Annotated in this window: 48 protein-coding genes and 2 pseudogenes (1 of these 50 running past the window's edge); 8 read left to right on the top strand and 42 right to left on the bottom strand. The window is 70.9% G+C overall.

Going from position 1 to position 57,671, the window contains the following annotated elements:
• Positions 1–583: the 3' end of a serine hydrolase domain-containing protein gene (locus IE318_RS35070; protein WP_189906849.1), read on the top strand. It extends 650 nt beyond the left edge of the window; the window shows 583 of its 1,233 coding nt (coding positions 651–1,233); its start codon lies beyond the left edge, outside the window; the stop codon is at positions 581–583.
• A 56-nt stretch (positions 584–639) separates the two neighbouring features.
• Here IE318_RS35070 and ribA read toward each other — a convergent pair whose 3' ends face one another.
• Positions 640–1,311 (bottom strand): GTP cyclohydrolase II, encoded by a 672-nt coding sequence (ribA, locus tag IE318_RS35065; protein ID WP_189906847.1) that lies wholly within the window; start codon positions 1,309–1,311, stop codon positions 640–642.
• A gap of 38 nt (positions 1,312–1,349) precedes the next feature.
• Between ribA and IE318_RS35060 the strand changes: the two genes are divergently transcribed.
• Positions 1,350–2,126: a creatininase family protein gene (locus IE318_RS35060; RefSeq protein ID WP_189906845.1), complete on the top strand. Its 777-nt coding sequence runs from the start codon at positions 1,350–1,352 to the stop codon at positions 2,124–2,126.
• 47 nt (positions 2,127–2,173) lie between these two features.
• On the opposite strand, the pseudogene IE318_RS45540 reads toward IE318_RS35060, so the two are convergent.
• From IE318_RS45540 to IE318_RS35040, 5 genes and pseudogenes are all read right to left on the bottom strand, one after another.
• Positions 2,174–3,133 (bottom strand): annotated as a pseudogene (locus tag IE318_RS45540) (lysylphosphatidylglycerol synthase transmembrane domain-containing protein); the annotation flags it as partial.
• Positions 3,130–4,182, bottom strand: a complete 1,053-nt coding sequence (locus IE318_RS35055) for a hypothetical protein (RefSeq protein WP_229903955.1) — start codon at positions 4,180–4,182, stop codon at positions 3,130–3,132. The pseudogene IE318_RS45540 and the gene IE318_RS35055, both read right to left, overlap by 4 nt.
• Positions 4,179–5,363, bottom strand: coding sequence for a glycosyltransferase family 4 protein (locus IE318_RS35050; protein ID WP_189906843.1), 1,185 nt, complete (start codon positions 5,361–5,363; stop codon positions 4,179–4,181). The genes IE318_RS35055 and IE318_RS35050 overlap by 4 nt, the downstream gene beginning before the upstream one ends.
• A complete protein-coding gene (locus tag IE318_RS35045) occupies positions 5,360–5,758 on the bottom strand; it encodes a 6-pyruvoyl trahydropterin synthase family protein (protein WP_030174893.1) in 399 nt (132 codons plus the stop codon). The genes IE318_RS35050 and IE318_RS35045 overlap by 4 nt, the downstream gene beginning before the upstream one ends.
• Positions 5,759–5,886: 128 nt before the next feature.
• The gene (locus tag IE318_RS35040) at positions 5,887–6,870 is read right to left on the bottom strand and encodes a zinc-dependent alcohol dehydrogenase (RefSeq protein WP_189906842.1); all 984 of its coding nucleotides are present in this window, start codon (positions 6,868–6,870) and stop codon (positions 5,887–5,889) included.
• A gap of 107 nt (positions 6,871–6,977) precedes the next feature.
• Between IE318_RS35040 and IE318_RS35035 the strand changes: the two genes are divergently transcribed.
• Positions 6,978–7,835 (top strand): CDP-alcohol phosphatidyltransferase family protein, encoded by an 858-nt coding sequence (locus IE318_RS35035; protein WP_229903954.1) that lies wholly within the window; start codon positions 6,978–6,980, stop codon positions 7,833–7,835.
• Positions 7,836–7,853: 18 nt separating this feature from the next.
• Here IE318_RS35035 and IE318_RS35030 read toward each other — a convergent pair whose 3' ends face one another.
• From IE318_RS35030 to IE318_RS35010, 5 genes are all read right to left on the bottom strand, one after another.
• Positions 7,854–8,462, bottom strand: coding sequence for a dihydrofolate reductase family protein (locus tag IE318_RS35030; protein WP_189906840.1), 609 nt, complete (start codon positions 8,460–8,462; stop codon positions 7,854–7,856).
• A gap of 198 nt (positions 8,463–8,660) precedes the next feature.
• Complete coding sequence (locus IE318_RS35025; RefSeq protein ID WP_189906838.1) at positions 8,661–9,389, bottom strand: YcnI family copper-binding membrane protein; 729 nt, start codon at positions 9,387–9,389, stop codon at positions 8,661–8,663.
• A 39-nt stretch (positions 9,390–9,428) separates the two neighbouring features.
• Positions 9,429–10,121: a hypothetical protein gene (locus IE318_RS35020; protein WP_189906836.1), complete on the bottom strand. Its 693-nt coding sequence runs from the start codon at positions 10,119–10,121 to the stop codon at positions 9,429–9,431.
• 83 nt (positions 10,122–10,204) lie between these two features.
• Complete coding sequence (locus tag IE318_RS35015; RefSeq protein ID WP_189906834.1) at positions 10,205–10,744, bottom strand: hypothetical protein; 540 nt, start codon at positions 10,742–10,744, stop codon at positions 10,205–10,207.
• A gap of 121 nt (positions 10,745–10,865) precedes the next feature.
• Entirely contained in the window at positions 10,866–12,560 is a 1,695-nt protein-coding gene (locus IE318_RS35010) for a PASTA domain-containing protein (protein ID WP_189906832.1), read from the bottom strand.
• Between the two features lie 513 nt (positions 12,561–13,073).
• On the opposite strand from IE318_RS35010, the gene IE318_RS45535 reads away from it, so the two are divergent.
• Together IE318_RS45535 and IE318_RS35000 are read left to right on the top strand one after the other, a co-directional pair.
• The gene (locus IE318_RS45535; protein WP_229903953.1) at positions 13,074–14,876 is read left to right on the top strand and encodes an HNH endonuclease; all 1,803 of its coding nucleotides are present in this window, start codon (positions 13,074–13,076) and stop codon (positions 14,874–14,876) included.
• 40 nt (positions 14,877–14,916) lie between these two features.
• Positions 14,917–15,285 carry a hypothetical protein gene (locus IE318_RS35000; RefSeq protein ID WP_189906830.1) on the top strand — a complete coding sequence of 123 codons (369 nt, stop codon included), beginning with the start codon at positions 14,917–14,919 and terminating at the stop codon, positions 15,283–15,285.
• 22 nt (positions 15,286–15,307) lie between these two features.
• Here IE318_RS35000 and IE318_RS34995 read toward each other — a convergent pair whose 3' ends face one another.
• The 9 genes and pseudogenes from IE318_RS34995 to IE318_RS34955 form a co-directional block, all read right to left on the bottom strand.
• Positions 15,308–17,194 (bottom strand): DUF2075 domain-containing protein, encoded by a 1,887-nt coding sequence (locus tag IE318_RS34995; protein WP_189906829.1) that lies wholly within the window; start codon positions 17,192–17,194, stop codon positions 15,308–15,310.
• Positions 17,195–17,362: 168 nt separating this feature from the next.
• Positions 17,363–17,685, bottom strand: a pseudogene (locus IE318_RS34990) (glycoside hydrolase family 16 protein); the annotation flags it as partial.
• 212 nt (positions 17,686–17,897) lie between these two features.
• Positions 17,898–19,727 carry a pectate lyase-like domain-containing protein gene (locus tag IE318_RS34985; protein WP_229903952.1) on the bottom strand — a complete coding sequence of 610 codons (1,830 nt, stop codon included), beginning with the start codon at positions 19,725–19,727 and terminating at the stop codon, positions 17,898–17,900.
• A gap of 278 nt (positions 19,728–20,005) precedes the next feature.
• Positions 20,006–21,364 carry a GH1 family beta-glucosidase gene (locus tag IE318_RS34980; RefSeq protein WP_189906827.1) on the bottom strand — a complete coding sequence of 453 codons (1,359 nt, stop codon included), beginning with the start codon at positions 21,362–21,364 and terminating at the stop codon, positions 20,006–20,008.
• A 29-nt stretch (positions 21,365–21,393) separates the two neighbouring features.
• Positions 21,394–22,233, bottom strand: a complete 840-nt coding sequence (locus tag IE318_RS34975; RefSeq protein WP_189906883.1) for a carbohydrate ABC transporter permease — start codon at positions 22,231–22,233, stop codon at positions 21,394–21,396.
• A gap of 76 nt (positions 22,234–22,309) precedes the next feature.
• Positions 22,310–23,296 carry a carbohydrate ABC transporter permease gene (locus IE318_RS34970; protein WP_030174919.1) on the bottom strand — a complete coding sequence of 329 codons (987 nt, stop codon included), beginning with the start codon at positions 23,294–23,296 and terminating at the stop codon, positions 22,310–22,312.
• A gap of 5 nt (positions 23,297–23,301) precedes the next feature.
• Entirely contained in the window at positions 23,302–24,618 is a 1,317-nt protein-coding gene (locus IE318_RS34965) for an ABC transporter substrate-binding protein (RefSeq protein WP_189906825.1), read from the bottom strand.
• Between the two features lie 368 nt (positions 24,619–24,986).
• On the bottom strand, positions 24,987–27,098 hold the full coding sequence (fusA, locus tag IE318_RS34960) for an elongation factor G (RefSeq protein ID WP_229903951.1): 2,112 nt from the start codon (positions 27,096–27,098) through the stop codon (positions 24,987–24,989).
• 337 nt (positions 27,099–27,435) lie between these two features.
• Positions 27,436–27,744, bottom strand: coding sequence for a hypothetical protein (locus tag IE318_RS34955; protein WP_189906823.1), 309 nt, complete (start codon positions 27,742–27,744; stop codon positions 27,436–27,438).
• Between the two features lie 161 nt (positions 27,745–27,905).
• Between IE318_RS34955 and IE318_RS34950 the strand changes: the two genes are divergently transcribed.
• Positions 27,906–28,760: a S1 family peptidase gene (locus tag IE318_RS34950; RefSeq protein ID WP_189906821.1), complete on the top strand. Its 855-nt coding sequence runs from the start codon at positions 27,906–27,908 to the stop codon at positions 28,758–28,760.
• Between the two features lie 118 nt (positions 28,761–28,878).
• Here IE318_RS34950 and IE318_RS45530 read toward each other — a convergent pair whose 3' ends face one another.
• On the bottom strand, positions 28,879–29,268 hold the full coding sequence (locus tag IE318_RS45530; protein ID WP_229903950.1) for a RipA family octameric membrane protein: 390 nt from the start codon (positions 29,266–29,268) through the stop codon (positions 28,879–28,881).
• Positions 29,269–29,690: 422 nt separating this feature from the next.
• On the opposite strand from IE318_RS45530, the gene IE318_RS34940 reads away from it, so the two are divergent.
• Positions 29,691–30,605, top strand: coding sequence for a YceI family protein (locus tag IE318_RS34940; protein WP_189906819.1), 915 nt, complete (start codon positions 29,691–29,693; stop codon positions 30,603–30,605).
• Positions 30,606–31,728: 1,123 nt separating this feature from the next.
• On the opposite strand, the gene IE318_RS46710 is transcribed toward IE318_RS34940, so the two are convergent.
• The gene (locus IE318_RS46710; protein ID WP_373311373.1) at positions 31,729–32,106 is read right to left on the bottom strand and encodes a pentapeptide repeat-containing protein; all 378 of its coding nucleotides are present in this window, start codon (positions 32,104–32,106) and stop codon (positions 31,729–31,731) included.
• 526 nt (positions 32,107–32,632) lie between these two features.
• Here IE318_RS46710 and IE318_RS34930 point away from each other — a divergent pair.
• Entirely contained in the window at positions 32,633–33,625 is a 993-nt protein-coding gene (locus IE318_RS34930; protein ID WP_189906817.1) for a phospholipase D-like domain-containing protein, read from the top strand.
• Positions 33,626–33,739: 114 nt separating this feature from the next.
• Here IE318_RS34930 and IE318_RS34925 read toward each other — a convergent pair whose 3' ends face one another.
• The 20 genes from IE318_RS34925 to IE318_RS34830 form a co-directional block, all read right to left on the bottom strand.
• Complete coding sequence (locus IE318_RS34925; RefSeq protein WP_189906876.1) at positions 33,740–34,543, bottom strand: GH25 family lysozyme; 804 nt, start codon at positions 34,541–34,543, stop codon at positions 33,740–33,742.
• A gap of 533 nt (positions 34,544–35,076) precedes the next feature.
• Positions 35,077–36,738, bottom strand: coding sequence for a phosphodiester glycosidase family protein (locus IE318_RS34920; protein WP_189906815.1), 1,662 nt, complete (start codon positions 36,736–36,738; stop codon positions 35,077–35,079).
• A 137-nt stretch (positions 36,739–36,875) separates the two neighbouring features.
• Positions 36,876–38,192 (bottom strand): nucleotidyl transferase AbiEii/AbiGii toxin family protein, encoded by a 1,317-nt coding sequence (locus IE318_RS34915; RefSeq protein WP_189906813.1) that lies wholly within the window; start codon positions 38,190–38,192, stop codon positions 36,876–36,878.
• A gap of 63 nt (positions 38,193–38,255) precedes the next feature.
• Positions 38,256–39,284 (bottom strand): nucleotidyl transferase AbiEii/AbiGii toxin family protein, encoded by a 1,029-nt coding sequence (locus IE318_RS34910; protein WP_189906811.1) that lies wholly within the window; start codon positions 39,282–39,284, stop codon positions 38,256–38,258.
• Positions 39,281–39,973, bottom strand: coding sequence for a hypothetical protein (locus tag IE318_RS34905; protein ID WP_229903948.1), 693 nt, complete (start codon positions 39,971–39,973; stop codon positions 39,281–39,283). The genes IE318_RS34910 and IE318_RS34905 overlap by 4 nt, the downstream gene beginning before the upstream one ends.
• 130 nt (positions 39,974–40,103) lie before the next feature.
• A complete protein-coding gene (locus IE318_RS34900) occupies positions 40,104–41,111 on the bottom strand; it encodes a sugar phosphate isomerase/epimerase family protein (protein ID WP_030174957.1) in 1,008 nt (335 codons plus the stop codon).
• 31 nt (positions 41,112–41,142) lie between these two features.
• A complete protein-coding gene (locus tag IE318_RS34895) occupies positions 41,143–42,522 on the bottom strand; it encodes an alkaline phosphatase family protein (protein ID WP_189906809.1) in 1,380 nt (459 codons plus the stop codon).
• Entirely contained in the window at positions 42,519–43,685 is a 1,167-nt protein-coding gene (gene eboE / locus IE318_RS34890; protein ID WP_189906807.1) for a metabolite traffic protein EboE, read from the bottom strand. Before eboE ends, IE318_RS34895 begins: the two co-directional genes overlap by 4 nt.
• A gap of 2 nt (positions 43,686–43,687) precedes the next feature.
• Positions 43,688–44,554 (bottom strand): TatD family hydrolase, encoded by an 867-nt coding sequence (locus IE318_RS34885; RefSeq protein WP_189906805.1) that lies wholly within the window; start codon positions 44,552–44,554, stop codon positions 43,688–43,690.
• A complete protein-coding gene (locus IE318_RS34880) occupies positions 44,554–45,264 on the bottom strand; it encodes an EboA domain-containing protein (RefSeq protein WP_229903947.1) in 711 nt (236 codons plus the stop codon). Before IE318_RS34880 ends, IE318_RS34885 begins: the two co-directional genes overlap by 1 nt.
• Positions 45,261–46,262 carry a sugar phosphate isomerase/epimerase family protein gene (locus IE318_RS34875; RefSeq protein ID WP_189906803.1) on the bottom strand — a complete coding sequence of 334 codons (1,002 nt, stop codon included), beginning with the start codon at positions 46,260–46,262 and terminating at the stop codon, positions 45,261–45,263. The genes IE318_RS34880 and IE318_RS34875 overlap by 4 nt, the downstream gene beginning before the upstream one ends.
• Complete coding sequence (locus tag IE318_RS34870) at positions 46,259–47,143, bottom strand: SCO3242 family prenyltransferase (RefSeq protein WP_189906801.1); 885 nt, start codon at positions 47,141–47,143, stop codon at positions 46,259–46,261. The genes IE318_RS34875 and IE318_RS34870 overlap by 4 nt, the downstream gene beginning before the upstream one ends.
• A 200-nt stretch (positions 47,144–47,343) precedes the next feature.
• Positions 47,344–48,525, bottom strand: a complete 1,182-nt coding sequence (locus IE318_RS34865; RefSeq protein WP_189906799.1) for an inositol-3-phosphate synthase — start codon at positions 48,523–48,525, stop codon at positions 47,344–47,346.
• A 98-nt stretch (positions 48,526–48,623) separates the two neighbouring features.
• Positions 48,624–49,397 (bottom strand): ThuA domain-containing protein, encoded by a 774-nt coding sequence (locus IE318_RS34860; protein WP_229903946.1) that lies wholly within the window; start codon positions 49,395–49,397, stop codon positions 48,624–48,626.
• Positions 49,398–49,469: 72 nt separating this feature from the next.
• Positions 49,470–50,534 (bottom strand): substrate-binding domain-containing protein, encoded by a 1,065-nt coding sequence (locus IE318_RS34855; protein ID WP_189906795.1) that lies wholly within the window; start codon positions 50,532–50,534, stop codon positions 49,470–49,472.
• Between the two features lie 131 nt (positions 50,535–50,665).
• The gene (locus IE318_RS34850; protein WP_229903945.1) at positions 50,666–51,727 is read right to left on the bottom strand and encodes an ABC transporter permease; all 1,062 of its coding nucleotides are present in this window, start codon (positions 51,725–51,727) and stop codon (positions 50,666–50,668) included.
• On the bottom strand, positions 51,724–53,235 hold the full coding sequence (locus IE318_RS34845) for a sugar ABC transporter ATP-binding protein (RefSeq protein WP_030174992.1): 1,512 nt from the start codon (positions 53,233–53,235) through the stop codon (positions 51,724–51,726). Before IE318_RS34845 ends, IE318_RS34850 begins: the two co-directional genes overlap by 4 nt.
• Positions 53,236–53,884: 649 nt before the next feature.
• Entirely contained in the window at positions 53,885–55,183 is a 1,299-nt protein-coding gene (locus IE318_RS34840; protein WP_189906793.1) for a Gfo/Idh/MocA family protein, read from the bottom strand.
• 121 nt (positions 55,184–55,304) lie between these two features.
• Positions 55,305–56,486, bottom strand: a complete 1,182-nt coding sequence (locus tag IE318_RS34835) for an ROK family transcriptional regulator (protein ID WP_030174999.1) — start codon at positions 56,484–56,486, stop codon at positions 55,305–55,307.
• Positions 56,487–56,817: 331 nt separating this feature from the next.
• Positions 56,818–57,671, bottom strand: an 854-nt coding sequence (locus IE318_RS34830; protein WP_373311368.1) for an OmpL47-type beta-barrel domain-containing protein, incomplete at its 5' end; no start/stop codon positions are given.

Below are 57,671 nucleotides of genomic sequence, written 5' to 3'. Positions count from 1 at the left end.
CACCGAGCGGATCCTCGGTCCGCTCGGCATGACCGACACCCGCTTCCACGTCTCCGGCGAACAGGCCGACCGGTTGGCCGAGTTGTACGGGCAGACCGACGACGAGGCCGCCATCGAGCCGATCCCCGGCCTGCCCCTCGACGGCCGCCCCCGCTTCCTCTCGGGCAGCGGCGGCCTGGTGTCGACCGCGTACGACTGGCACCGCTTCATGGAACTGCTGCGCCGCGGCGGGGAACTGGACGGCACCCGGCTGCTCTCCCCCGGCACGGTCGACCTGATGACCCGCAACCACCTCCCCGGCGGCGCCGACCTGCGGTCCTACGGCAGCCGCCCCGCCCACGACGAACCCGGCAACGACGGCGTGGGCTTCGGCTTCAACGTCTCCGTCGTCGTCGACCCCGCCCGCACCCAGGCGCCGTCCGGCCTCGGCACCTTCGGCTGGAGCGGGGCGGCGACCACGACCTTCTGGGTCGATCCGGGGCGCGAACTGACCTTCCAGTTCATGACCCAGCTCCGCCCGAGGACCTCCCTGCGGATCTATCCGGAGCTGAGGCGGCTGGTGCACGAGGCGGTCACCGGCTGAGGCTGCGGGTTCCCGGCCTCGGGACGGCCGCCGGGCCCGAAGACACCCTTCCCGCCTCAGGAGAGGTGGGCCACCGCGTCCAGATGGGGCAGGTGGTGGTCCATGCGTTCCCGCTTGGTGCGCAGATAGGTGATGTTGTTCTCGCACGGCGGGATCAGCAGCGGAACCTGCTCGGCGACCTGGATGCCGTGCCGTACCAACGCCTCGCGCTTGCGCGGGTTGTTGGACATCAGGCGCACCGAGCCCACCCCCAGGTCGTGCAGGATCCCGGCGGCGACACCGTAGTCGCGGGCGTCGACGGGCAGGCCGAGGGCGAGGTTCGCCTCCACCGTGTCCAGGCCCTCCGCCTGCAGCGCCATCGCCCGCAGCTTGGCCAGCAGTCCGATGCCCCGGCCCTCGTGGCCCCTCAAGTACACGACGATCCCGCTGCCTTCGGCGACGACGGCACGCAGCGCGGCGGCGAGCTGGTCGCCGCACTCGCAGTGCTGGGAGCCGAAGGCGTCCCCGGTCAGGCACTCGGAGTGCAGCCGGACCAGGACGCGCTCGGTGCCGATGTCGCCGTGGACCAGGGCCACTTGTTCGTCCCCGCGGTCGTGGTCCAGGTAGCCGATCGCCTGGAATTTCCCGTAGACAGTGGGCAGCGGGGCATTCACGACGCGTTCCACACCCGTGCGCCGTGCGGACTTCCGTGAGGACTTCTTGCCGAGTACGCCGAGGTTTTCTGTCATGATCTGGATCCTAAGCAGAGACGAAAGGCCGGGAAACTATGAGTGGTTCGGAAACACGGCCGACGGCACCTGGTGCGGGTGGCCTGTTGCCGGCGGACACCACGGAAGACGTACGGAATCGGGGGGCGGGCCGCTCACCGGAGGTGGCCGTGCTGCCTGTGGGGAGTTTCGAGCAGCACGGCGCGTTCCTGCCGCTGGCCACCGACACGCTGGTCGCCTGTGCCATCGCCCGGGAGATCGCCGACGCGTACCCGGTGCACCTGCTGCCGCCGGTGACGATCTCCTGCTCGCACGAGCACGCGGCCTGGCCGGGGACCGTCAGCATCTCTTCGGTGACCCTTCATTCGGTGGTGCGGGACATCGCGGACTCACTGCGCCGCTCCGGCGTCGAGGCCCTGGTGGTCGTCAACGGCCACGGCGGGAACTACGTGCTGGGCAACGTGGTCCAGGAGGCCTCCGCGCGCGGCGAGCGCATGGCGCTCTTCCCGGCCGCGGAGGACTGGGAAACCGCCCGGGAACGGGCCGGTGTCCGTACCTCGTTGCTCACCGACATGCATGCGGGGGAAATCGAGACCTCCATTCTTCTGCACGCTCATCCCGAAATGGTCCGGGCCGGTTACGAAAAGGCCGACTTCGTCGCGGACGACCGACGCCATCTGCTGACCTCCGGAATGTCCGCCTATACCGAATCGGGCGTCATCGGCCGTCCTTCCCTGGGGACTCCGGAAAAGGGCAAGGAACTGCTGGCGAGCCTCGCGGATTCCTTCGCACCGTATTTCTCGCTGCTGACGTCGGCCGGCACCGCCGGCGCGTAGCCGCCGGTACGGCGACGGGCGACCAGGACGAGCGCGCCCGGCAGGCTCGCCACGAAGCTCAGCACCCCGTACACCACCGCCACGGCCACTCCGGTGCTCGCCCCCAGTCCGGCGGCGCCGAACGCCCACGCGGTGACGCCCTCCCTGGGTCCGAACCCGCCTACGTTCAGCGGCAGTCCCATGGCGGCCAGCGCCAGCACCGCCAGCGGCAGCAGCACGGGCACCGGGGCGGTGCAGCCGGCGACCCGGGCGGCTACCAGGAACGTCGCGAAGTGCCCGGCGAGGACGACGGCGGAGGACAGGGCCACACCCGGCCCGTTGCGGCGGGACAGCAGGCCCGCACGCGCCTCGCCGAGCATGCGGTCCAGGGCGCGCCCGCGGCGGGAGGGCGCCGCCCGGTTCATGTGCAGCGCGAGCAGCACCGCGAGCGCCCCGACGACGGCGAGGGCGACGAGCGGTGCGAGGTGCAGGGCCTGGGCCCGGACCGGGGAGGGCAGGGTCAGCAGCATCGCCGTACCCGTGACGGTGAGCGCGAGCTGCCCGGCGACCCGCTCCAGGACCACGGCCCGCACCCCGCGGCCGATGTCCCCGGCGCTCTGCCCGTGCCGCACCGCCCGGTGCACATCGCCCAGGACGCCGCCGGGCAGGGCGGCGTTCAGGAACAGCGCACGGTAGTAGTCGGCCACGGCCGCGCCGAGCGGCAGCCGGATGCGCAGACCGCGGGCCACCAACTGCCAGCGCCAGGCGCTGCACACGGTGGTGACCAGCCCGATCGCGAGTGCCGCGGACAGCGAGGGTGCGTCGAGCCGGCGCAGTCCCTGAAGGAGCACTCCGGTGCCCAGCCGCCACAGCAGCACGGCGAGGATCACGACGCCGGCGACGGTGCCGACGTGGGCGCGCAGCGCGCGCACCCGGGGGCGGGACAGGAGGGCGGGCCGCCGGGGCGGGGGCGCTGCCGGCCGGGGCGGGTGTGGTGCGGTTCGTACGTCCACCGTCTGCGCGCTCATGCGTCACCGCCCGTGGGACCCGGCAGCGCGAGCAGGTCACTGTGGTGGACGGTCACCCTCAACTCCCCCGCCGCGCAGGCCTCCAGGCGCTCGGCGAGGAAACGGTCGGCGCGCGGCCTCAGTCCGGGGCGCTGCTCGACGGCCGCGCCCACCCAGCCGCGCAGCCACTGGGCGGTCAGTTCGCGCTGATCGGGCCCGAGCCGCCAGGGGCTCGGACACACGCGTACGGTGACGCCGCTTGCGGCGAAGGCCTCGCAGGCCGCCGTCACCGCGTCCGGGCCGAGCAGTCCGCTCCGGCGCTGGTGAGCGTTGAACGCCTCGGTGAGCTCGGCGTCAAGCGGGTGGGCCGGGGTCAGCTCGACCCTGCCCACCACGGACAGGGTGAGCAGCGCGGGGCAGCCCGCCCCGGCGCAGGCGGCGGCGAGGGCGCCGACCTCGTCACGGGTGAGGACGTCCAGCAGCGCCGACGCCGTCACCAGGGAGGCGCCGGCCAGGGCGTCCGGCGTCAGCCGGGCGACGTCGCCGCGCCGGGTCTCCACGGTGATCCGGCTGCCGTCGGCGGCGGCGCCCGCCGCGGCCACCGCGGCGAAGTGCAGCAGGTAGGGGTCGCGGTCGTGCAGGATCCAGTGCTGGGCGCCGTCCAGCCGGGGGGCGAGCCAGCGGCCCATCGATCCGGTGCCGCAGCCCAGGTCGTGCACGACGAGCCCGCCGTGCGGGTCCGGCCGGCCGGCGATCCGGGTCCGCAGCGGATCGAGCAGTTCCGTGGCCCGTGCCGCCGCGTCGGCCGTCTCCCGCAGCCGCAGCCACTCGGGCGCGTACCGGGACGGCTCCTCGGGCGCGTGCTCGGCCGGCGGCTCCTCGGGCCCGTCCGCCCGCAGACGCACGGTGGCCCGCTCGCCGGGCCGGGGGGCGGGACCGGCGCCCGGGATCACCGTGTCGGGGCCGGTTGCGGGGTTCTTGCCGGGGATCACCGTGTCGGAACCGGGTGCGGCGTCCTTGCCGGGGGTCACCGATCCGCGACCGGCGGACAGCGCGGTCGTCTTCCTCATGCCGCCCTCCGGGGTTCCTCGGGAAGTCGGGCGAGGACGCCGGCCAGGCTGCGGGCGGTGGTCGCCCAGCCGTCGAGGGCGGCGCGGCGGCCCCGGGCCGCGGCCTTGAGCCGGCGGCGCACGTCGGCCTCGCCGAACCAGCCGCGCAGTTCCGCCGCGAGGGCGAGGGGGTCCTCCGGCGGGACGAGGATGCCGGGCACCCCGCCGTCGGGGGCGCGGCCGACCGCCTCGGGGACGCCGCCGACGTCCGTCGCCAGCACGGGAATGCCGCGCGCGAGCGCCTCGGTGACCGCCATGCCGTAGGTCTCGGCGTAGGACGCGAGGACCATCAGGTCGGCGGCGGCGTAACGGGCGTCGAGGTCGGCGCCGGCCCGCGGTCCGACGAGGCGGAAGCGGTCCTGAAGGCCGTGCCCGGCGATCAGCTCGCGCAACCGGGCGACGTAGGCGGGGTCCTGGGTCAGGGCGCCGACGCACTCGCAGCTCCACGGCAGGTCCGTGACCGCGGCCAGGGCTTCGACCAGCCGGTGCTGCCCCTTGCGCGGAGTCACGGCGGCGACGCACAGCAGCCGTGAGACACCGTCGGTGCCGGGGGCGAGGGGCGCGATGTCGGCGCCCGGCGCGGCGACGTGGACCCGGTCGGGGACGAGCCCGTGGTGGGAGACGAGACGGCGGACCGCCCAGTCGCTGGTGGCGACGACGGCGGGAACGGCGCGCAGCACCTGCCGTTCCCGGGCGTCCAGTTCGGCGGCCACGGCGGGTTCGAGCCCGGTCTCGTCGCCGAGCGGGAGATGGACGAGGACGGCCAGGCGCAGCCGTTCGGTCTCGGGTACGACGATCTCGGGGACGCCGCAGGCGACGAGCCCGTCCAGGAGGACGACGGCGCCGTCCGGCAACTCCCGCAGGACGCGGGCCAGTTCGGTGCGGGCCCGGGCGCCCGGCCGCGGCCAGTCGCCGTGCACGGGGTGCGGCCGGACCTGCCAGCCGAAGCCGGGCAGGTCGAGGCTGACGCGGCGGTCGTAGGCGTTGCCGCCGCTCGGTGTCGCCGGGTCGTCGACACCGCCGGGCAGGACGAAGTGCACGGTGCGCAGGGACATGGGGATGATCCCGACGTGATGGCGGCCCGAGCGCGGCGCGGGCACGAAGGCGAGGGACGGGGAACGGTGCACGGTCGTGTCGGTCACAGGGCACGCTCGTAACTCGCCCAGGCGACGTGCGACTCGTGCAGGGTGACGGTGAGGCCGGCCAGTGACTTGGCGCCCTCGCCCAGGGCGCCCTTGTGGATCCGTTCGGCGAGCCGGTCGGCGATGACCTTGGCCAGGTACTCCGTGGAGGTGTTGATCCCGGCGAAGTCGGGTTCGTTGTCGAGGTTGCGGTAGTTCAGCTCGCTCACGACCGCGCCCAGCTCCTGGGTGGCCAGCCCGATGTCGACGACGATGTTGTCGTCGTCCAGCTGCTCGCGCCGGAACGTGGCGTCCACGAGGAAGGTGGCTCCGTGCAGCCGCTGCGCGGGCCCGAACACCTCGCCGTGGAAGCTGTGGGCGATCATGATGTGATCACGGACGGTGATGCTGAACAACGAACGACCCTCCAGGTGCGGCGCGTCTGGTCCCTCGGCCGATCCCTGCCGGGGGATGCCGTGTAGTACGGCTCTTCGCTTCCCGTTGTTCAGTCGTCGCGCACCGACTTCACTCGGGTTTTCTCAGGTCAGGCACTCGTGTCGTACCGGATCCGGTGACACAGCGCCGGTATCCGCCCCGAGGCGAGCTCGGGCATGACGTCCGGCAACTCCTCGAAGGCGGACTCCCCGGTGACGAGGGCGTCCAACTCCGGGGCGGCGAGCAGGTCGAGGGCGAGGGCGAGCCGGTCGGCGTACGTACGGTTGCCGCGGCGGGCCGGGGAGACGGTGCCGACCTGGCTGCTGCGGATGACCAGCCGACGGGAGTGGAACGCCTCGCCGAGCGGAAGGGAGACCCTCCGGTCGCCGTACCAGCTGAGTTCGATGACCGTGCCCTCGGCGGTGAGCAGTTCCAGGGCACGGGCCAGGCCCTGTTCCGTGGCGCTGGCGTGCACCACGAGGTCGCACTCCCCGAGCGCCTCCCCGGGCAGGGCGAAGCCGACACCGAGGGCCTCGGCGACCTTGGCGCGGGCGGGATCGGCGTCCACCAGTTGCACGCGCACACCGGGGAACCGGGCCAGCAGCGCGGCCACCGAACAGCCGACCATCCCGCCGCCGACCACGGCGATCCGGTCGCCGACCAGGGGCGCGGCGTCCCACAGGGCGTTGACGGCGGTCTCGACGGTGCCCGCGAGCACGGCCCGCCCGGCGGGGACGGAGTCCGGTACGGGGGTCACGGCGGCGGCCGGGACGACATAGCGGGTCTGGTGCGGATAGAGACAGAAGACGGTACGCCCGACCAGCTCGCCCGGTCCCTCCTCCACCACCCCCACACTCAGGTAGCCGTACTTCACCGGCCCCGGGAAGTCGCCCTCCTGGAACGGCGCCCGCATGGCCTCGTACTGGCCGGCGGGCACCCCGCCTCGGAACACCAGCGTCTCCGTACCCCGGCTGATCCCCGAGTACAGCGCCCGGACGACGACCTCGCCCTCGCCGGGCTCCGGAAGACGCATGTCACGCACCTCGCCCTCGCCGGGCGAACGGAGCCAGAACGCACGTGCGGAACGGTTCATGGGCGGCCTCCTGAACGATCGGGAAGTTGTTCACGTACGGAGATGTGCACAGGCCGCGCACAGTACGCGGCGTTGATCGACTCTGTCACTCGGCCGGAGGGTGTGCGGTGGCCCTGAACAACACGTACGACGCCAGGTCAGGCCTCAGGCCGGTCCAGCAGGAGACCGCGGTGGGAGCGGGTGTGCAGATCCTGCTCCTGGCCCTGCTCGGCACGGCGATCGGCATGGGCCCGGCGGGCTGGGTGACCGGCCTGGTCTTCGCGATCGCCACCTGGGCGGTGCTCTCCCGGGCCCTGCACCGTTCGCGACTGCGCTCCTTCGGCGCGGCCAACCGGGTGACACTCGGCCGGGCCACCCTCGTCGGCGGTGTGACGGCGCTGGTCGCGGACTCCTTCGAGAGCTCGCCGCCGGTCTCGCTGCTGGTCGGTCTGACGGCGGTGGCCCTGATCCTGGACGGCGTCGACGGCAAGGTGGCCCGCCGCACCGGCACGTCCACGGCACTGGGCGCCCGCTTCGACATGGAGGTCGACGCGTTCCTGATCCTGGTGCTCAGCGTCTACGTCTCGATGGACCTGGGCCCGTGGGTCCTCCTGATCGGCGGCATGCGCTACGCCTTCGTCGCCGCCGCCCGCGCCCTGCCCTGGCTCAACGCCCCCCTCCCGCCGAGCACGGCCCGCAAGACGGTGGCCGCGCTCCAGGGCATCCTCCTGCTCCTGGCGGGCTCGGGCCTGCTGCCGCACCGGGCGAACGCGGGCGTGGTGCTGCTGGCGCTGGCGCTGCTGGTGTGGTCGTTCGGGCGGGATGTGCTGTGGCTGTGGCGGACCTCGCGGACGCGGACGGTTGCAGCTGCCGGGATCCATCCGGTGCGGAAGGCGGTCCCCGTGACGGAGCCCGTAGCAGAGCCCGTCCCGGCCCTCGCCGGGGAACCCGTCGACGAGATGATGGAGGGCGCGCGGGCGGCTTGACGTCACGCGTCGAGGCGATCAGCCACGCTCCGCCCTCACCGGGCCACGGGGGTGGGGCCGATAGCCGGCGATGATCACGCCGGTGGCCGTTGAGATCGTGTCGGCGACGTCGAACGTGGTCGGAACGAAACCGTCGGCGAACAGGCGGCGTCCGACGCCCAGGACGAGCGGGTGGATGCAGAGCAGGTATTCGTCGATGAGGCCGAGCGGGGCGAGAGTTCGGATCAACGCACCGCTGCCCATGATGTGCAGGTCGTTGCCCGGGGTCTTCCTGAGTTCGGCGACCGCTGCGGGGATGTCGCCGCTGAGCAGTGTGGAGTTCGGCCACGGCAGGGGCTCGGCCAGGGTGTTGGACACGACGTACTTGGGGGCGTTGTTGAGGGCATCACGGAACGGGCTGTCCTGGGTGTTCCAGTGGGCCAGAACGTCCTGGTAGGTGCGGCGGCCCAAGAGGTACCCGCTGCCGGCGGCCAGCCGCCGGCCCCATGCCCTCGTGACGTCGTCGTCCCCGCCCCGTTCAGCGGCCCAGCCGCCGTGGGGGAATCCGTCGCGGGTGTCCTCGTCGGAGCGGCCGGGTCCTTGCATGACGCCGTCCAGGGTGACGTGGTTGATGACGACGATCCTCATGGCGCTCCTTGTCTACTGGTGGATCAAGACCGTTGGGCGAGACCGGGCTGAAACCCGCGACCTATGACCGCGGATCACCGGGAAACTCATCGGGCTGTGGGGATGGCCGAACGTTCCGCGACGCGGGAACGGCCCGGACCACATCCCCGTGATTCGGGCCGTTCCCGCGTGCCGTTCCCGCACCCGGGAGATGCGTCGCTACGACCGCGCCGACCGCGTCCGTACGACGGCGAAGACGGCGGCGGCGAGCCCGAGCACACCCACCACCAGCCCCGCGATGCCGAGGCCGCGAGCGGTGGAGTCACCGGAGGACGAGGCGGTGGACGAGGCGGAGGCGGCCTTGGCGTTCCCGGAAGTGGCGGTGGTCTCCCCACCGCCCTCGGCGGTGAGCTTGAGCACCGGCGCAGGGTTCTCCGGCTCCTCGCCGCCCTGCGGCTCCTCGATCCAGCGGACGACCTTGCCGTCGGAGTACGTCTGCAGGGTCTTGAAGGTCAGCCGGCCGACGTCGTCGGGCAGTTGACCGAAGGCGACATCGAAGTCCTGGTACTGACCGGGCCCGATCTTCCCTCCGGTCCAGGTGATCTCCGAGACGGCCTCGGTGATGGTCCCGTCGTCGGTCTTGACCGGCGTCTTGAGTTTGCTCGTCGTCATCTTCGCCGTCCATCCGTCCCGCGGCGTGACGAGCGCGCCGAGGACCGGGTGGTCGGTGGGCAGGAAGACCTGGACCTTGGTGGTGCTCGCCGAGTCCTCCTCGTTGGGGACGCGGAAGGTCAGGACTCCGTCCGTGGCCCCCTTGGCGTAGTTGTCGGGGTGGACGGTGACGTGCGCCGAGGCGGCGCCCGCGGCCGTGAGTACTCCGGCGGTGGCGAGAGCGGTGACGAGGCCGGCCCGGCGCAGGGTGCCGACGGTGGTACGAGTAGTGGGCATGACTGATGGATCTCCGTACTGGGAGGGTGGTGTGGGGGTTCAGACGGGGTACGGGATCCGGGCCGGCGGACCGCGACGAATCACGGCGTGCCGCAGCAGGAGGGCGGACGGCGGGGAGGCCACGGCGAAGGCGCGGCAGCCGCGCACAGCCGGTGCGGGCAGCGGCACGTGCACGCTCCGCCACCAGGACGCGAGGCGCGGGACGCCGGCGACGGCCCGGCGCAGCACCGACCACAGCGCCGCCTCACCGCGCCGCAGCCACCAGGAAGCGACCAGCGCGGCCAGGACGTGAGCGGCTACGGCGTGCCGGCTGAGCTCGTGTGTGGGCATCGCCGGTAAGGGCAAGGCGTGGGCGTGAGCGAAGACCGTGTGCATGCCGTTCGCGGCGGCGCTGTCCGGACCGTGGGCGGACACAGGCATGGACGCCATCGACGGCATGGCAGGAAAGGAGCCGCCGCGCCCTCCCGTATATGCCGTCCGGGGCCGCGCCGCATCGAAGGCGACATGCAGGCACGCCTGGGTGGCGAGCATCGTCGCGCCGATCCCGGGCAGGGACCGCTCCCTGCCTCCCAGCAGCCACCCGGCGGCGAAGACGCCGAGGAAGCCGGCGCCGTCGGCCCACAACGACGGCATGTCCCCCATGGCGAGCCCGTGTCCAGCGGCGGCGAGCAGCACACACACCGCGGCGAACACCAGGGCACGCACACTCCGTACCGCCGGCGACGCGCTCATGGTGCGGCATCCTTCCACGCACGGCCCTTACACGATGCGCGGCGCTCCGATTCCCACACCCCGGCGCCCAGGCCGAGCGGTCCCTACACGACGCCCGCCGCGTCCAGCAGCCGGACCAGGTCCTTGCGACCGTATCCGAGCAAGGAGGCACGGTGAGCGGCCGTCAGCAGCAGGTGCGCCACGACCTGCGCCGGGTGGCCGTTCCTGTCGTCGCCGAGCCATTCCTGGGGTTTCTCGATGCCCAGGCTGTTCATCACGAGCCCGTGCTCACGGCGGATCTCGGCGATCGTGCCGGCCACGGCGTCCAACAGCGACCTCCCCGGACGCTCGCACTCCAGGGCGAAGCCACCCCTGTCGGCCGGTACACAGCCCTCGGGCGGATGCGCCCGCAGGGCCGCGTACCGCACGTCCTGGAACCCGCCGGCGTCGAAGGAATCGTCCATCAGGCAGAACCGGTGAAAACCCGGTGGGACCGGCGGAGGCGGAGGCGTGTACTCCCAGCCGGCGTCCTCGTACAACTGCCGCTTGACCTCTTCCTCCTCGGCCAGTGTCACGGTGAACCCCGTGTCCTCGTTCCGACCGGTCACGGTGCCGTCGTCGTTCCGGTGGAATGACAGTCCCATGCGCGTCTCCTTCGATTCCCGATGAGCAGGAAGATCCCCTCACCGCGTCGAACGAGCCGCCCCCACCGCTTGTGCCCATGCCGGACGATGTCACCTGATCGCGTGATGGTGCCACCTCCTGTCACCCGGAGTTGTACCCCCAGCGGGCGTTGCCGTCCTTGCCCATGAAGCACTTCGCAGGCCGTCCGTCGGCAGTCACCGCGGTGGCGCCCACGGGGGAGCAGTACTGCCCGAACTGGACACCCGCCTGACTTCCTCCGCTGCCACCGGTACCACCGCCCGAGCCGCCGGAGGACCCACCGCTGGTGGAACCGCCGACGCTGCCGGTCGAACTTCCAGTGCTGGTCCCGCCACCAGAGGCGGTGCCGTAGGAGGGCCGGGGGCGCGGCTTGGGCTTGGGCTTGGGTTTTGGCTTCGGCTTGGGTTCGGGCTTCGGGCTGGGTTCGGCGCAGGGGTCTCCGGAGCCGATCAGCCACAGCTCGATCCGCGTCCACGTCTCGACCTCGGTGTCGGGCTGCGGCTGCTGCCGGCACACCCGCCAGTCGGCCATATCCTTCGGTTCGTCGTCCAGACGCTTGCCGGTATGGGCGTGGAGGACGATCACACCATCGAGGCCGAGGTCGTCGAGGGCGCGGGAGGCGTCGTCGTACCTGTCGCCCACGAGGGCCGGCATGACGGCCCGACGGGGGCCGTGCAGGCGAGTCGGGCACTCCTCCTGCTCCGGGACCGCGTACAGAGTCAGTGTCCTGGCCGATGGACGGACTGTCTCGGCAGGGGACGGACTTTGGAAGCAGACCTGCCACCCGCTCGTCGTGGACGTCACCGGCCGGTAGGCGGAGGAGGCGTCGGCCGCCGACACCGTCTGCCAGGAATGCAGGCGAGCCCTCGCAGTCGCGGCGGTGAGAGAGGACCCGGTGAAGTCCGCGACGACCGACGTGCGTTCCGCGGACGCCACGGACTTGGGGCCGATCTGGGTGGAGTTCGAGTACAGGCCGGCGGCCAGCACTCCCCCCGCCACCAGGGAAACGAGGACGGGGTGTCGTCGTATCCAGGTGGAGAAGCGCGTTCCGCTGCTGGGCCGCACAGGAGATTCGGGAGGCAGGATTTCTCCCTGTGTCTCGAGGAGTTCTCCTTTCGGGTCCAGCTTCGAGCCGTGCAGCTTGTGCGGTTTACCGTCGATGAGGACCTCGACGGAGTCGAACATGCCGTGAGCGCGGCGGAGGATCCGTAGAGGCAGGCCGACACGGGTCGCCTTGGGCGCCAGAAGACTACGGAGAAGGACGAGGCCGTTGCCGGTGAGCACGGCGTAGCCCCAACCGTCGTGGTAGATCGAGCGGACGGTTTCGCCTGGCTCGAGTTCTTCCAGCAGCACCTTCTTGTGACTGTCGGGCAGGGAGACGCTTTCCCCGGCTGCGGCCCTGGCGGTACGCCGGTCCTCGGTCAGTGGATCGGTCGCCGGGACTCCGGCCCCTTCGAGAAGCGTCCCGGACGGGTCGAGCTGCGACCCCCACAGGCTGATGCGCCGTCCCTCCACGGACACGTCCACCCGAGGAGGTACACCCTGGGCTGGTTTCAGAATGACCAGAGGCCTCGAAACCCGCTGCGGACCGCTTCCCCGGAGGAGGATGAGGGCATCCTCGGTCAGCGCGGCGTAAAAGAGCCCTTCTTTGTAGAGGGCCAGCACCGTCTCCCCGGCCCGGAGGGCCTGCAGCAGAGCCTTCGCCTTGCCGATCGGAAGCACGACGGTCTCTTTGCCTGCCACCCTCACGGTGCGCGAGTCGTTCCGCAGCAGGCGCCGCGCGGCACTTTCGGACATGCGGGGATGTTAGCGGCTGCCGGCTGCCCACCCGGACACAGGCGAGAGTTCTGTGTGACAACCGTGACCTGCAGGAATGCCCTGAACGATCAATCAGGGAGCCGCTCGACGACACGCGACGTCGGCCCGCACCGTCTTGGCGTAGGCGTCAAGTACCTCGCGCCTCCAGCGCGCGGCGTACACCGCGACGAGGGGCAGGCCCCGTCCCGGCCGAGGCCCGGTCCCTCCAACTCGTCGGGCGGTACCCGGTTACGTGCCAGACCACCGGCCGACGCAAGCCGTCGGTGGAGCTGGGGCGGCGGCCGGCAAAGGTGCCCTTCACCGATGCCTCGGAGCGGGTGTTGGACGTCATGCGATGAACTTCACCCAGCCGCGGGTAGGCGCTCGACCCTCATATAGCTGTCACCCTCGGCCTGGAGACCCAGGGCGGCCCCGGCTGAGGGCTACGGGGGAAGGGCGCCAAGGTTCGCCATGGATCAGCGATTGTCATACTGTCCTACTACGCTCCCGGGCATGGGACTTGGGGATGTCACGCGGGCAGGCGTGCTGGCCGCGGTTGACGAGTGTCGGCGCCTTGGACGTGAAACGTTTCTCCGTCGGCACGGCTTCGGCCGAGCAACGACGTACGAACTGGTGTTGAACGGAAATCACTATGACTCGAAGGCCATCGCGGGCGTAGCGCATCTGTACTCAGTCGGCAGCCTGCTGTCGGCGGATGACTTCAGTGGGGGTGCGCGCACAGTGGCACATCGGCTGCATGCGCTCGGCTTCACCGTGACGGACGGAACCACCGTTGCAGACCGGCCGGCGCAGGTGCCGCCGCAGTTGGTCCTCCAGCCTCGCGGCGGGGTCCGGGACCGCGGCACGCAGAACTTCGCCAAGTCGGTACGGCGAGGCATTCGCCTCGCAGACATCAGGGATGCACTTGGCGAGCAGGCGGATGCGCTGACCGCCTTGTACCCGGATGGGATCGCTCGCCTGTGGGGGTCCACCCCCACGACGCAAACCAACAACGAAAAAGTGAGAGCTCTGCGGAACCGTCGCGTCGGCGACGACGTGCTCTTTTATGCGGAGAATCATTTCATCGCTCGCGCCCGCATCCTTCATCTGTTCACCAGCAGGCCTGTGGCACAAAAGGTCTGGGGAAGCAACGAGGATCAGGACACATGGGAACACATCATGGCTCTGGGGGAACTCGAGGAGTTCCCCACCCCGGTTCTTGCCGCGCCGGTGCTACGTCAACTAGACGTACCCGTACCCCTGCGAAGCCTTACTCTGCGGTCCGCCGAGAAATACAGTGGCGTTGCCCAACTCCTGCCGGGAAGGCGTCAACTGGTTCCTCCCGAGCCTCGGACACCGCTCCCAGCCGCGTCTCCCGAGTTCACCGCAAGGGGGTTGCTGGATCGGATCGGCTCTCTCAACACTCACCGTCACTCAGAGAGCAAGGCTCCCAGCCGTCACCAACCATTGTCTCTCCTGTGGGCGGTATCCCGGATCGCAGCAGGCAAGCCGCGCCTGGCTCCGTGGTCCTGTTTTCGTGCCGAGGTGAGTCCGCTCCTGGCCGAATTCGGACTGCCTGGCTCCAAGGTCACTCCTGAGTATCCCTTCTGGCACATGCAGCGCAGCGGCCTCTGGGAGGTCCATGGGATACAGAGCGACGCCGGCCCCATGCCGCAGGTGGGCATCTTCAACAGGGTCCAGCCCGTCGCAGGCCTCACCCATGCAAGCGCCGAACTGTTGAAGGACCCTCTTACGCGGCTCGAGGCCGTGGCCAAGCTGTGCAGCACATACCTTGACGATGTCGATCAGCGTGAGTTGCTCAGTCAGGTGGGCCTCGCCGGATACACCTCGGCCGATGGCCTGCTCGATGAAGACGAGAACGGCCACGGCGGGGAAAGCGCCGCGGCGGAGCGAGCGGCTGGCCCGACCGCGCGCCGGGAATCCACCTCCTCACGACTGGTTCGCAACGCCGCGATCGCCAACCAGGTCAAGGAACTGTACGGCCATGCCTGCCAGGTATGCGAGACCCGGCTCCAGTACAAGCGCAGGCCCTACAGTGAGGCTGCCCACATCCGCGGCCTCGGGACTCCACATGACGGTCCGGACGAACTGTCGAACCTGCTCTGCCTGTGCCCCAACCACCACGTTCTCTTCGACGGTCTTGAGATCTTCATCGACGTCGACGGCTTTGTGCGGCATACACATGGAGGTGATTCCCTGGGACGCCTTAACCGGCGCACCGACCATCAGATCGATGAGGCATATCTGCACTATCACCGAACACTCTGCGAATTCAACAGAATTACGCAGCAATAACGTGCCACGCGGGTGTCAGCTGGGATTCGGAGGACAGGGCATGGCGAGCGACGAAGCAGAACTCAAGTTCCACGACGACATGCGCAAGGGCGCCGAACGCCTCAAGCGTGAGATCGGGTACAACCCGACACGGTTCGCGCAGATGTTGGGGGACCTGGGCGGAGTAGGAGCGGCCAAGCAGCTCCTAGGCGGCGCCAACGCCTCCGACGGGTTCACCACGTTGTGGGAAAGTGGCCGTCTTGAGCTGAGCGTGGAAGCGTTCGTTCTCCTGCCATGGTATCGGCACCTCTTCGGGGAACATCACTTGGAGACGGCTCGGTACCGGCTCAGCGAACACGGATTCGATGTAGACCGTTTCCTGCGCAGAGCCCGGCAGGATCGGCCTGCCTGGGCTCCCGCCATCACCTGAGCACCTGAACGCGATCCGTCCGTCAGGCAGGCGCCGCCTCCCGTGTCATCCTGCCCGTCAGTTCTCGCAACTTCTCGCGTGTCTCCGGGTCCGTGGAGTACAGGATCGTGCCGATCAGGCCGCGGGTGAGCAGCACCTTGTAGGTGTTGCGGATGAGGCGGTCGACGTCGGCGTCGGAGGTCGACTTCTTGAAGACCTGATCCTTGGACCGAGTGCGGTCCGTGATCCAGCGGTCCCGGCGCCAGACGAGGTCGGGACCGATGATCACGCCGGACCAGTCGTACTCGAAGCCCTGAGCGGTGTAGACGCAGCCGACCTGACCGAAACCGGCCGGGTCGGTGGCCCACAGGGCGGACGGCGGGGCGCCGGAGATGGCCCGGTCGCCGCGGAGGTTCCATGGGCGGGCCCAGTCGCCGATGACCACATCGGCCGGGAGCGGTTGGCCGGGCTTGGGTTCGGGGGACCAGGGCCAGCAGTAGCCGGCGGACATGCGCGCGCCGTAGCCCTGGCCCCGGCGGGCCTGGAGGAACGCCTCCATCTCCTGGGGGCTGTCGGCGACCAACAACTGCATGCGGTCGTCCGGTTCCCAGACCACCGGGCCGCCGGGCTGCAGGCCCAGGAGGCGTACGACCCAGCGCAGGTACGCGTCGCTGCCGCCGCAGCGGAACTGGCTCTCCAGCGGTACTACGTGGCACTCGAGCCCCTTGGCCGCCGCGGCCGTCTTGATGTCTTCCACCGTGCCCATCTCGCCAGGGCGCACGACCTGGTGTTCATCCAGGAGGAAGACGGGGACGCGGGCCACATCGATGAGTTCGTCGATCTGCCGCTTACCGGTGCGATGGGCCGCCGGGGTGTAGCGGTTGGCGGAGGTCTCACGGATGCGGTGGGCCTCGTCGCAGATCAGGACGTCGAGGGTGTTCTTCTCGGCCGTCATGAAGCTGTTGAAGTACTTGAAGAGGTCCTGCACCTCACGCTTGCGGGTGCCGGCGACCTTGCGCATCGTCTTGGTGAACGATTGCGAGCCCGTGGCGTGCAGCGCCGGGACACCCTGCCGGTACAGCTCCCCGAGCAGGGAGAGCGCGATGACGCTCTTGCCGGTACCAGGGCCTCCGGTGACGACCACGACCTCCTTGTGGTCGGACTGCTTGGCCTTGCGTATGGCGTTCAGCACCAGGCGGTAGGCGACCTGCTGCTCGTCCAGTAGCACGAACTGCTCGCGCTCGCGCACCTCCTGGGCCGCGACCGACATCAGCTGCTTCGACGGGATTGTCCGCCCCGCCTGGAGTTCGTCGGCCGCGCGGGCGCCGGGCAACTTGTCGCTGAGCTTGGTGCGGAGATGGTCGATGAACGCGCCGCGCCGCTCGCCCGTGAACAACTGGCCGCGGTCGTCTGTTTCGATCGCGCGTAGACCACCTACGCCGAACTCAGTGGCGTTGTGCAGGTACGCCACGCCGCTGACCCGGTCCGGGTGCTCGGCGACCGCGCCGTTGAAGTTGACGAGGTACTCGCAGTAGCGGCGTACCTGCTCGATGGGGTTGAGGACAGGGTGCGCGTAGGCGTCGATCCTGCACAACAGCGGGTCGTCCTCGTCCGGCTCGGCCTGGCTCCACTGCTTCAGCTCGACGACGACATACGACGGCTCGCCTGTGGCGGGGTGCACCCCGGCGAGGATCGCGTCGGCGCGCTTGCTGTTCAGCGGGAGGGCGTACTCCAGCATCACCTCCACGTCACCGAGTCCTGCGTCGTTGAGTACGCCCGCCAGTGCCGGGATGCTCCGCTCCCAGGAACGGACCTCGGAGGTGCCGGGGCGGTATCCGTGCATGTGGACGAATTGCTCGGTGAGGTGGAGGTACAGCGAACTGTCCAGCGCTCTGGCGGCGATCGCGTGTGCGGACTCGCGGAACAGCAAGGACTTCCCCCAGGCAGCACGAAGTAGCTCGTGCGGGTGGGGGCGTGTCCTTCGAGACTCCACCGAGGTGGAGCGGAAGCCCGTCGGGCCGCTATGACGATGCGATCAAGAATACCTGGCTGTCGTTTGGTGGGGGGAGGTGATCGACCTTCGTACGATGTGAGCTCATCAGCCCTTCTGCTCCACCCGCGTCCAATCCACCTCAGTTCCCACTCCCTCACCCGCGACCTTGTCCACACTCGACTGCGGCAGCCCCCAGTAGGCTTGTCACCTTGTTCCAACCGGCCGCATACGCGTCCCCCGAGGGGGAGGTTGAGGATTACGTACTGGCGGTGGTCATAGACCCACGGGTCGCGCGTGGACTCGAGGATGTTGCGGGTGGTCGCATGGACCGAGCGGTCGTCGACGTAAAAGCGCATCGCCATCAGGGTCCACTCGACGGCGTAGGTGTGCCACTGGTCCGACGTGCCGCCGTTGGGATACGGCCGGCGGGTGCCGAGTTGCCCTCGGCCGAGCGGCCGCGACCCTTCGCCTCCCTCGTCTGGCCGCCCACACCTCGGAGCCCGGCCCGCGCGACGGCGGGCGCGGGCTCCTGCTTGTCGAGGCCTTGGCCGAGCAAGGCGGCTGGAGTCCCCGCGCCGGCGGCGGCCCGGCAGGCGGTGTGGGCGGAGTGCGCCGTGTAGGCGTCAACACCTGGGGCAGGTCAGACCATCCCGACGCCGTTCGAGTACGACTTCATGTTGTAGGTTCCGAAGCCGTTCTCGACGGGGTCGCCCGAGTTGTTGATGCAGTGCAGGATGCCGCCGCCGCCCGCGCCGTTGAGGCAGACGGTCATCAGCGAGGTGAAGACGACGCCCGGGGTGTCGGGGACCTCGTAGGCGCGGTCGGTGTAGATGTTCGCGTTGAGGTTGAAGTAGGCGTAGCTGCCAAGACCCCAGGCGTGGTGCTCGGTGACGTGGTCGCCGACCTTGTAGGCGGCGTAGCCGTTGGTGCTGCCGTGCTTCCAGGCCGACTGCGTCGGGACGTCGTAGGGGTGCTCGTTCTGGAAGAAGTAGGTGCGGCCCTGGTTGCCGTTCCAGAGCACCTCGTAGTTCTGGTGGTGCTCGACGAACAGGCCGTAGGTGGTGACCCGGTCGCCGTTGACGAGGAAGCCGACGCCCGCGGGATTGACCGACCAGCCGACCGTGCCGTCGAGGCCGTGGTCGGCACGCCAGGCCCAGACGTGGTCGACGATCACGTCGTTGCTGTCGATCTGGATGCTGACCTCGGTGCCGCCGGGTACCGCGCCGCCGATGCGCGGGAAGACGTCGAAGAGCGCGGTGGGCTGGTGCGCGTGGTTCTTGCGGGTGTGGCCGTCGCCGACGCGCAGCAGCACGGGGGAGCCGGCGGAGGCGGCCTCGAGGATCACGCCGGCCACGGAGACGTCGCCGATGTCGGCGACCTCGATGAGCGAGTTGTCCTTGACGGCCTGGAGGGTGGCCAGACCGAGGCCGAGAACGACGGTGCCGGGCCGGGAGACCCGCAGCGGCGCGGAGAGCGGGTAGATGCCCGGGGTGAGCAGGAGGTGCTTGCCGCGAGCGAGCGCCGCGTTGATGCTCGCGGCGGAGTCGCCCGGCTGTGCGACGTGGAACTCGGTCAGCGGGATGCTGTGGCCGGCGGCCGGCCCGCCGGCCCAGGAGGTGCCGGTGCTGTTGCGGCGCAACGCGGGCACGAAGACGTGGTACGCCCCGCGCCGGTCCACGGTCAGGAACGGCTTCTCCCGGACCACCGGCGTGCGGTCCACGGTCGTGTAGGGCGGGGTCGGGAAGGACGTGGCGGGTGCGCCCTGGACGCCGACGAAGACCATGTTCCAGTTGGCGCCCGTCCATCTGCCGATGGTGTCGTTGCGCGACAGCCACTGCTGCTGCGAGCCCGAGTTGATCTGGCCGTCCACCACGCTGTCGGCCAGGAAGCCGCCACTGGACCACCCGTTGCCGGGCGGGCTCGGCATGAGGATCATGTCGCCCTTGACGTGGACGCGCCGCATGGGCGCGGCCTGGGCGACGGCCCAGCGATCCAGCCCGTCCGGCGGCACGATGGTCAGGTTCTCGGCTGCCCGCCAGAAGTCCTGGGTGCCGTTGCCGCCGAACCACTGGGCGTCGACGGTCACATGACCGTTGATCACGACGTCCTCAGGGCTGACGCCGAGCCCCAGGACGTGGGTGTAGAAGCCGACGTTGATCTCGACGTTGTACGTGCCCGGCTTGAACGCCAGGGCGTAGCGCTCGGTGCCGAACTGGTTGGACTGCTGGACGGCGAACACGGCGTCGATCTGCGCCTGGATCGCCGCGTCGCCCATCGACGTGTCGAAGACCAGGACGTTCGGCCCGAGACCGGCCGTCCCGTGGCCGACGGCACCGTGGCCGCCCGAGCCGGCGGCGGAGGCGGAGGACGACGCGAAGGCGGATCCTGCGGTTGCGCCGGCCAGCGGCACCGCTGCGGCAGCGGCCGCCGCCCCGCGGAGCAGGGCACGACGAGAGGGAATCACAGACACGGCTCTCCCTGAGAAGGCATTGGGTAAACGGAATCGCGGCTGGCCCCAAGCGCGAGAGAGCGCTCTCAGCCATGAGATGAATCACCGCAGGTGTGCAGCGTCAATACGTCCGCATCGATGACAGGCCGCGCTTCACGGCCCGTTGCCGTGCGGACGAGCCGGGGTCCTGGTCGTCGCTCGTGGAGAACGGGCAATCTGCCGTGCCCCGGCAACCTCGGAGTGGTGCGTACCGGGGGCACGGGTTCCCCCACCCGTGCCCCCGGCCGTCCGGGCCGGGCTCAGGCGGCCCGGCGTCCTCCGGCACGGTGGGCGCGGACGATGTCCGCGTACCGGTGGCCGGTGCCCTTGATGGTGCGGGTCTGGGTGGTGTAGTCGACGTGGACGAGGCCGAAACGCTTGTCGTAGCCGTAGGCCCATTCGAAGTTGTCCAAGAGGGACCAGGCGAAGTAGCCGGCCAGGGGGGCACCCTTGCGGGCGGCGGAGGCGCAGGCGGCCAGGTGCTGGACGAGGTAGTCCTGGCGCTGGGGGTCGTCGATGGTGCCGTCGGGGCGGACGACGTCCGGGAAGGCGGAGCCGTTCTCGGTGACGTAGAGCTTGCGGGCACCGTAGTCGTCGGTGAGGCGCAGGAGCAGGGATTCGATGCCGTTCGCGTCGATCTCCCAGTCCATGCCGGTGCGCGGCACGTCCGGGCGGCGTACCGAGCGGGCGTGGGGTGCCGGGCCGGTTGGGTCGTCCTCGACGTACGCCGGGAAGTAGTAGTTGAGGCCCAGCCAGTCCAGGGGGGCGGCGATGGTCTCCGCGTCGCCGGAGCGTTCGGGGAGGTCGACGCCGTAGACCTCGCGCATGTCGGCGGGGAAGCCGCGGCCGTGCACCGGGTCCAGCCACCAGCGGTTGACGTGGCCGTCGTGGCGGCGGGCGGCCGCCAGGTCTTCGGGGCGGTCGGTGGCGGGGTGGACCGTGGAGAGGTTGTTGACGATGCCGATCCGGGCGTTCGGGGCGGCGGCGCGGATCGCCCGTACGGCCAGGCCGTGGCCGAGCAGGAGGTGGTACGAGGCGCGGACGGCCGACGTCAGGTCGGTGAGGCCGGGGGCCATCTTGCCCTCGAGGTGGCCGATCCACGCCGAGCAGGACGGCTCGTTGAGGGTGGCCCAGTGGGTGACCCGGTCGCCCAGGCGTTCGGCGACCACCGAGGCGTAGGCGGCGAAGTGCTCGGCGGTCGCCCGCTCGGGCCAGCCGCCGCGGTCCTGGAGGACCTGCGGGAGGTCCCAGTGGTAGAGGGTGACGGACGGGGTGATGCCCGCTTCCAGCAGGGCGTCGATCAACCGGTCGTAGAAGGCGAGCCCCTTGGGGTTCACCGGGCCGTCGCCGCCGGGCACGACGCGCGGCCAGGCGATGGACAGCCGGTAGGCGTTGGCGCCCAGGCGGCGCATCAGTGCGATGTCCTCGCGCCAGCGGTGGTAGTGGTCGCAGGCGACGTCGCCGTTGTCGTCGTTCGCGACCTTCCCGGGGGTGTGCGAGAAAGTGTCCCAGATCGAGGGCGTACGGCCGTCCTCGTCGACGGCCCCCTCGATCTGGTACGCCGCTGTGGCCGTGCCCCACAGGAAGTCGTGCGGGAGCGCGGCGAGATCGATGGTCACAGAAGTCCCTTCGGGATCAAAGCGGTTGGTCACTTGACGGCACCTGCCGTCAGCCCGGCGACGAGGTAGCGCTGCAGCAGCAGGAATCCGGCGACCACGGGGACGCTGACGACGAGCGAGGCGGCCATGATCTGGTTCCAGTACACGTCGTTGAGCGTGGAGTAGCCCTGCAGGCCCACGGCGAGCGTGCGGGTGGTGTCGTTGGTCATCACGGAGGCGAAGAGCACCTCGCCCCAGGCGGTCATGAAGGCGTAGACGGCGACGGCGACGATGCCGGGGACCGCGGCCGGCACGACGACGCGGAACAGCGCGCCGAGCGGCCCGCAGCCGTCCACGAGTGCCGCCTCGTCCAGGTCGCGCGGCACCGAGTCGAAGTAGCCGATCAGCATCCAGATGGAGAACGGGAGGGAGAAGGTGAGGTACGTCAGGATCAGGCCGCCGCGGGAGCCGAACAGGGCGATGCCGGTGGCGTTGCCGATGTTGACGTAGAGGAGGAACAGCGGGAGGAGGAAGAGGATGCCCGGGAACATCTGGGTGGACAGCACGGTGACGGTGAAGACGCGCTTGCCGCGGAAGTTGTAGCGGCTCACGGCGTAGGCGGCGAAGACCGCGATCACCACCGAGCAGACCGTCGCCGCGCCCGCCACGATCAGCGAGTTCACGAAGTACCTCGCCAGCGGGACCGTCGACCAGATGTCGATGTACGGGCGGATCGTCAGGCCGCTCGGCAGCCAGCGGAACTTGCCCGTGACGTCCGCCAGCGGCTTCAGGGAGCTGGAGACCATGACGTACACCGGCACCAGGACGAACCCGGTGAGCAGCGTGAGGAAGATCCGCCGGGACCAGAGGAAGGAGCGCGGCGGGGCCATCGGGGACCTGAAGGAGGTCTGCTGGGAGGACGGGCCGGAGGACTGGTAGGAGGACCTGTAGGAGGACCGGATGGAGTCAGACATCGGAGGTCCTCCGTCCGCGCGAGGTGAGCAGCAGGTACGCGCCCGTCACCACCAGCAGGAAGAGCAGCAGCAGGACGGACATCGCGGAGCCGGTGCCGAAGTTCCAGGTGACGAACGAGGCCTGGTAGATGTGGACCGAGATGAGGTCCGCGGCCTCGGGTGCGGCCCTGCCGAACAGGACGTACGGCGTGTTGAAGTCGTTGAAGGTCCACAGGAACAGCACCAGGACGAGCACCTGGTTGACCGGGCGGAGGGACGGCAGGGTGATGCGGCGGATCTGCTGCCACATCCCGGCGCCGTCCAGCGCGGCCGCCTCGTACAGCTCCCGTGGGATGTTCTGCAGCCCGGCCATGATGATCAGGAAGGCGAACGGCCAGCCCTTCCACACCGACACCACGAGCAGCGCGACGAAGCTGTTGTCGCCGATCAGCCAGAAGGACGGCTTGTCGGTGAGGTGCAGCTGGTCGTGCAGGACGTGGTTCACCAGGCCGTTGTCGTGCTGGAACATGAACACCCAGGTGATGACGGCCGTGTAGACGGGGAGCGCGTACGGCACCAGGAACAGCGCGCGCAGCAGGCCCCGGCCGCGGAAGGTGTCCTGCATGTAGATCGCCGCGGTCGTACCGATCAGCCAGCACAGGCCGACCGACAGCAGGGTGAAGCCGACGGTGACGAAGAAGGAGTGGAGCAGGGCCTCGCCGACGGGGGCGTCGAAGTCCACCGACACCTTGTAGTTGCCGAGGCCGGACCAGGGGGCGCTGCCCCAGTCGCGGATGTAGAACTGGGTGAGCTCCTTGAAGCTCATCACGACGCCGATGACCATCGGGACGAGGTGGACCAGGAGTTCGAGGAGCAGGGCGGGCAGGAGCAGCAGGTACGGCAGTCCGATGCGCCTCAGCCGCCCGGTGCGGCGCGGGGTGGGCGCCGCACCGGGGGCCGTGGTGCCCACCGTCTCCTTGACGGCGGTGGTGGTGGTCATCGTGCTCACTTCGCCGGCATCTGCTGCTGGGCCTTTTCGAGCTTGGCCTTCACCGAGTCGGTGGTGACCGCGCGTCCGGCGGCGGCATCGGCGAACAGCTCCTTGACGGCCGTACCGACGGTCGTCTCGAACTGGGACTCCTGGGCGACCTGGGGCAGCGCGGCGGCGCTGGTGGCCAGGGTGTTCTTCAGCACGGCGTTGGCCGGGGTGTTGAACGAGGGGTCCGCCTGGGCGGACTTGACCGGCGGGATCGAGCTGTAGGCCTTGTTGAGGATCTTCTGCTCGTCGTCGCTGGTCATGAACTTCACGAACTTCGTGGCGCCGTCGAGGTTGTGGCTGTTCTTGAAGACGGCCATGTTGATGCCGGCGACCATCGAGTTGACCTGGGTGCCGGTGCCGGGGGTGCCGGACCGAACGGGCACCGGGGCGATGCCGTAGGCGTCCTCGCTCATCCCCTGGGACTTGAGGTTGGCGGAGGCCGACTGCCACAGCAGCATCGCCGTCTTCCCCTTGGCGAAGTCGCTCACCGACTGGTTCTGCGCGTACTCGGCGTTGCCCTGCGGGATGACCTTGTCCTTGGCCATCAGGTCGACGTACTGCTTGACGGCGGCGACCACTCCGTCGTTGGTGAAGTCGGGCTTGCCGTCGGCGGTGAAGAAGTCGGCGCCGTGCTGCTTGGCGAAGACGAAGACGTGGTGGATGTTCTCGGAGACGTTGGCCCCCTCGGCCCCGATGACCTGCTTGCCCTTGGCCTGGATCTTCTTCCCGTCGGCGACCAGCTCGTCCCAGGTGGCGGGCGGCTTGGCGATCCCGGCGTCGGCGAAGATCTTCTTGTTGTAGTAGAGCGCGTACGCCATCGAGTACAGCGGTACAGCGGCCGGGTCCTGGCCCTGGACACCGGTGGAGCCGAGGGCGGAGTCGACGAAGCGGTCCTTGCCGCCGATCTTCGCGAAGTTCTTCGCGTCCCACGGCAGCAGCGCACCGGTGGCCTGGAGCGACGCGCTCCAGGTGTTGCCGATGTTGAGGACGTCGGGTCCCTGACCGGACGTGGTGGCGGTCAGGATCCGGTTGAGCAGATCCGACCAGGGCACGACCTCCAGCTTCACCTTGATCCCGTACTGCTTCTCGAACTTGTCGAGCTCGGGCTGGAGGACCTTCTTGTCGACCTCGATGCTGGCGCCCTGGTTGGAGGCCCAGTACGTGAGCGTCTTCGGCGAGTCGTTGGACCCGCCGCCCGTTGACGAACCGCCTCCGCAGGCCGAGGCGGCAAGGGCGAGAGACAAGGTGACGGCGCCTACGGCCGCGGCTCGGATGCTGCGCATGGCTCCTGGTGTCCCTTTCCGGGAGTGGAGAACCAGAGGGAGCGTTCGACCGTTCAACTCGTGAAGCACCCTCACGGCTTAATTTAGGACGTGAGTTAAACCCTTCGACGGAAGTCCGTCAAGGGTTGCGGCAGGGGGGAATCGGTGGGGGTGGCGAATGCTACGGAGAGTGGGCAACCGGGGGCTGTGAGCGGTGCGTTGGCGTGGGGTCCGGTCCCTCCTCGGGCCGGGGGCCAGTTCCTCCCAGGCCGGGGGCCAGTCTCTCCCCGGTCTGGGCCGGTCCCTCCCGGCCTGGGGGCCGGCCCCTCCCCCGGAGCGGCGGGAGGGACCGGCCCGCCGAGAACCGCCGTCCGGCAGCGGACGTACGGCTATCCGGCGGGCGCCGGGCTCGGGACGGCCCCCGGCGCGGGGGCGTACCCGGCAGGACGGGTGGTGAAGGTGCCCCGGCCCTGGGTACGGCTGCGCAGTCGGGTCGCGTAACCGAAGAGCTCGGCCAGCGGGACGGTGGCGGTGACCACCGCGGTTCCCGCGCGGGCGGCCTGCCCCGAGACCCGGCCACGCCGCGCGGCCAGGTCACCCAGTACGCCGCCCACCGCCTCCTCGGGAACGGTCACCGTGACCTCGACGACCGGCTCCAGCAGACGCATCGCACAGACGCGCAGCGCCTCGCGCAGACCGAGCCTGCCGGCCGTGCGGAAGGCCATCTCCGAGGAGTCCTTGGGATGCGTCGCGCCGTCGGTCAGGGTGACCCGCAGCCCGGTCACCGGATGACCGCCGAGCGGCCCCTCGGCGAGGGCGTCACGGCAGCCGGCCTCGACCGCACGGATGTACTCCTGCGGTACGCGGCCGCCGACGACGACGGACCGGAAGGCGAAGCCGCTGTCGCTGCTCTCCGCGGGCTCGACGGACTCGACGGGCTCGACGGGCTCGACGTCCAGCAGCACGTGGGCGAACTGTCCGGCGCCGCCGTCCTGTTTGACGTGCCGGTAGAGCACGCCGGACACCCCGCGCACCACGGTCTCCCGGAGGGCCACTCGAGGCCGGCCGACGCTGACGTCGATCCCCTGTGCCTGGCGCAGCTTCTCCACGGCCACCTCCAGGTGCAGCTCCCCCATGCCGGAGAGCACGGTCTGACCGGTCTCGGGGTCGGTCCGCACCACCAGGGACGGATCCTCCTCGGTGAGCCGGCCGAGCGCGGAGGCGAGCCGGTCGGCGTCAGCCCTGCGACGAGCCTCCACGGCCACGGAGACCACGGGCTCGGCGACGTTCGGCGGCTCCAGGACGAGCGGAGCACCGGCGTCGCAGAGGGTCGAGCCGGCCCGGGCGGACTTCAGCCCGACCACGGCCACGATGTCCCCGGCGAGCGCGCGTTCGAGCGGAGCGTGGCGGTCGGCCTGCACGCGCAGGATCCGCCCGATGCGCTCGGTAAGGCGTGCGGTCGCGTCCCACACGGTGGCTCCTTTCTCGATCGTTCCGGAACAGACGCGGAGGTAGGTCAGCCGCCCGGTGGCGGTGGCGTTCACCTTAAAGGCGAGCGCGGCGAACGGAGCCGCCGGGTCGGCGGCCCGCTCCTGCTCGGTGCCGTCCCACGTCCCGCGAACGGCGGGCACGTCGAGCGGCGACGGCAGGTAGGCAACGACGGCGTCGAGCAGCGGCTCGATCCCGCGGTTGCGGTAGGCGGAGCCGCACAGCACGACGACACCGTCACCGGTGCGGGTCAGATCGCGCAGCGCGGAGGCGAGGGTGGCGGCGCTGAGCGTCTCCCTCTCGCAGAACTCCTCCAGCGCCGCCGCGTGACGCTCGGCCACGGCCTCCTCCAGCAGCCGGCGCCGAAGCAGGGCTTCGTCACGCAGGCCGTCCGGCACAGGGCGGACCTCGGCCGCTTCGCTCTCTTCGGACCAGACCAGCGCGCGCATGCGCACGAGGTCCACCACGCCGACGAAGCCGTCCTCCGCCCCGATGGGCAGTTGCACGACCAGCGGGGCCGGATGCAACCGTTCCCGGATGGACGCCACGGCGGCGTCGAGATCGGCCCCGGCCCGGTCCATCTTGTTCACGAACGCGATCCGCGGCACCCCGTGCCGGTCGGCCTGCCGCCACACCGACTCGCTCTGCGGCTCCACCCCGGCGACCGCGTCGAACACGGCCACGGCCCCGTCCAGCACCCGCAGCGAACGCTCCACCTCGTCCGCGAAGTCGACGTGCCCGGGGGTGTCGATCAGGTTGATCCAACACCCGTCCCAGGCACAGCTCACGGCCGCGGCGAAGATGGTGATGCCGCGATCCCGTTCCTGGGGATCGAAGTCGGTGACGGTGGTCCCGTCGTGCACCTCACCCCGCTTGTGAGTGGTGCCGGTGGCGTACAGGATCCGCTCCGTGACGGTCGTCTTGCCGGCGTCGACGTGGGCGAGGATGCCCAGGTTGCGGACGGCGGCCAAAGGGTTGGCGGGAACGTTGTCGGTGGTGCGGTTGGTACGCACGGCGCGTGGCCTTTCGATACGACGGGGAAAAGGGCAGCGCGATTCGCCGTGCGAGGGCAGGCGTGGGGGGCGTGAGGGCCTGTAGGCACGCCGGCACACGCACCCGGACACCATCGATACGGGCGGCCGGGCACTCAACCTGTCGTTTGAAGCGAAGTCAGACCCTCGACACGGGCATCCGGTACCGGCCGCGCAGCGGGCACCGGAGCCCCGAGGACACCAGGATCACGTCGAAGCGTGACGGGGGAACGACGACTGCGGTGCGGGCACGCATGGTCGGCTCCCCTCAACTGGTCAGGTGCGCACGCTCGACGCGAGCGGCGCGGTACGAACGAGTCTAGGGAAGCACGAGACGCGAAGCACCGGAATTTGTGATCACGAACTGCCCGCCCTGAAGTCTCCGGTCCCGGCGATGCCTGCGCAGATCCTCCTCCCACGAGGCCTGTGCCTCCTCGGGAGCAGGAACCGGGCGGTCCCGGTGGTCCAGCACGTCGGCGTACAGCGGATGCACCCGGTTTCCTCGTGCGGCCACGAGCGCCGACAGAAGCGGCCGGTCCGAGCACGTCCCGCGGTCCGCCTCGACCAATATCGACACCTTGTCGTCCCGGTGGAGCGCGGGCAGCCGACCGTCCACACGTGCAGGCATCTCACAGCGTCCGTGACGCCCGCTCAACTCCGCGACTTGGACAGTTCATTACGTTCTCTTGTGCCTTCGGGGAGCCGGCCAGAATACTCGGCTTGGCAGGAACACGACGTAACCCGTCGTGTTCCTGCCGTCAATCCTTGCTGACGCCTGAGGAGGCCGTCTTGAGGTTCAAGCGCACCACCTTCGCCACCGCGATAGCGTCCGCCCTGATCGCCGCCGGCGCCCTGGCAGGGCCCGCACAGGCCGCCCCGAGCCCCGCGCAGCAGGCCAAGAGCGCCGCCTCCGCGGTCGACGCGACGGGGATCGAGGGCATCTCCTGGGGCTACGACAAGCAGGGCAGATTGTTCGTGACCGCCGACAGCACGGTCTCGCGCGCCGACCTCGCCACACTCAAGCAGACCGCGGCGCGCTACGGGGACGCGGTGCGCGTCGAACGGACCGCCGGCACCTTCAGCCCGAAGGTCGGTCCCGGCGATGCCATCTGGGGCGTCGGCGGCCGCTATCTGTACCGCTGCTCGCTCGGCTTCAACGTGGTCAAGAACGGGACGTACTACTTCCTGACAGCCGGCCACTGCGCCAAGGACGTCAGCACCTGGTACGCCGACCAGAACCGCAACACCCTCATCGGCAGCAACGTCGGCTACAGCTTCCCGGGTGACGACTACGCCCTGGTGCGCTACGACAACACCTCGCTCAGCCACTCCGGCGGGTACACCGCCGCGGACGCCTACGTGGGCGAGACCGTGACTCGTGACGGCTCCACCACCGGCGTGCACTCCGGCAGGGTCACCGCGCTGAACGCCACCGTCCGCTACAGCAAGGGCGGCGGCACGGTCTACGGCCTGATCCAGACCACGGTGTGCGCCGAGGGCGGCGACTCCGGCGGCCCGCTGTACGACGGCAACAAGGCCATCGGTCTGACCTCCGGAGGCAGCGGCGACTGCACCTCCGGCGGCACCACGTTCTTCCAGCCGGTCACCGAGGCGCTGAGCGCCTATGGGGTCAGCCTGCTCTGAGGCGGCACACATCAGCCCGCGGCCGGAATCGAAACGTTCCGGTTCCGGCCACGGCCCTCGCCGCCGACGGGCGGCGAGGGCCGACGGCACTGTCCCGCGACCGGTCTGAGCACAAAGGTCACCCGCGAGACGCATCGCGACGAGGCGCTGCTCGGGGTACCGCTCCGCGCCCCACGGTGACGGGCCCGCCGGCCACGCCGCGGAGACCGACGAAGCGGCACTGGACGACGTCCACCGGGATGCCCGTCGCGCGGGCCGCGAGGACCGTGTCGGCGGTGCCGCCGCCCCGGCCGCTCGAGCCCTCGCCCTCCCACACGGCGACAACGACCGCGGCCACCGCGCTGTTGAGCGACAGGAAGAACGTGTTGGCCAGGCTCCGGCGTGCACTGACGCGGTCGGCCATCTCCACGCACAGCTCGCACTGCTCGAACACCACCTCCTGGTAGCGCGCGTCGGCTCGGAGCAGTCCGCCGAACCAACGGCGGCGCAGATCACGGTGTCGGCACATCGCACCGGCGGCAACCGGTTCACCGAAGCGGGACCTGCGTCCGCCTCCCGTCCAGCCTCCGGCGCGGCGCCGTGGTGGCACCCGGGGCGGTCGATGTGTGGTGTGTGTGACGAAATCACGAGTCGCTCGTGAAACTTGCGGGAGTTCGAGTGTCGTTCGCCACAGCAGCGATGCAAAGCAACGCGCCCGAGACATAGCGGCGGGGCCCATGATTACGGCCATTCGCGGTGATCAAGGGCCTCATCGGGGCCTGTCACACGTCCGGCACCGGTGAAGCAGTACTCCACACCGGCTGCCCTATGATCGTTGAAGAGTTGATCTCATCGCGCCTGCAACCAGCCTCTGGAAGATCTCGGCGATCACGAACGCCGACACATGAGCGGGCCTCGCAGTGGTGACACGCGTGAAGAAAGGTGAACAGCATGCCCCTCGGGCTGCTCCGACGTCGGCGTTCCCGCAGCGCTTCCGGTGCCGCGTCGGGCCTGTCGGTACCCCTGCCGGCCGGCGCGGGTGCATACGGCTGTGAAGTCGTCGATCCCATGGGACAGCCCATGGGCGGTGCCGAGGTCACGGTGACCGCGGTGGACAGCCACCGCGTCCTCGCCCGTGGCACCACCGATCCGTACGGCCTGTTCATGGCGACGCTGCCGCCGGGCTCCTACAGCGTGATGGCCACCGCGGAGGGACTGACACCCGCGCGCAACAGCGTCGACATAGCCGCCGGAGTCGCCCTCTCCCCCGCGCGCATCGCGCTGCTGCCCGCCCGTCAGCTCGAACTCCCGGCCCCCGGAACCTGGTTGTTCGACCCGCCGCACACCGCGATCCGGTTCATCGCCAAGCATGTGGGCATGGCCCACGTCCACGGCCGTTTCACCCGTTTCGACGGCGGCATCCGCGTCGCACCGGACATGGCCGACTCCCAGGTGTCGGTGCGCATCGACGCCTCCAGCATCGCCACGGGCAACAGGACCCGTGACAACCACCTGCGTTCCGCCGACTTCCTCGACGTCGAGCGCTATCCGTACATCGACTTCGTCAGCAACCGGTTCGTCTACCGCGGCGGCTCCAAGTGGACGCTGCACGGCACGCTCACCATGCACGGCACCAGCCGTTCCGTGGGCCTGGACACGACGTACCTCGGTACGGTGAACGGCGGTTACGAGCAGGAACTGCGCTGCGCGGCACTGGCGAAGGCGGAGCTGCACCGCGAGGACTTCACCCTCAACTGGCGTTCCATGCTGGCCCGCGGCATCGCGGTCGTCGGACCGACCGTGCAACTGGAGCTGGACATCCAGGCGATGTACCGCACCCCCGAGACGCCCACACCGCCGGAGTAGGCTGCGGCCGCTCCTGCGCGCCCAACGGAGAGCTGTGTGGCCGCGCCCCGCCCTGGGGCGCGCTTCGGGAAATCGCGCGGTCGCGCGGAACTTTCCCGCTCCCGTGTGGTGGCACGTACAACCTTCGCACCCGCGTGCGAGTCGATCTCTGTGGCAGCAAGCCATCGGTGGACGGCGCACCCCGCGCCTCCCCCGGCACCCCGCCCCAGGCCACGGCCTCCGACACCCGCCCGCGGAAAGAGCACCATTGATCGACAGTACGACCACGCGGCGGGACGAGTCCGCTCCCGTCCCGCCGGCCACCACCCTCTCGCCCGCAGAGGTACGCGCCGAGCGCCGCCGTGTCATCGAGTCCATCCGCGCACTGCGCCGTCTCCTCGACAGGCGACGCGCCTTCGAACTCGCCGACCGGCGCCGCCTGAACCGGGAGGCACGCGACCGCGACCGCGCCGAGGCGGCACACGGCAAAGCACTGCAGCGCATCCGCGAACGGCAGGTCCGTCAGGAGACCTCACTCAGCCGGCAGCTCGACGGACTGGACGGCAAGCGCGAGAGCCAGGAGAAGCGGGCCCTCGCGGTGCTGCGCCGCGAGTCCATCGAACGCATGCTCGGCAGCACGTATCTCACCGCGAGCCAGGTGAACGGCATCGGCGCCGGCCTCATCCGCGACCTCGCGGCCCAGGGCATCCGGACCGCGGCCGACTTCGACCGCGTCAGCTGGGGCAAGGCGCAGAGCGGCAAGGGCGGCGAGGTCCTGTACATCCACCGCACCAAGGGCGGCAAGGTCCACATCAACGGCATCGGAGAGCACCGGGGCCGGCCGCTCTTGGCGTGGCGCCAGTCCGCGGCGGCCCGCGCCGAGGCCCGCGCCCCGCGTGAGCTGCCGCCGGACGAGCGGCACCGCATCGCCGAGATCATCGAAGCGGAGCGGAAGCGGCTCCAGCAGGAGCTGGCCCAGGCACCGCGCACCGCGGAAGCCGCACGCGCCGAAGCCGTACAGGCGCACGCCGAGGCCCTGGACCGACTGGCCGACGACCACCGGGAGGCGGCGGACCGCGCCGCCGAACGCCGCGCCGAGTTCGACGCGATGGCGGAGCAGTTGCTCGCGCTTCAGGCACAACTTTCAGCGCATATGGACCAGTACGGCGATGCGGGCCGCCGGGTCCGCCGCGCCCAGACCCGCGCGCTGCGCCCGCTCCCGGACGCACCGTCCCTGCCGGCCGTCCCGTCCCCCCGCGGCCCCTCGGACTCCGAACGGCGCACGAGCGCAGCGACGCGCCCGGAAGTCAGCCTGACGCAGGCCGACCCGACCAAGGTCAGCCCGACCAAGGTCAGCCCGACCAAGGTCAGCCCGACCAAGGTCAGCCTGGCGAAGGTCAGCGGGCCGAAGACCGCCTACGGAGCCCGGCCGGAGCCGGTGCCCGGGGTCCGGGCCGGCCTCGGCTGGCTGGTCCCCATCGTCTTCTTCACGATGACCGCGATCGCGGGCGTAGGCGAACAGGACGCGACGGCACCCCTGTGGTTCAGGATCGGCACGCGACTGGTGGCCGCGGCGATCCTCGCCGATCTGCTGCGCCTGTGGATCCCGCGCAGGCGCTGGCGGACAGCGGCTCCCATGCCTCCCGGGACGGGCCCGCTGACCACCGGCACCCTCCTCGCCCTGGCCGCCTCCGGCATGTTCCCGGACCCGGAGTTGTCCACGAATGGAGCCCCGTGGGCGGTGTCCGTCGTATCGGTGTTCTTCCTCGTGGGAGGCGCACTTCTGCGTACGGGGACGGGCAAGGACAAGAGCACCGGCAAGGGCAAGGAGGCGTAGGCGATGCCCTGCCGCATGAGGTCATAGGAAGCTTTTGCCATTTCGAGGAAGTCCCTTGCACCGGCTCCGACCTGCACGACGTCCGTAATGTCCGTTGCAACGGCCGGTCGCTCACGCCATGTTCACCAAGCTGACCCTCCACAGCGTTCTACGCGCGTGGTGTCATGCACGCGTCGTGCTCCGCCAGTGTCAACTCGACTAGGAGTCAAGCATGCTGTGGAAGGTCCTCGGCCGTGCCGGTGTCGCCCTGGCCGCCGGTGCCGCGGTGGTGGCCACCGCCCTCCCCGCGAACGCCGCCGAATACTCCGCGTTCGCCTTCTCGCAGAGCGGCAGCCAGCCCACCGTCTACGACTTCATCAACTCGGCCACCACCACACTCGACATGACCATGTACGAGCTGGAGGACACCACCGCCGTCAACGACCTCATAGCACTGAAGAACAAGGGCGTCACGGTCCGGGTCATCCTGGACCGCCAGCACAAGACCGCCAACAGCTCGGCGTACAACGCCCTGAGCAGCGCGGGTGTCGGTGTGGTGTGGTCGCCGTCCGCCTTCGTCTACACGCACCAGAAGACCATCACGGTGGACGGCGTGAAGTCCCTGATCATGACGGGCAACCTCACCTCGCAGTACTACACGACCAGCCGTGACTACGGCGTGTTCGACGACGACACCCGAGATGTCGCCTCGATCGAGAAGGTGTTCAACGCCGACTACACCGGCACCTCGATCACCCCCACCGACGGTGACCACCTGCTCTGGTCCCCCACCGACTCCCGCAACCGGCTGCTGTCCGTCATCAACGGCGCCACCTCCGAACTCGACGTCGAAGAACTGGAGTTCAGCGACAGCACGGTGGTCAACGCCATCGTGGCCCGGGCCAAGGCGGGCGTGGCCGTGCGGGTGGTACTGGAGAGCCCGTCCAGTTACTCCAGCCAGGTGTCCGCCATCAAGGCGGCGGGCGGCAAGGTCGTCGGCTACTCCGACCCCAACGGCTTCTACATCCACGCCAAGGCGATGGTCGCCGACTACGGCCTGTCCACCCAGAAAGTGGAGGTCGGCTCCATGAACATCAGCAGCAACTCGCTGGACAACAACAGAGAGCTGGGAATCGTCCTCACGGGTACGGGCGTCGCCGAGCCCGTGGCCACCACCGTCGAGACCACCTTCAACAGCGACTACTCGGGCGGCACTCCCGCATGATGGCGAATCGGTGACTCAGCGCCGATGACCTCGCACCCGCGCCGATGCCCACTCCTGCGGCGGTGCCCAGGTGGAGCGGGACCGTGTCCTGCTCCACCTGGGCTTCAGGCTGTGTCACGCGGTGTTGTTGGCCAGGGCCAGCAGGCGGGTGCGGTCGCCGTTGAAGCGGTCGCGGTCCACGTTGCCGGAGATGCCGCTGACGCTGCCGGTGGAGGTGTACTGCCAGACCGTCGCGTACGGGAAGCCGTTCGGGAGGGTGGGGTCCGACGCGGTGGTCCAGCTCGCCACCCAGAGCGGGCTCCTGGCGGACATGCCGCTCCAGCCGCCGGTGCAGGTGTTCCACCAGCTGGGGCTGGTGTAGATGACGACGTCGCGGCCGGTCTTCGACTTGTACGTGTTGTAGAAGTCGAGGATCCACGACTGCATCGCGCTCGCCGACTTGTTGTAGCAGCCGCCCTCGAGGTCGAGCATCCCGGGCAGCGTCAGGTTGTCCCTCGACCAGGCGCCCCCGTTGTTGGCGAAGTAGGTCGCCTGGGTCGCGCCGGTCGAGGCGTCCGGCCGGGCGAAGTGGTACGCGCCCCGGATCACGTTGTTGTTGTAGGCGTTCAGGTAGTTGGTGTTGAACTGGGAGTCCTTGTACGAGGTGCCCTCGGTGGCCTTGATCCAGGCGAACTGGATGCCCGCCGATCTCACCGACGCCCAGTTGATCGTCCCCTGATAGTGCGAGACGTCGATGCCGGGCGGGGGGCTCGTGGCGAAGGACGGGCTCACCACGGCCGTGGTGCTCAGCCGGAGTTGGCGTGTGTCCGGCTTGAAGTCCTTGCTGTCCTGGACGTAGCCGACACCGGCGTATCCCTGGCCGAGCGGGATGGTGTCGCCCGACGGCGCGGGTCCGGCGGAGGCCGTGCCCGCCGTCATGGTCGCTGTCAGGGCGACGCTCGCGCCGAGGACGCCGGCCACGGTCAGAGTGCGGGCACTGCGAATTCGCGAGAACAAGGCTTTCCTCCTGGGCTTCCGGGTGTGGGGTGCGGGGAGGTGCAAGGAGGTACGGGGAGGTGCGGGGAGGTGCGGTTCGTGCGGGTCTACTCGCGTAGCTCCGAGGCCGGCGCTCGTCACCGCGGCTTCGGTGCCGCGTCTGCGGGCAGGGGACGGGGCCGTGGGCGATCCGGGGAGCGCGTCACCGGGGGTGGGGGCTCGGGCGTGCTGGGCGGAGCTGTGCCTGTGCATCGCCGCGACAGGGCTACGCGTGGTGCGTTTGTCGCGGGCACGTCAATAGAAGCAGCCAATACCCCTCGTCCGAAAGGGGTTTCGGGAACCGTCTGTGGTCCAGTCCACTGCCCGACCAGCGGACCTGTGCCGATTCCCGAAGACGCCCCGGAACTTCCGCCGCCTGAAACTCCCTGCGCCCGCCATGCCGCCCTACGGGGCCGCACGCGGGCGCAGCGTCGCAGTCAGCGCCTGTCGGGCAGGATGAGCAGCGCGTCTCCGACGGGGCGTTCACCGGTGGCGTCGGACGGGTGGTTGAGGAGGGTGTGGTCGGCGACCAGGGTGGTCGAGCCGCCGCCGTCGAGGTTCATCGCGTCGCGCAGTCCGAGGGCCTTGGCGACCTCGGCGCTCTCGGTGATGCTGAGCCCGAGTGCGCTGGTGCTGCGTCCGTCGGCGGTGACGAGCACGGTCCGGCCGGCGGCGTCCACGCCGGCCAGTGTGCGCGGGTTGCGCTTGTGCACCCAGCCGTAGTACCAGCTCGGGTCGCCCGGGTGCACCATGCCGTCGGTGGCCGGGGTGACGTGGAGCCGCCCGTCGCGGACCAGTTCGGGGCCGCCGTTCACGATGTCGGTCGTGGGTGAGGGCTTCACCGGGTGCCCGTGCCCGTCCAGCAACGTCGTGCTGATGTGCAGGCGGTGGCCCGCCTGCGCCAGGGCGGTCAGCTCCGCGACGCGCCGTCCGGTCGCCTGTACCGAACTGCCGCCCGCCGGAAGCGGTCCGCCTCGCGGCGAGCGCAGCTGTACGACCCGGCCGTGGGCGTCCAGCACGGCCTCCGCTCCCTCACCCTGCGGCGTGCTCTGCCCGAAGTCGGGGGTGAAGGCCACGAGTTCGTCGGGGTTGGTGCACGTCACGTCGTGCAGCGGCAGCGAGGTCGGGATGTCGTGCTCGCCGCCGCAGTTCCTGATCAGGCCCGGTACCCGGTTGATGCCGGTCAGGCTCAGCGAGGTGTCCGCGTCGGCGACCCGCCCCCGCCAGCTGAACCGGGCGATCTCCGACTGCCGGCCGTTGCCGTGGATCACCAGGCCGGGGCGTCCGTTCACCGGTTCGCTGAGCAGGCGTCCGTCGTACACGCCGACGCCGGCCGGGTCACCCGGCGCGCCCGCGTTGGGGTCGAGGACGAAGAAGCCGGCGTTGACCGCCGCGGTCGCGCCGGCCGTGTTCGACAGCTCGCTGGTCGTCTCGCGGTTCTCCAGGTCGGGGCCGTACGACGCCTCGAGGCCGCCGCGGAACCGGTGCGGGTCGATGGTGAGCACGTCGATGTGCCAGGGGCCCCGGTCCGTGGCATCGCCGTCCCAGCCGGTGTACACGGCGGATCCCGTGTATCCGGCCGTCTTCAGCCGCCCGCGTTCGGCCGTCGCGGCGGACTGCGTGCCGTACCGTCCGACCCGGACCCGCCACCCGAGCGTGCCGCCGGCGAAGTCGGCCGCCTTCGGGGTGGTGACCTGCTCGACCCGGGGGCTGAAGCCGTCCTGCTGCAGCCGGCCGGCCAGTTCGTCGGCGCTCGCCCTGTCCTTCAGGGCGGTCGGCGGGGCGTCGGGGTCCGGTGAGCTTTCACCGCCGGGGATGGACACCTCGACCGTCCAGCCGAGCGCCGGGTCGGACTCTCCGCGCACGATGCGGGTGAGCGTGACACCGGGCTGCAGGGTCGTCGTCGTACGCGTCTCGGTGAGGTCGGAGGGGCCCAGCGGCAGGGCGTCGGGCGGGTAGGCGTTCCGGCCCGGCTGCGGGTTCGGACGTAGGCCGGTTGCGTCCGTGGACGCCTGCGCCGGTGTCACACCGGCCATGACGAGGACGCCGAGTACGCCGAGGACCGCGGGCGCGCCGCACAGTCTCTTCCTCTTCTTCATCAGCTCCGCCTGGAAGGGATGGACGAACGGCCGGGATGAGGCCGTACTGATTCGAGCAGGACAAGAGCGCACGCTGAAGTCCAACATGACAACGCGCCGGGAACGCCGGACCAATATCGGCTGCGGCCCGGCACCCGTCAAGGTCGCCTGCCCTGCCCCTGGAGCCCCTCCAGTTCCCGGTCGAGCCACCCGCCGGCGCGCCGGTACAGATCCGCCAGGCGCTTCCAGGCCGGGTCGGCGAACACGACTGCCCGGGCGTCCTCCACGCTGTGGCGGTCCGGGCCGAGGAGCTCCCGGGTGATGACGATGACGGCGACCACCGGGATGCCGTCCTCGTTCATCCGCTTCTGCACGGTGCGCATGCTCTTGCGCCGGAGCAGTTCCCGGTACTCGCGGGTCCGGGGCTCCAGCCACCGGGCGTGGCGCGCGTACTCACCATCCGCGTCCGCGGCGGGTACGTCCGCCGCGAAGGTCGGTGCCAGGGTGGTCACCAGGCGGTCGACGAAGCCGGCCTCGCTGCCCGGGATGTCGGGGTATTCGGTGCGGAAGTGGTTCCATTCCACGGTCGCTGCGAGGGCCGAGATCTCTCGGAGGCCGACCGGACGGCTCCCCTCGGACGGCTCCCCGTCGAGCATGACCTGCCGCAGCAGTTCGTACCGCAGCGGGGTGTGCTCGGCGAGCAGAACGGCGTCGTAGAGGTCCTTGCCCTGCGGATACGCGTCGGTCAGCAGCCACATGAGCTTCCAGGCCAGCGACAGTTCGGGCGTGACCGCGTGCACGGCGATGTCCGCGCCGCCGGGCTCCATGCGCAGGAGGGTCGGCTCCGGGGCGACGGGCAGGTGCTCGTTGAAGACGAAGTCCATCTGGACCAGTCCGCCCGGCAGGCCGTCGCACGTCCAGGGCAGGACCAGGCGCCGGCCGGGGACCCGGTCGTACGTCCAGATGTCGTCGCTCGCGACTTCCGCGGCGATGAACCGGATGGTGCCGCCCGCGCGTTCGGCGGCCGCCTCGGCCGCCCGGGCCAGGCCGGTGAGCATGGTCTCCGTCCGCGCCTCGTCGATCCGCCAGGACTGCGGCACGACGACGAAGTCCAGGTCTCCCGGCTCCCGCGCGACGTTCCCGAACCACGCCCGCAGCAGGACACTGCCGCGCAGCACCAGCGAGTCGGCCCACGGCGAGTCGGAGAGCGCGGAGAGGACGATGTCGATCGCGGTGCGGCGGGTCGTGCGCCAGGCGCGTTCGGCGTCGGCGTCGGTGAAGTGGGGGTCCGTGGCGCGGTAGGCGTTGGAGTACTGCTTGAGCGCCGGGTCGAAGACCGGGCGCTGCACCACGCCCTCGTCCGGGATCGGGCGCAGCGTGGCCGGCAGGTCGAGGCGGGACCGGGCCTCGTCGTCCAGCGGAGCGCGGGGCACCGTGTCGCTGCGCCAACCCGAACCGTCCCACGAACCGGACATCCGGTGCCCGCCTTTCCTCGGTCGTCCGATCATCGCAAGCCATCGCACCGCTGAGCCAACGAGTTACTCCGTGATCCGGGCCTCCGGTGCCTGCGGTGGGATGAGCGGGCCGAGCGCACGGACGAGTCGGCGCAGCCAGTCCTCCGCCGTGCCCCGCACCCAGGGGTGGCCGGCCCGGAAACCCGCCCAGTCCACGTCCCAGCGGGTCACCGCGGCCCGGGAGAAGTCCTCCCACGCCGATCGGTCGGGCGCCTGGCCGAGGACCGTCCGCAGCAGGCGCGGTGTGAGGCGTACTCCGTCCGCCTCGGCGAGGAGCACCGCGTCGTACAGGTCCTTGCCCTGGGCGCGGCCGCCGTCCCGGCCGTCGGTGTGCAGCCACAGCAGCTTCCAGGCCAGCGACGCCTCACGGCTCGCGGTGCGCACCGGTGTGGGCGCCCCGCCGTCGCCCCGCGGCACCGGCGTCCACACCGGCGGCTCGGGAAGCCGTTCGTCGCGGGCGAAGTCCAGGCGGATCTCGCCCGGTGACAGTCCTGCCGCGTGCCAGGGGATCACCAGCCGGACTCCGGGTGTGTCGTACTCGGTGTACGTCCATGTGCCGTCCACACGTGCCTCGTTCGCGTCGAGGTGGACGCCCGGCGCGGCCTGCGGCCGCCGGGCCACCCGGTCGAGCAGGTCCGCGTAGGGCGGGCCGGTGTCCACGACCTCCTCCTCGTGCAGCCAGCGCAGTCCCTCCGGCGGGAGCACCGGCCGCCGGCCGCCGGTGTCGAACTCCTCGTACGTCCAGATCTCGTAGCGTGCCGCGCCGCCGGCCGCATCGGGCCACTGCTGCACGGTGGCCAGGTCGTCCACGTACGGATACGGATCCAGCGGATCGACCCCCACGGCGTTCCGCGGCGCGATCCAGTCCAGGTCCGCCGGTTCGCGTGCCGCGGTCCCCACCCAGGCCGGCATGACCATGCTGCCGCGCAGCACGAGGCCCCCGCTCCAGGGGGCGTCCGCGATCAGTGCCAGGACGTGATCGAGAGCGGCCCGCCGGGCCGCCGTCCGGCGGTCGGTCGGAGCCGGTGGCCGGGAGGCGTCCTGTGACGTCATGCCACCCTCGGTACGGCCTCGCCGTCGTCGCCCGCGATCCAGCCCGCGTCCACGGCCGGGTTGTCGTCGTGGACGACGAACTCCTCCTCCACCTCCATCACCGTGCAGGCGGCCTCCGACAGGGCCTGGAGCAGCGCGTCGAGGCGGCGGCGCGCCTCGGGGCGGCCGACGGCCCGGCAGCGCTGGGTGACGAAGCGCTCGTGCGCGCCGTCGGACGCCGCCCGGCGCGCGTTGCGGGAGACATGTGCGGCGTGCGGCTCGGCCAGCGCGCGTACCGCGGCGATCTGCTGCTCGGTCGGCAGGAGCAGCTTCACGTGGTGCTCGAAGTAGCAGTGCGCGGGGAGAACGGCCGCCTCGGCCTCGGTCCGGGGGACGCCGGAGTTCCACGGTGCCGCCTCTATCTTCACGCGGGTGACGTGGAATCCGTCGCCGCGCAGCCGTGCCGCCCAGCGGTGTGCCGCCGCCACCTGCCCGGTCAGGGTTCCCGCGCCGCGGCAGGTGAGCATCGGCTGGTCCGGTGTCCGTCCCCGGTCCAGCACGATCCGCGTGTACTTCAGGCCGTGGCGTTCGGCCCAGTCACGGATCGGCTCCTGGCTGTCCCGGCCGGACCGGGGTGCGAGCGTGAGGTGGATCTCGAACTCGCCCTCGAACTGCCTCACCGGATCACTGGGGTGTCGCTGTGCGTTCACGGCGCCGACCGTACCCGCGACCACTGACAATCACATGTACGGGGCACCGCCACAGCAGCACACCGGCGCGAGGTCCCGCGCCTCACCGGACCACGAAGGCGCCCGAGACGAGGCCCCGGCCGTCACCTCGTCAGTCGCCGGACGAGAACGCCGAGTCGAAGGACCGGTCCGACGGCTCGATGGCCACCAGCCCTCGGATGAACTTCAGGGCGTCCGGGGCGCCGACCAGGCGGTCCATACCCGCGTCCTCCCACTCCACCGAGATCGGGCCGTCGTAGCCGATCGAGTTGAGCATCCGGAAGCACGCCTCCCAGGGGACGTCCCCGTGGCCGGTGGAGACGAAGTCCCAGCCGCGGCGCGGGTCCCCCCACGGCAGGTGGGAGCCGAGGCGGCCGTTGCGTCCGTTGAAGCGCTTGACCGATTCCTTGCAGTCCACGTGGTAGATGCGGTCCTTGAAGTCCCACAGGAAGCCGACCGGGTCCAGGTCCTGCCAGACGAAGTGGGACGGGTCGAAGTTGAGCCCGAACGCCTCCCGGTGGCCGATCGCCTCCAGGGTGCGCACCGTCGACCAGTAGTCGTAGGCGATCTCGGAAGGGTGGACCTCGTGGGCGAAGCGCACGCCGACCTCGTCGAAGACGTCGAGGATGGGGTTCCACCGCTCGGCGAAGTCCGCGTAACCGCGCTCGATCATCTCCGGCGGTACGGGCGGGAACATCGCCACCGTGTGCCAGATCGAGGAACCCGTGAAGCCGACGACCGTTTCCACCCCGAAGGCCGCGGCGGCGCGCGCGGTGTCCTTGATCTCCTGGGCGGCGCGCTGCCGGACGCCCTCCGGTTCACCGTCGCCCCAGATGCGGGCGGGGAGGATGCCCTTGTGGCGCTCGTCGATGGGGTGGTCGCAGACGGCCTGGCCCGTCAGATGGCAGGAGAGCGTCCAGCAGCGCAGGTTGTACTTCTCCAGCAGGGCGCGGCGGCGCGGGATGTAGTCGTCGTCGGCCAGGGCCTTGTCGACCTCGAAGTGGTCGCCCCAGCAGGCGATCTCCAACCCGTCGTAGCCCCACTTCGCCGCCAGCCGGCAGACCTCCTCGAACGGCATGTCGGCCCACTGGCCGGTGAACAGGGTGATCGGGCGTGGCATCTCGGTTCCTCCGGTGGTTCGTCGCTCGGTTTCAGTTCGCCAGGTCTGCCAGGCGCAGCAGCAGATCCTTCACTTCGGTGGCGTCGTAGTGGTCGCGTGCCTCGTCGGGCCGGGAGCACAGCAGTACGGGGCCGTCGTCGGGGTGGTCGGGCAGGCGGCCGTGGCTGCCGCGCACCGGGGACGGGTCGAGGGGGACGACGCTCATGCGGTAGCGCATGCCGAGCTTCTTGCGGGCGAGCGCCGCGGCGGCGCGCAGTTTGACCGTGGGGTCCTTGGGGTCCATGAACAGCTCGGCCGGGTCGTAGCCCGGTTTGCGGTGGATCTCGACCAGGCGGGCGAAGTCCGGGGCGCGGTCGTCGTCGAGCCAGTAGTAGTAGGTGAACCAGGAGTCGGGCTCGGCCACGGCGACGAGGTCGCCGGCGCGCGGGTGGTCGATGCCGTACGCCTTCTTGCCGGCCTCGGTGAGCACCTCGGCCACGCCGTCGGTGCCGGCCAGCAGTTCGCGGACGCGTTCGGTGTCGGCCGGGTCGGCGACGTAGACGTGGGCGACCTGGTGGTCGGCGACGGCGAAGGCGGCCGACGTCCACGGGTCGAGGTACTCCATGCCGTCCTGGGTGTGGACGTGCAGCAGCCCGGCCCGGCGCAGGACGCGGTTGACGTCCACCGCCCGCGAGACGTTCGTGATGCCGTACTCGGACAGGGCGACGACGGTGACCGAGCGTGCGGCGGCGGCGTCGAGCAGCGGGGCGAGGACGCGGTCGACGTCGGCCGCGGCAGCGGCGGCGCGGGGGTCGTCGGGTCCGTACCGCTGGAGGTCGTAGTCGAGGTGGGGGACGTAGACGAGGGTGAGGTCGGGGGCCTGGGTGGTGAGGATGTGCCGGGCGGCGTCGGCGATCCACCGGGAGGAGGTGAGGGAGGCGGTCGGACCCCAGTAGGTGAACAGCGGGAACGTGCCGAGTTTGGCGGTGAGTTCGTCGTGCAGCTGCGGCGGGTAGGTGTAGCAGTCGGGTTCCTTGCGGCCGTCGGAGTAGTAGATCGGCCGTGGGGTGACGGTGAGGTCGACGTCGGCGCCCATGGCGTACCACCAGCAGACGTTGGCCACACGGTAGCCGGGGTGGGCGCGCCGCGCCGCCTCCCACAGCTTCTCCCCGCCCACCAGCGCGTTGTGCTGCCGCCACAGGAGCACTTCGCCGAGTTCGCGGAAGTACCAGCCGTTGCCGACGATGCCGTGGCCGGTGGCGGGCTGCCCGGTGAGCAGGGTGGACTGCACGGTGCAGGTGACGGCGGGGAATGCGGTGTCGAGACGCGAGGTGAAGCCCGCCTCGCCCAGGGCGCGCAGCCGGGGCATGTGGGCGAGCAGCCGGGGGGTGAGGCCGACGACGTCCAGAACGAGGAGGGGTGTGGGGCTCACGGGGCGACCTCCTTCAGGCCGAGAGAGATCAGGTGGTCGCGGGTGAAGGCCAGTTCGGCCGCGATGCCGTCGGCGAGGGCGCCGGGGCCCTGCGGCCGGTCGGCCTCGGGGAGCACGCCCCAGGTGTAGGTCTCGGCCTCCACGTGTGCGGTGCGGGCGGTGTCCCCGCCGAGCAGGGCGGCGAGGGTCGCCTCCAGTTCGGGGCGGGTGGTGGTCAGCGGCGGCTCCGGGTCGGCGTGCAACGGCACGTGGAAGTGGACGCGCCACGGATCGCGGCCGGGCAGGCCACCGGCGAGAGCCTCGTCCAGGTCGTCCACGGCCCGGGGCGGGTTGCCCCGCTCCCGGACCTGGTGCAGGAAGCGCGGCTCGGCGAAGCGGGCCAGTGCCTCCCGTGTCGCCGGATCGGACGGGTCGGCGGCCTGGAGGGCGCAGGACGCCTGGGTCTTGACCACCGTCAGCCCGGCCGCCTCCAGGCGGGCGAGTGCGGCGGCCGGCTCCTCGAACCCGACCGCCAGGTGGCAGGCGTCCAGGCAGACGCCGATGCGGTCGGTGTCCACACGGGCGAGGTGCCGGGCGGCCTCGGCGGTGGTCTCGACGACGCAGCCCGGCTCGGGTTCCAGGCCGACCCTGATCGTCCGGCCGGTGTCGGCGGCGAGGTCGGCGAGGCCGTCGGCGAGCGTGTCGAGTGTGCGGGCGGCCTCGTCGGCCTGCCCGGCCGTCCACGGGGTCCGCCAGCCCAGGGGAACGGTGGAGACGCTGCCGTGCGCGGCGTCGTCGGGGAGCAGCGCGGCGAGCACGCGGGCGAGGTCGAGGGTGTAGTGCAGCCGGTCGGGCTCGGTCCAGTCCGGCCGGTAGACGGCGTGCTTGACGACGGGGTCGTGGAAGCCGCGGTAGGGGAAGCCGTTGAGGGTGACGACCTCCAGGCCGCGGGCGGTCAGCTCACGGCGGAGCCCGCCGACCGCCGCGTCGTCCGCGGCGAGGGCCGCCGCGGCGTCGCGGGCCAGCCACAGGCCCAGGCCGAGGACGGGGGCGCCCAGCCGCTCGCGTACCGGCTCGGCGTGCCGGGCCAGTTGGGCCAGCACCCCGTCGAGGTCCTCGGCGGGGTGGACGTTGGTGCAGTACGCGAGGTGGACCACCGTGCCGTCGGGGTGGAGCAGACGCACCGCTACACCTCCGCCCGGACGCCGCGCAGCACGGAGTTGCCCTCGTAGGTGGCGTCGGCGCCGGGCGCGTCCGAGTCCTCGAGCTCCAGCTTGCCGCTCTGGCCGTAGAACGCGACGGGGTTGCGCCACAGGACGGTGTCCACCTCGTCGGCGGTGAAGCCGGCGGCGAGCATGGCGTCCGCGGTCTTCCGGGTCTTCAGGGGGTCGCTCCGGCCCCAGTCCGCGGCCGAGTTGACGAGGATCCGCTCGGTGCCGAACTCGCGCAGCACGGCGACCATGCGGCGCTCGTCCATCTTGGTGTCGGGGTAGATGGAGAACCCCATCCAGCAGCCGGAGCCGACGACCTGTCGTACCGTCACCTCGTTGAGGTGGTCGACGACGACGCGCTCGGGGGCGATTCCCGACTCCTTCACCACGGCCAGGGTGCGGTCCACGCCCGCCGCCTTGTCGCGGTGCGGGGTGTGGACCAGCGCCGGCAGGTCGTGGGTGAGGGCGAGCTGCAGCTGCGCGGCGAACGCCTCGTCCTCCTCGGGCGTCATCGAGTCGTAGCCGATCTCGCCGACGGCGACCACGCCGTCCTTGGGCAGGTAGCGCGGCAGGTGCTGGAGTACCTCCGCGCAGCGCGGGTCGTTGGCCTCCTTGGGGTTCAGGGCGATGGTGCAGTGGTGGCGGATGCCGAACTGGGCGGCGCGGAAGGGCTCCCAGCCGATGAGGGAGTCGAAGTAGTCCAGGAAGCTGCCCACGGAGGTGCGCGGCTGGCCGAGCCAGAACGCGGGCTCCACCAGGGCGTGTACGCCGGCCGCGTGCATCGCCTCGTAGTCGTCGGTGGTGCGCGAGGTCATGTGGATGTGCGGGTCGAAGATGCGCATCACGCCTCCCGGGGGCTGGGACGGTCGGTGGTCGAGGAGGTCGCGGTGGTCGCCGTGGAGACGTCCTGAAGGTCCCGGGGGCCGGGCACGGTCACGTCCGGGAAGAGCGCGAGGAACGGAGCGATGTCGTCGGGCACGGTGCGTCCCGCGGCCCGGCGCTCGTGGGCGAACGCGGCCATCATGCGGGCCATCTCCGCGTCCGCCCGGCCGGGCAGGCCCGGCAGCGCGGACAGCGGGATGCCGGTGAAGACACACTTGAGTACGCCCTGGCGGTAGGTTTCCGCGTCCAGGTGGTCGGTCGCGTAGTCGCCGAGGGCCGCCGCGACCAGCCGGGTGTCGTTGGTGCGCAGGGCGTCGCGTACGAGCGGCAGCGCGCCGTCGCCGACGGGCAGCAGAGGCAAGGCGCGCAGCACGGCGCGCCGCTCGGCCGCGTCACCGGTGCGGTAGAGCTCGCCGATCTCCTCCAGCAGCGCGGCACCGGTCAGGGGCAGGGCGGCCAGCAGCAGGGAGCGGGCCGCGTCGTCCACGGTCCAGCCGTGCGGGTCGGCGGGGTCCAGCGGGCCGCGTCCGCAGCGGCGTCCGACCAGCGGGAACAGACCGCGGACGACTCCCGGTTCGGCGGCGACCGAGGCGCACGCGCCGGCGAGCCACTTCGAGCCCTGCTCGGTCATCCGGTCGGTCAGAGTGGTTCTGAGGTGATCGGGGGTCATGCCATCTCCTCCTCACGACGGACCGCACGACGGATCGCGGGATCGCACGAGCGCAGGAAGTCCAGGGAGCGGCGGGCCACGCCCGGGGCGTCGTGGCTGTGCCGGGGAAGTTCCACGGCGACCAGCCCGCGGTAGCCGACCTCGTCGAGGGCGCTGAGCACGGGCGGGAAGTCGATCTCGCCGCTGCCGAACTCCAGGTGCTCGTGGGTGCCCCGGCGCATGTCGTCGATCTGCACGTTCACCAGCCGGCTGCCTGCCCGGCGCACGCACTCGGGCACCGGGTACGGCTCAAGGCAGCGGCAGTGGCCGATGTCGAGGGTCAGGCCGAACGGTGCCGGGTCGCCGAGCGCAGAGGCCAGCCTGGTGTACTCGTCGATGCTCTCCACGAGCATCCCCGGTTCGGGTTCGAAGCCCAGCGGGACGCCCGCCTTCTCCGCCGCCTCGACGACGTCCGCGCATCCGGCGACCAGCCGGTCCCAGGCCGTGCGCGGGTCGAGCCGGGCGGGCCTGACGCCCGCCCAGAAGGAGACGGCCTGCGCGCCGAGATCGGCGCCGACGGCGACCGCCCGGCGCAGGAAGTCCACCCTGCGTTCCCGTCCTTCGGTCGCCAGCAGGGTGGGCTCGTGCTTGTGCCAGGGGTCGAGCAGGTAGCGGGCCCCTGTCTCGATCACGACGGTGAGCCCGAGACGGTCCAGCTGCCGGGCGAGTCCCGCGGTCCGCGCGGCCAGGCCGGGAGCGAAGGGGTCGAGGTGGTGGTGGTCGAGGGTGAGCGCCACGCCGTCGTAGCCGAGGTCGGCGATGACGGTGAGCGCGTCGCGGAGCCGGTGGTTGGAGAAACCGTTGGTGCCGAACCCGTAGCGCAGGGCGGGCTCGGCGGATGGGACGCGCTCGGTGGACGTGACGGGCTGTCCGGTCGTGACGGGCTCCGTGGTCGTGACGGGCTCGGCGGTGGCGGCGGGCTCGGCGGCCCTGGTGTCGCGGTCGTGTGGTGCGGTCATGTGGGGGACACCCGCCTGGACAGGGCTCGGGCCAGCGGGAAGGCCGCGGCGAGCGGAAGGGCGGAGCGAAGGGCGCCCGCGCCCGCGGTGAGCGCGGCCTGGAGCGGGATCAGGCCGAGGATCCCCGCGCCCACGGCCCTGCGGACCGTCCCGGGTGAAGGGTCGGCGACGGCCTCTGCCTGGGTACGGCCGGCCGTCGCGCCGTACGCGAGAAGGCCGCCGACGACGCCCAGTCGGTGCAGGCGGCCCGTGCCGTTGCGGCGGGCGGGGCGGGCGCCGAGCGCCGTCGCCGCCGCGACGGCTGTGGTGGCCGCGAGTGTCGTCCGGGGCAGCCACGGCTGCGCGCCGGTGACCTCGGCACGGCTGAGCGCGGTGACGGCGAGGATGTGCCCGGCGACGGTCGCGGCCGCCGGGAGGGCGGACCGCGTCCGGCCCGCGCGGGCGCCGAGCAGGACGTCGAGCCCACGGGCGGCGGCCATCACCGCGGGGCCCACCGGGCGGGGCTTGGCCCACAGGTCGTACGCCCAGACGGTCGCCGCGAGGGGCACGGCGACGCCGAGCGCGCGACGGCCGTCTGCGGCCGCGGCCAGGCCGAGGGAGGCCGTGGTCAGGGCCACGGCGGTGCCCAGGGCGACGGGTGCGGCCACGCGGCCGGAGGGGATCGGCCGTTCGGGGCGTTCGACCGCGTCCAGGTCGCGGTCGGCCCAGTCGTTGAGCGCCATCCCGGCCCAGTACAGGCAGACCGAGGAGGCGGCCAGAACGGCCGTGGACAGATCGGGGCGCCGGCCGGCGGCGGCCGCTCCCGCCAGCACGTCCCCCGGCACGGTGAGCGCGGCCGGCGCGCGCACCAGTTCGGTCAGGTCGCGCAGGCGCGGTCGCAACGACGGCGTCCCGGCAGCATCGGACCCGGCAGTCCCGGAGGCCCCGGCAGACCCGGCGGGTCCGACGGCTCCTGCGGATTCTGCGGGCCCGGTGGCTGCGGGCCCCGGGTGCGGACCTCCGGCCTGGTCGACGCCCGGCCCCGTGTCCCCGGCCCCCCTCCGGGCGGGGCCCGGGTCGGGCCGGAGCGTGGGTGGGCGGGTCACAGCCCGGCCCCGAGCCGGGTGGCGAAGGCCCGCAGCGTCTCGTACTGGCTCATCACGGCGTGGTCGCCGCCTCCGGCGGGGTCCTTGAAGACGGGGTCCTTGAAGAAGAAGGCCAGTTCACCGAGGGGGCCGGAGATGCCCCGCTCATGGGCGCGGGCCGTCAGCCGGGCGAGGTCGAGCACCAGGGGCGCGGCCAGTGCCGAGTCACAACCGGCCCACGTGAACTGGAGGTTCATCCGTACGCCGAGGAACCCCTCGAAGGTCACGTGGTCCCAGGCGGTCTTCCAGTCGCCGAGGGAGGGCACGTAATCGATGTGGACCTCGCCCTCGACGGGGTGTCCCAGCGTCTCGGTGAGCACCCGCTGCTTGGAGGCGGTCTTGCTGGCCATCGCGGCCGGGTCGGCGAGGGTCTCGCCGTCGCCGCCGCCGAGCAGGTTGGTGCCGGACCAGGCCCGTACCCGCAGGCCGCGGGCGGCGAACATCGGCCCGAGGGTCGCCTTGAGCAGGGTCTCCCCGGTCTTGCCGTCGTTCCCGGCGAACGGCAGGCCGGCCTCCTCGGCCATCTCCCGCAGCGCCGGGATCCGCATGCCGGCGGACGGCGTGAAGTCGACGTGCGGGCACCCGGCGGTGATCGCGGCCAGGGCGTACAGCGAGCTGGACGGCAGCACGTCCTCACCGGCGTCGAGCGCGGCGCGCAGGGCCCGTGCCGAGCTGTGCGCCGGGTGTGCCGTCACGACCGGTTCGGTCGAGGAGACGTTGACGACGACCACGCGTGCGAGGCCGTGCCGCTCGCGGAAGGCGGTGATGTCGGCGCGGATCGCCTCGACGGCGTCCGACTGGCTCATGGCCGGGCCCGGAAGGGGGGCCGGGCGTATCTCGGCGTCGGCCGAGGCCAGGTCGTCGTGCACGGCCGTGGGCAGCCCGTGGGGCAGCACCCCGGCCTCGACCAGCTGCTCGGCCCGTTTGGGCAGTGGTGTGCAGGCGATGTCGTGGCCCCCGAAGACCAGGTCGGACATGGCAGGCAGGCCGGCGTCGGGGAATCCCGGCTGCTCGGTGACGCATCCGGCCGGACCGGACAGCCCCGCCCGCAGTGCGGCCGCGCCGGCGACGACCGTGGTGGCCACCGATCCGCGCGCCCCAGCCAACCAGACACCCGTGCGACTGCGCTCATCTGGCATCTCGTCACCTCCGTAGGCCCGGGCGCCCTCGCGCCCGGCGCCCTCGTTCCTCGCTGTCGATGTCGCTGTCACCGGTCACCCGCGGGTGGCCGTGCCGGTCAGTCGGTGCTGTCCGGATCGCAGTTGAACTTCGCCGCGCCGGCCGTCATCTGGATGCCGCCGAGAATGTGCGACAGGAACAGCGGATCGGCGTAGCTCTCCTTGGTGTGGCCCATGCCGGTGTAGAAGGACCGTCCGCCGTCGTACGGGTGGCACCAGGCGATGGGGTGGTCCTCGCCCATCGACCCGCCGGAGTAGCCGACCGGGTTGTACGTCCGCTCGTCCAGCGTCGCCAGGACACGCACGTCGGCGCGGGGGTCGGAGCGGTAGTTGTACCACTCGTCGGTGCGGGTCCAGCGGTTGGGCAGGCCCTTGGTGGCGGCCGTGCCCTGGCCCACGACGTTCACGGTCGCCTGCTGGATGGACGGGTGGTCCCAGAAGTACGCGCCGACCAGACCGCCGTACCAGGCCCAGCTGTAGCCGGAGTCGGCGGCGGCGTGGATGCCGACGTAGCCACCGCCGTGCTCGATGTAGCGCTGGAAGGCGTCCTTCTCGGACTGCTGGTCCAGCGGGTCGCCGGTGGTGGAGACGAAGACCACCGTCTGGTACTTCGCCAGGTTGGCGTCGTTGAACTGGGTGGCGTCCTCGGTGGTGTCGACCGCGAAGCCGTGTTCCTGGCCGAGCTTCTGGACCGCGGCGACACCGTCCGGGATGGAGTCGTGCCGGTAGCCGGTGGTCTTGGAGAACACCAGTACCTTGAAGGCCGGTTCCGCCGCGTGTGCGGTGGTGGCGCCGGCGGCCGCCAGCGGCAGGGCCACAGCGGCCGCGGACAACAGCGCAACGATACCTCTACGGGACATCATCAACCTTTCGGGACCTGTTGTGCGGGGACGGGAGGTGCTGGGTCAGCTGAAGGCGCCGGGCAGGTACTGGTCGACGTTCTCCTTGGTCACGGTGGCGGAGAACAGGGTCAGCGAGGACGGCAGGTCCTGCCCGACGAGGTCGTTCATGCCCTTGTGCTGGGCGATGAGCCGGGCGAGCTTGATCGCGGAGGCGGACATGTTCGACGGGTAGACGACCGTGGCCTTGAGCACCGAGTTGTCGGCCTTGATCTCCGTCATGGCGTGCTTGGAGCCGGCGCCGCCGACCATGAAGAACTCGTCCCGGCCCGCCTGCTTGATGGCCGCCTCGACGCCGATGCCCTGGTCGTCGTCGTGGTTCCACACCGCGTCCAGGTGCGAGCGTGCCTGCAGCACGTTGCTCATCACCTGCTGACCGGAGTCCGCGGTGAAGTCGGCGGCCTGCCGGATGCCCACGCGGAAGCCGTACTTGGCCAGGCCCTGCTTGAATCCGGCGCTGCGCTGCTTGGTGAGTTCGAGGTTGTCGATCCCGGCGATCTCGCCGATCACGGGCGAGGAGACGCCCTTGGCCTTCAGAGCCTTGCCGATGTAGAGGCCGGCGTTGAGGCCCATGCCGAAGTTGTCGCCGCCGACCCACGTCCGGTAGGCGAGCGGTGAGTCGAAGACGCGGTCGAGGTTGATCACGGGGATGCCGGCGTCCATCGCCTGCTGGGCGACCGAGGTCAGCGCCTTGCCGTCGAACGGCAGGATGACCAGGACGTCCACCTTCTTGCCGATCAGCGTCTGGACCTGGCTGATCTGCGCGTTGACGTCGTTGGTGCCCTCGACGGCCTCGAAGTGCACATCGGAGTACTGCTTGGCCTGCGCCATGGCGTTCTTGGTGATGGCCGCCATCCAGCCGTGGTCGGCGGCCGGGGCCGAGAACCCGATCGTCACCTGCTTGCCCGGCTTGTCGTTGTCGGTGCCGGCCTTGCTCGCACCCTTGACGTCGTCGGTGGAGGCGTCGCTCTTGTTGCTGGTGCAGCCGGCGACCAGGGCTCCGCCGCCGAGCACCGCGCCGCTGAGGAGCAGCCTTCTGCGGTCCATTCCGCCGAGTCCGCGCTTGTCCATCTCGCTTGTCCTTCCCGTCACGGGTGTCCTGCCTGGGTTGTGCCTGCCGTGGTCGATGCGGACGTGCCGCGCGGCTGGGCGGGGCGGCGCGGTCGGCGGCAGCGGGGACTGGGCCGCCGTCCGCGCCGCTGCTACGGGGTCGCGGTTCGGCGTCCGCGGCGCTGGATCAGCACGGCGGCGACGATGATCAGGCCCTTGGCGATCTGCTGGATGTCGGTGGTGAGGTTGTTCAGCACGAAGATGTTGGTGATCGTGGTGAACACCAGGACGCCCAGGATCGAGCCGATGAGCGAGCCCCGGCCGCCGGTCAGCAGCGTCCCGCCGATGATCACCGCGGCGATCGAGTCCAGTTCGTAGAGGTTGCCGAGGTTGCTGGCGCCGGAGGTGGTCCGCGCTGTCAGCATGACCGCGGCGATGCCGCAGCACAGGCCGGACAGGACGTACAGCACCAGGGTGTGGCGGCGCACGTCGAGGCCGGCGAGGCGCGCGGCCTCCTGGTTGCCGCCGATGGCGAACGTCCGGCGGCCGAAGGTGGTGCGGTTGAGCAGCACCCAGCCGAGGACCACGGCCACCGCCAGGATGTAGACCAGCAGCGGTATGCCGAGCCACTTGGTGGAGGCGATGGAGTTGAACGACTCGACCGTGACCACCTGCGACTGCCGGTCGGAGATCCGCTCGGCCAGTCCGCGGGCGCTCGCCATCATGGCGATCGTGACGATGAACGCGACGATGTTGCCGTAGGAGATGATCAGGCCGTTGATCAGGCCGACGACCGCGCCCACGGCGAGCGCGCAGAAGACCATGCCGCCGAGCCCGTAGGACTGGGTGGCCACGGTGGTGCACCACACGGAGGCGAGCGCCACGATCGCGCCGACGGACAGGTCGATGCCGCCGCCGATGATGACGAAGGTCTGGCCGATCGTGATGACCCCGATGACGGCCGCGCTGCTGAGGATCACCAGGGCGTTCTGCCTGGTCGCGAAGTTGCCCGAGGTCAGTGCGCCGATGACGCACAGCAGCACGAGGACGACGAACAGGCCGAGGTTGCGCACCCTGCCCATGTGTCCGAGGAAGGACGGTCCGCTGCCCTTGCCCGGGGACGAGCCGGTCTGCCGGGCGGATCCGGACGGTGATCCCTGGCCGGTGGCGGGCAGCGGACCGCTCCCGCCGGGGGGACTGGTCTGCTGGCTCACGCGGAGCTCCCTTCCATGACGAGGTCGAGCACTTTCGATTCGTCGAGGTCCAGGGCGGCGGCCTCGCGGACCACCCGCCCTTCGCGCAGGACGAGGACGCGGTCGGCGAGGCCGAGGACCTCGGGCACCTCGCTGGAGACGAGGAGCACGCCGACTCCCGAGTCGGCGAGCCGCCGGATGAGCGTGTAGAGCTCGGCCCGCGCTCCGACGTCGACGCCACGGGTGGGTTCGTCCAGCAGCAGCAGCCGGCAGTCCTTGAGCAGCCAGCGGGCGACGACGGCCTTCTGCTGGTTGCCGCCGGACAGGGTGCGCACCGGCCGGGTCGGGTCGGGGGGCCGCAGGTCGAGGCTGCGGACCGCTTCCGTCGTGGCGGCCAGCTCGGAGCGGGAGTCGAGGAACCCGGCGCGGGCGAAGCGCCGCAGCGAGGACATGGACACGTTGTGGGCGATGGAGGAGTGCAGGAACAGCGCCTGGCTCTTGCGTTCCTCCGGGGCGAGCCCGATGCCGGCCCGGACGGCGGCGGTGATGCTGCCGGGCCGCAGCACGCTGCCGGCCACGCTGATGTGCCCCGAGGCCGGGCGCCGGGCCCCGTAGACCGTTTCGAGGATCTCCGAGCGGCCGGAGCCGACCAGGCCGGCCAGCCCGACGATCTCGCCGGCCCCGACGGTGAAGGACACGTCGTGGAACTCCCCCGGGCGGCTGATGCCCTCGACCTCCAGGAGGGCGGGGCGCTCCTTGCGGTCCGGGCTCTGCGGCCGCGGCGGGAAGACGTACTCGACGGTGCGGCCGGTCATCAGCGAGACCAGCTCGGAGGTGGGGGTGGTGCGCGCGGGCAGCCCCCGGGCGACCGTGCGACCGTCCTTGAGGACGGTGACGCGGTCCCCGATCCGGCGGATCTCCTCCATGCGGTGCGAGATGTAGACGACGGCCACGCCGGCGGCGGTGAGGTCGCCGATGATGCGGAAGAGGTTGTCGACCTCGTCGTGGGCGAGGACGGCGGACGGCTCGTCCATGATGATGAGCCTCGTGTCGTGCGAGAGGGCGCGGGCCATGGACACGAGCTGCTTGCCGGCCGAGGACAGCTCGCCCACCTCGCGCGTGACGGGTATCTCCGGGTGCCCGAGCCTGCGCATCAGCTGCCGGGCGGCCTCGTGCATCCGTGAACGCTGGGTGAAGCCCAGCCGGGACTGCTCGTGCCCCAGGTAGATGTTCTCCGCGACCGTCAGGCCGTCGGCCAGGTCGAGTTCCTGGTAGATGGTGGCGATCCCGTGGCGCATGGCGGCCGTCGGGGTGGGGAGGGTCACCGGCTCGCCCTCCCAGGTGATGTGTCCCGCGTCGGGCTGGTGGGCGCCGGCGAGGACCTTGATGAGCGTCGACTTGCCGGCGCCGTTCTGGCCCAGCAGGCAGTGCACTTCGCCGGCGGCCACGTCGAGGTCGACGCCGTCGAGGGCCCGGACACCGGGGAACTCCTTGACGACGCCTTGCATCTCGAGCAGCGGGGCACTCATGGGTCTCCCTGTGATGCGGTCTCCGTCGGCCCGCCAGGGGCGGGTGACGGTTCGTCGACTTGTCGATGGGCCGGGCCGGTGGTGGTGTCGGCGGCCCGGCCGGTCGTGGATTCTCGGCGGTTTCTCGATACAAGCCGTTCCTGGCTCGCATGGCGAGCTGAGAGGAAGGTAGTTCTCACGGCGTTGTTTGAAAAGGGTTCGGGAACCGTAAGAATCGTTCGTGGCCAGAAGCGGCAACAGGTGTAACACTTTTGGGCAATCGGCTTCGCGGCACGGCGGAATGTCTGGACGTTCCGTACCGTTCGCCGGCACGGCGGGAACCCCGGGCGTCCTGCCCGTTGCCCCGCCGACCTGGAGGGTTCAGGGTTTGATGCGAGCGTGCGTCCCACGCGCGGCGGTAGATGGAACTCCGCACGCCATGGGCGCGCAAACCTCGCATCGAGGCAGGCGGATATTTCCGGAGCGCGCGGTCGGAATACGCTCCGGATTTCTCCGGCGCCCACCCCTCACTGGCAGTAGGCAACGCCCGTCGCATCCGGTTCCGACCGGCCGGCGAATGGAAGTTGTTCGACCGATCGGATTTTCATCGGGAGTTACCTTCCAAACCTCCTTTTCGTGAGCAGAGTGTGGACGTCCGCCGCGACGGCGCTCAGGGCGCGACAGCCACGGGGTCGTCGGTGCCGGACGACCGCGCGTCGGTCCCGGACGAAGGCGCGTCGGTGCCGGACGCCGGCGGAGGATCCCCTTGCGCCGCCGACTCGTGCACGACGGGCGTCCATGCGCTGCCGTTCGCCGCGCTGTGCTCCACCGCGGCCAGCACCCGCTGCACCCGAAGCCCGTCGGCGAAGGACGGTTCGGGGTCCCGGCCCTCGTCGATGGCCCACAGCAGGTCGCGCACCTGGTGGACGAAGGTGTGGTCGTAGCCGAGTCCGTGACCCGGCGGCCACCATCCCTCGAGATAGGGGTGGTCGGGTTCGGTGACGAGGATCCGCCTGAAGCCCGCCGTCTCCGACGCCTCCGTATGGTCGTGGAAGTCCAGTTCGTTGAGGCGCTCCAGATCGAAGGCGATGCTGCCGCGATCGCCGTTGATCTCGATGCGCAGGGCGTTCTTGCGTCCGGCGGCGACCCGCGTGGCCTCGAAGGACGCGATGGCGCCGCCGGGGAACCGGCCGGTGAACAGTGCGGCGTCGTCCACCGTGACCGGCCCGCGTGGGGCCGTCCCGTCGGCGACGGCCGCGAGTCCCGAGGACGCCGCGGGCAGCGGACGTTCGCGGACGAAGGTCTCGGTGAGCGCCGAGACTCCCGTCAGCGGCTCGCCGACGAGGTACTGGGCCAGGTCGACGATGTGGGCTCCGAGGTCGCCCAGCGCACCGGAGCCGGCGTGCTCGCGCTGAAGCCGCCACACCAGGGGGAACTCCGGATCAACGATCCAGTCCTGGAGATACTGTGCCCGTACGTGCCGCAGACTGCCGAGACGGCCGTCGGCGATGAGGCGGCGGGCGAGTGCCAGCGCCGGTGTGCGCCGGTAGCTGAAGCCCACCATGGAGCGCACGCCGCGACGCGACGCCTCGGCCGCGGCGGCGGCCATCGCCTCCGCCTCCTCGACGGTGTTGGCGAGCGGCTTCTCGCACAGCACGTGCTTTCCGGCCTCCAGCGCCGCGATCGCGATCTCGGCATGACTGGATCCCGGGGTGCAGATGTCCACCAGCTGGACGTCGGGGCGGGCGATCAGGGCCCGCCAGTCGGTGTCGGTGGCGGCCCAGAGCTGACGCCGGGCAGCCTCTTCCAGTGCCGCTCGCTCGCGTCCGGCAAGGGCGGCCATGACGGGGCGTCTGGGCAGATCGAAGGCACAGGCGACGGTGCGCCAGGCATGCGAGTGGGCGCGGCCCATGAAGGCGTATCCGACCATGCCCACCCCGATCGTGGGCGAGTCGTGCTGACTGTCCATAGGCGCTCCTGAAGGATGCGTGTGGCGCGGGCAACGGACGCCGGAATCACGTCCGTTCGTGGGAACGAACGTGGGCGTCACGCCCGTCCGCGGGGAACGGATTCCGGCCGCGCGGGGCTCGTCAGGCCGGTGAGAAGATGTGGTCGCTGATCAGCCGGGTGGCGCCGACGACGCCGGCGACCTGGCCGAGTTCGCCGAGGACGATCGGCAGGTTGCCGGTCGCCAACGGCAGGGACTGCCGGTAGACCTGGGTGCGGATGCTGGCCAGGAGGGTGTGACCCAGCCCGGTGAGCCCTCCCCCGATGACCACGAGGCCGGGGTTGAAGAAGCTGACCAGGCCGGCGATGACCTGACCGGTGCGGCTGCCGCCCCGGCGGATCAGTTCGAGGGCCGCGGCGTCACCGGCGCCGGCGGCCGCCGAGACGTCCTCGGCGGTCAGCCGTCCGGTCGCCTCGAGCCGTCCGGCCAGTTCCGCCGAGCGGCCGCCCTCGGCCAGCGCGATGGCGTCGCGCACCAGGGCGTTGCCGCCGAAGTGCGCCTCCAGGCAACCGATGTTGCCGCAGGCGCACGGCGGCCCGTCGGGGTCCACCTGGATGTGGCCGATGTCGCCGGCGCTGCCGGTGAAACCGCGGTGGACCTCGCCGCCGACGACGATGCCGCAGCCGATGCCGGTCCCCACCTTGACCCACAGGAAGTCGCGCACGGACCGGGCGACACCGGCCTGCTGCTCCCCGAGGGCCATCAGGTTCACGTCGTTGTCGACGAGGACGGGGCAGCCGAGTTCCTGGCTCAGCGCCTCGCGGACGGGGAAGCCGTCCCAGCCCGGCATGATCGGTGGTGCGACGGGGACGCCCTCGGGGAACCGGACCGGTCCCGGGACGCCGATCCCGGCGCCGTCGAAGTGCTCCGCCACGCCGGCCTCGCGCAGCTTGGCGGCCAGGGCGAGCACCCGCTCGAACACGGCGACCGGCCCCTCCCGCACGTCCAGTGGCTCGGAAAGGTGGCCGAGCACCTCCAGCTCCGCGTTGGTGACCGCGGCGTCCACGGACGTGGCACCGATGTCCACGCCGAGGAATCGCAGCGACGGAGCGATCCGGACGTTGTGCGAGCGGCGGCCGCCACGGGAGGCGGCGAGACCGTCCTGGACGACGAGGCCCGTCTCCAGCAGCCGGTCGATCTCGACCGCGAGCTTCGAGCGCGACAGCTCGACCCGGTCACCCAGGGCGACCCGGGACTGCGGACCGAGGTCGCGCAACAGGCGCAGCAGCGTGGCCTGGTGGACATTGGCCGGTCGAGCCGTCATACGCCTCACGCCGCCCCTCCCGTCGTCGCCGAAGCCGTACGCGCACCCGGCACTTCGGGGCGCGACTTTCAAAAGGACCGTAGCACCGTGGTGCCGAACACAAAAGAACTTGTGCAGCAGTCCGATGAACTTTCATCTCGCAATGGACAAAGCCGGGTTGAAGTCCCCGCCGTGACGGGTGTGCGCCGGGTCCGCGTCCGCGGCATGGATCCGCCGGACCGGTCCTGACGGGCCCCGACAGCGGGCAGGCCCGATGGAGTGGAGCCGGCCGGCTCCACTCCATCGGGCCCTGACACGAGGCGGAGGCCCTCATCCGTCCTCCGCCGTCAGCTCACCGCTCGATACGGGTGGTGTGCGGCTTGCCGACGTCGCTGCGGCCGGCGGCCTTCTTGATGGCGCCGGCCTCCCGCTGGTCGACGACGCCCTCGCGCCGCAGGTCCGCGACGAGTTCCTCGACGGCCGAGACGAACGCGCCGTGGCTCGCCCAGGCCGCGTGGTCCTCGATCAGCTCGTTGATCGTGCAGCCGTTCGTCGTGACGCGGTTCGGGATGCCCGTGTTGACCGTACCGACGAACACCGTCGAACGGTCGTCCGTCTCAGGGCAGTCGGTGGGCGGCTTGCTGTCGACCACGGTCAGTGTCAGCGACTTGGCCGCGGACGTGTTGCCCGCCTTGTCGCTGGCCCGGTACAGGAAGGTATGGCTGCCCGCGCGGTTCACCGCCACCGGCCCGGAGTACTGCAAATAGGGGCCGCCGTCCAGGGAGTACTCGGTCGCTGCCACGCCCGACCCCGAGTCCGTGGCGGTCACCGTCACGGTCGCGCTGCCCACGTAGTTCCCGGCGGCGTCCTTCGTCCCCGAGACGGAGGCGGACACCTCCGGCGGAGTGGTGTCCTGCGGCGGAGCGGCCACCACCGAGAACGACACCGACTGCTCGACGGAGGTGTTGCCTGCCTTGTCGGTGGCCCGGTACGCCAAGGTGTGCTGACCCACAGCACTCACCTGAACCGGCGCGCCGTAATCCTTGTAGGCCCCGCCGTCCAGCGCGTACTCGATCTTGGCGACACCCGACTCCGCATCCGAAGCCGTCACCGTCACCGTCGCACTGGAGACGTAGTTCCCCGAGGCGTCCTTGGTACCCGACACCGTCGCCGACGTCTCCGGCGCCGTCGTGTCCTGCGGCGGAG

This window comes from Streptomyces spiralis (assembly GCF_014654675.1).
Taxonomy (GTDB): Bacteria; Actinomycetota; Actinomycetes; order Streptomycetales; family Streptomycetaceae; genus Streptomyces; species Streptomyces spiralis.
The sequence above is the reverse complement of the archived record's forward strand: the minus strand, read 5'-3'. Positions and strand labels throughout refer to the sequence as shown.

Coding starts and splice junctions, on each gene's coding strand:
- IE318_RS34875 (WP_189906803.1), bottom strand. CDS start 46,262: ATGACCGCACCACACGACCGCGACACCAGGGCCGCCGAGCCCGCCGCC.
- IE318_RS34955 (WP_189906823.1), bottom strand. CDS start 27,744: ATGCCTGCACGTGTGGACGGTCGGCTGCCCGCGCTCCACCGGGACGAC.
- IE318_RS34930 (WP_189906817.1), top strand. CDS start 32,633: ATGCTGTGGAAGGTCCTCGGCCGTGCCGGTGTCGCCCTGGCCGCCGGT.
- IE318_RS45535 (WP_229903953.1), top strand. CDS start 13,074: ATGGGACTTGGGGATGTCACGCGGGCAGGCGTGCTGGCCGCGGTTGAC.
- IE318_RS34900 (WP_030174957.1), bottom strand. CDS start 41,111: ATGCCACGCCCGATCACCCTGTTCACCGGCCAGTGGGCCGACATGCCG.
- IE318_RS35055 (WP_229903955.1), bottom strand. CDS start 4,182: ATGAGGAAGACGACCGCGCTGTCCGCCGGTCGCGGATCGGTGACCCCC.
- IE318_RS35000 (WP_189906830.1), top strand. CDS start 14,917: ATGGCGAGCGACGAAGCAGAACTCAAGTTCCACGACGACATGCGCAAG.
- IE318_RS35060 (WP_189906845.1), top strand. CDS start 1,350: ATGAGTGGTTCGGAAACACGGCCGACGGCACCTGGTGCGGGTGGCCTG.
- IE318_RS34925 (WP_189906876.1), bottom strand. CDS start 34,543: ATGACGGCGGGCACGGCCTCCGCCGGACCCGCGCCGTCGGGCGACACC.
- IE318_RS34910 (WP_189906811.1), bottom strand. CDS start 39,284: ATGACGTCACAGGACGCCTCCCGGCCACCGGCTCCGACCGACCGCCGG.
- IE318_RS34915 (WP_189906813.1), bottom strand. CDS start 38,192: ATGTCCGGTTCGTGGGACGGTTCGGGTTGGCGCAGCGACACGGTGCCC.
- IE318_RS45530 (WP_229903950.1), bottom strand. CDS start 29,268: ATGTGCCGACACCGTGATCTGCGCCGCCGTTGGTTCGGCGGACTGCTC.
- IE318_RS34970 (WP_030174919.1), bottom strand. CDS start 23,296: ATGACCACCACCACCGCCGTCAAGGAGACGGTGGGCACCACGGCCCCC.
- IE318_RS34845 (WP_030174992.1), bottom strand. CDS start 53,235: ATGAGTGCCCCGCTGCTCGAGATGCAAGGCGTCGTCAAGGAGTTCCCC.
- IE318_RS34855 (WP_189906795.1), bottom strand. CDS start 50,534: ATGGACAAGCGCGGACTCGGCGGAATGGACCGCAGAAGGCTGCTCCTC.
- IE318_RS34835 (WP_030174999.1), bottom strand. CDS start 56,486: ATGACGGCTCGACCGGCCAATGTCCACCAGGCCACGCTGCTGCGCCTG.
- IE318_RS35030 (WP_189906840.1), bottom strand. CDS start 8,462: ATGAGGATCGTCGTCATCAACCACGTCACCCTGGACGGCGTCATGCAA.
- IE318_RS34975 (WP_189906883.1), bottom strand. CDS start 22,233: ATGGCCCCGCCGCGCTCCTTCCTCTGGTCCCGGCGGATCTTCCTCACG.
- IE318_RS35020 (WP_189906836.1), bottom strand. CDS start 10,121: ATGAGCGCGTCGCCGGCGGTACGGAGTGTGCGTGCCCTGGTGTTCGCC.
- IE318_RS35040 (WP_189906842.1), bottom strand. CDS start 6,870: ATGAACCGTTCCGCACGTGCGTTCTGGCTCCGTTCGCCCGGCGAGGGC.
- IE318_RS34865 (WP_189906799.1), bottom strand. CDS start 48,525: ATGCCAGATGAGCGCAGTCGCACGGGTGTCTGGTTGGCTGGGGCGCGC.
- IE318_RS35025 (WP_189906838.1), bottom strand. CDS start 9,389: ATGCCCACTACTCGTACCACCGTCGGCACCCTGCGCCGGGCCGGCCTC.
- IE318_RS34920 (WP_189906815.1), bottom strand. CDS start 36,738: ATGAAGAAGAGGAAGAGACTGTGCGGCGCGCCCGCGGTCCTCGGCGTA.
- IE318_RS34965 (WP_189906825.1), bottom strand. CDS start 24,618: ATGCGCAGCATCCGAGCCGCGGCCGTAGGCGCCGTCACCTTGTCTCTC.
- IE318_RS35010 (WP_189906832.1), bottom strand. CDS start 12,560: ATGTCCGAAAGTGCCGCGCGGCGCCTGCTGCGGAACGACTCGCGCACC.
- IE318_RS34840 (WP_189906793.1), bottom strand. CDS start 55,183: ATGGACAGTCAGCACGACTCGCCCACGATCGGGGTGGGCATGGTCGGA.
- IE318_RS34885 (WP_189906805.1), bottom strand. CDS start 44,554: ATGCGCATCTTCGACCCGCACATCCACATGACCTCGCGCACCACCGAC.
- IE318_RS34880 (WP_229903947.1), bottom strand. CDS start 45,264: ATGACCCCCGATCACCTCAGAACCACTCTGACCGACCGGATGACCGAG.
- IE318_RS35015 (WP_189906834.1), bottom strand. CDS start 10,744: ATGGGACTGTCATTCCACCGGAACGACGACGGCACCGTGACCGGTCGG.
- IE318_RS34940 (WP_189906819.1), top strand. CDS start 29,691: ATGCCCCTCGGGCTGCTCCGACGTCGGCGTTCCCGCAGCGCTTCCGGT.
- ribA (WP_189906847.1), bottom strand. CDS start 1,311: ATGACAGAAAACCTCGGCGTACTCGGCAAGAAGTCCTCACGGAAGTCC.